Below are 54310 nucleotides of genomic sequence, written 5' to 3'. Positions count from 1 at the left end.
AATGCAAAGATTCTTCAAACGATTCGGGTTCGAAGTCGTCGAGCAAGATGAATTCGAAGAAGTCGTTATGCGGCTGCAGCTGCCCCCTCGCTCAAGCTGAAGGCGAAGGCGAAGGCGAAGGCGAAGGCGAAGGCGAAGGCGAAAAGACAATTAGTAGATTCCAGGAAGCAATTTTGAAGACCATAGCGCTGATCACTTTCGATAACTTCACCGATATCGACCTTTTTTTGATGTGGGACATTTTGGGCAGGAACACAGACGACTGGAATGTGCGAATCTTAGCCGCAAGCCCTAGAGTTCGGTCCTCCAATGGTCTGTTCATCACGGTTCACGGCCCCCTTTGCGAAGCAAATCGAGCGGACGTGGTATTGATTGCAAGCGGAAAGCAGGGCATTCCAGACGCCCTTAGCGACCCCAACTTCTTGCCTTCCCTTAAGCTGGATCCGTCCAAGCAGTACATCGGTTCAATCTGCGCAGGAGCTTTCGTTCTCGAGAGCCTTGGACTGCTGCCGACCCGACGTGCAACGACGCACCCAGACGCTCGCGGAAGCCTGGAAGCCTTGGGGGTCGAGCCGATTGACAGCCCCCTGGTTTGCCATGGACGGGTTGCTACGGCCGGAGGCTGCCTCGCAGCCCTGTATCTGATTGGCTGGGCAGTCGAATCTCTGTTCAACGCCGACAAGCGCCGCGCCACGCTGCAGACTGTACTTCCGACCGGTCAACAGGAGGTGTTCCAAGGCCTAATCGATGCAACCGTGCAAGAAGGCATGCGAGGCAGTCTAAGCTGAAAAAGCAAGAACTGGCCAGCGGGTCAAAGCGGCAACCGGCCGACATCTCACTTACACGATTTGCATATGAAGTTGAAGCAAGAAATGGAATCTGGCGAACATACAAACGCCTTTCTTTCCAAAGGTGATATCAGAACCACTCTAGCGGGCACGCTTAGCGGCGTGACGTTCTCTGTGAAGGACAACATCGACGTAGCCGGCCTGGTTTCCTCATACGGCTCACCAGATTGGCCAAGTGAACACCCCGCTGCGTTGCACAACGCAGTCTGTGTGGACCTAGCTCTCGCCGCCGGCGCTCGATATGTGGGCAAAGTTGTCGCAGATGAGTTCACCTACAGCCTGGAGGGGCAGAACCAGTTCTTTGGAACCCCGCTAAACCCTAAAGCTCCGGACCGAATTCCGGGCGGCTCTTCAAGCGGATCAGCCGCGTCCGTTGCGACTGGCTCCTGCGATTTCTCGCTAGGCACCGATTCAGGCGGCTCGATACGGGTTCCTGCAAGCTTCTGTGGTGTATGGGAATACGGCCATCCCTTCACCGAGTGTCCGAAGCAGGAGTTCTCCCCTTCATGCCGAGCGTCAGTACAGTCGGGGTCATCGCCAGCGGGCTTGATGTGCTGATCAAGGCAATGCAGGCGGTATCCCCTGCCCACGTTGAACCCCAACAAGCAGTTCAACGACTTGTCGTGCTTGAAGACGCAATGGACATTGCTGACGAAGATGTGCGAGCTACTGGATATGCCACACTGGAGACACTGTCTCGCGCGTCTGGCGTCAGCCTTGAGGTTCTTCGCTTCAGTGACATCACCAATGAAGACCTTCCACTCGAAGCATGCCACCTTCGCGCGCTACGTAATATCCAAACAGCCGAAGTTCAAAGCACGCTCGGCACTTGGATTCACCACCACAAGCCTCAGATGGGATACGGCTTTTCACAGGCCTATGCGAATGTAGTGAGCTTTGATCGGACGTCTCTTGCCCAAAGCTGGGAGCTCAGGGAGTTACTGCACCGCAAGATAAACACCTTCTTCAGGCCGGGTACGCTCATCTGCTTCCCGACAACACCCTTTGCCGCACCACTGAAGAACAGCCTGACAACTCTGGACTCAGTACTGGATTTTTACGATAGAACCATGGCTATTACAGCATTCTCGGGTGTCGCCAGGCTACCTGAGGTCTCAGCGCCTCTTCTGTCAGTAGATCATCTTCCGGTGGGACTCTCGTTCGCTGCAGGAAACGGACAAGACGCATTCCTACTCAGCGCATTGAATCAGCTGACAGCCTCCTAGGACAGCGGGCCACCGACTGCAGGCCTACCGGGTCAGCCGCGCGGTGAACACGCCGCGGAACAACGGCGACTGCTGCAGCAGGTCGCATAGGCGCGCTTCAACCGAACCCCAGCGGCATCTCGGTACGTTGCAACCGGTCAGTAGTTCTTCACATGCACGGCCATCACGATCCCGACCACGGCCTGATTTGGCGAGCCGCCTGTTCCGATCTTCGGAATGGTGATGGCGTTACCGAACAGGCCGTGTTTCCCACTGACACCCTGCCCGTTCCCGATTCCCATCACGGTGAAACTGTTCTGGAAAGTGCTGGTGGCAGGGGCGCAGATCACCCCGGCGACCGTCTTGCCGGTGAAGTCAGGGAACCTGTCCTCTCCCATACCACCATTGGCATTGGGAAAGACGCCGCCCACACCGATGATCCGCATGGGCTTTGCGCCCAGCGCATAAGTCAGACGGCCGTTCGCATCCCACAATGCCAGATACTGCGCATCCTCGTTGGCGGGACGATCGAACACGTAGGCCCAGCCCTGCAGACGCGCGGGCGTGTTCGTCCACAGCGTCAGCCTGAACTGGTTTGCGCCGATCTCCTGAAGCTGCGGGAAGAATGGGTAAAGGTCGCCGATGAATGCAACCATCGGAGCCTCGGCATTGATCACCATCTCCGCATACTTCCAGTTGCCTCCATCATCGACCTTGCCGGCACCATTGACGCCGCGCAAGCGGCCTACCTCCTGCAAAAGCTCCAGGACCACATGGAGGAGTGCACCAAGCCATGACCCAGGAACATATCAGCCATCCGGAAGGGTTGCCGAACTGCGCCGCCGGCCACCGCGCGCGCCACATCCGCGACAAGCGCTGCGCCTCCGCCGGCGGTGGCCACCTAGTCGAGTGCGCCTGCAGGTCGACCAGCAAGCATGCCGACCCAGACAAGCCCATCGCCGCACGGCGCCGGCCCAACCGTCCCGAGCGCAGCGCGCGCCCAGCTGCGGTCATGGCCGGAGTGCCATTGCGACGGGTGCAGATTCTGGCCGGGCACGCTGATTACGCCACGACCGAGAAGTTCTACGCCCATCTGACGCCTGAGAGCGACGATGGCGCGGTGGCGAAGCTCAGGTACTGAGCAGGACCGCTGGGACCACTGGGACCAAATCCTGTGGATATGCGGGAAACAGTGGGAAATGCTCACCACTGAGTCTGCCTAAGTTATTGATTCTGGTGACCCCGGCCCGATTCGAACGGGCGACCTTCCCCTTAGGAGGGGGACGCTCTATCCAGCTGAGCTACGGGGCCATGCAGCCGGGAAGTTTACAGGCAACACACCCTACCCTCCAAGCATTCATGTTCCACACGGCGGCGCTGGCGCGTTGCACCATGGCCGGACAGGCCGCTCTGCTACCATCGGCGATTCAGTTCATCGCGCCCCCCACCTGCCCGCGATGGCACCAAACAACGTAACGAAACACAGGAGTCTGCATGTCTTCCGAGCTGCTCAAGCCCCTTGGCCTGGACGCGATCAACGCTGGCACGTACCTGGGCAACGGGGAGTGGTCGAGCGCGACCAGCGGTGAGCTGATCACCCCGGTCAACCCGACCACCGGCGAGCCGATCGCGCAGGTCCGCGCGACCACCGAGGCCGAGTACGAGACCGTCGTCGCCCGCGCCCAGGAAGCCTTCAAGGTCTGGCGCACCACGCCGGCCCCGCGCCGCGGTGAAGCCGTGCGCCTGTGCGGTGAAGCGCTGCGCAAGCACAAGGATGCGCTGGGCTCGCTGGTCGCCTTGGAAATGGGCAAGAGCAAGCCGGAAGGCGACGGCGAAGTGCAGGAGATGATCGACATCGCCGATTTCGCCGTGGGCCAGAGCCGCATGCTGTACGGCTACACCATGCATTCCGAGCGCCCCGGCCACCGCATGTACGAGCAGTACCACCCGCTGGGCCTGGTCGGCATCATCTCCGCCTTCAACTTCCCGGTCGCGGTGTGGAGCTGGAACTCGTTCCTGGCCGCCATCTGTGGCGATGTGTGCATCTGGAAGCCGTCCAACAAGACGCCGCTGACCGCCATCGCCTCGCTGAAGATCTGCAACGACGCCCTGCGCGAAGCCGGCTTCCCGGACATCTTCTTCCTGATCAACGATGCCGGCACCGCGCTGTCTGAAAAGATGGTCGATGACCGTCGCGTGCCGCTGATCAGCTTCACCGGCTCGACCCAGGTCGGCCGCACCGTCAACGAGAAGGTCGCGCGTCGCCTCGGCCGCTGCCTGCTGGAACTGGGTGGCAACAACGCCATCATCCTGGACGAAACCGCCGACCTGAAGCTGGCCGTGCCGGGCATCGTGTTCGGCGCTGTCGGCACCGCCGGCCAGCGCTGCACCACCACCCGCCGCCTGATCGTGCACCGCTCGATCTACGCCGACGTGCTGGCCACCCTGGTCAAGGCCTACAAGCAGGTCGAAGGCAAGATCGGCGACCCGACCGATGCGGCCAACCTGATGGGCCCACTGAACAGCGACGGCGCCGTGCAGCAGTTCCTCGATGCCATCGCCCAGGCCAAGGCGGCCGGCGGCACCATCGAAACCGGCGGCACCCGCATCGACCGCGCCGGCAACTTCGTGCTGCCGGCGATTGTCTCCGGCCTGAAGAACAGCGATGCCGTGGTCCAGCACGAGACCTTCGCGCCGATCCTGTACGTGATGCCGTACGACACCCTCGATGAAGCCATCGACATGCAGAATGGCGTGCCGCAGGGCCTGTCGTCCTCGATCTTCACCCAGAACCTGAAGACTGCCGAGAAGTTCCTGTCGGCGGCCGGCAGCGACTGCGGCATCGCCAACATCAACATCGGCACGTCCGGTGCGGAGATCGGCGGCGCCTTCGGTGGCGAGAAGGACACCGGCGGTGGCCGCGAGTCCGGTTCGGATGCGTGGAAGGTCTACATGCGCCGCCAGACCAACACCATCAACTATTCGGACTCGCTGCCGCTGGCCCAGGGCATCAAGTTCGATCTGTGATGGCAGACGTTTCTGCCATGGCTGCGGGTCAGAGCCCCTCCGGGGATCTGACCCCTGCCCAGGGCCGGATCCCCAATGGGGCTCCGACCCTCGACTTCACCGGTCGCCGCGTGCTGATCGCCGGCGGCAGCAAGGGCATCGGTCGTGAAATGGCGTTGGCATTTGCCGGCGCCGGTGCGCAGGTCTCGGTCTGCGCACGTGGCCAGGCCGGCCTGGATGCCCTGCGTGCCGATGCGCAGGCACAGGGCACCCCACTGCATACCGTCTCCGCCGATCTGGCCGACGCCGGCCAGATCCAGGCCTGGCTGCAGGCCGCTGCCGATGCACTCGGCGGCATCGATGTACTGATCAACAACGCTACCGGCTACGGCATGGCCGACGACGAGGATGGCTGGGCCGCCAGCCTGCAGATCGACCTGATGGCGGCGGTACGGGCCTCGCGCCTGGCACTGCCGTGGCTGCGCGCATCCAGCGATGCCTGCATCCTCAACCTGTCCTCGATTGCCGCACAGCAGCCACGCCCCGGTGGCGCGCCCTACGCCGCCGCAAAGGCCGCGCTGTCGCACTACACCACGTCGCAGGCATTGGCGCTGGCCAAGGACCGGATCCGGGTCAACGCCATCGCCCCCGGTTCGATTGAATTCGATGACGGCCTGTGGGATCGCCGTCGCACCGAAGATCCGGCGCTGTACCACGGCACCCTGGCGAAGATCCCGTTCGGCCGCTTCGGCCATCCGCGCGAAATTGCCGACGCCGCCCTGTTCCTGTGCTCGCCGCTGGCGCGCTGGGTCACCGGCAGCGTGCTCAACGTGGATGGCGGCCAGGTGTTGATGGGCTGATACCGGCACTCCGGTAGCTGCCAACCTTGGTTGGCATGCCTTTCGTCGACCAAGGTCGACGCCTACCAGGGCTGGCACCTCGTTTGTCCACCAGGGTCCACGCCTGCCATCGCATCCGCCGGGCATGGGATTGCCCGGGCAGAGGCACTATCATGTGCACACTGCCAAGGAGGACCCCGATGAGCGTGGCACCCCGACAGACAAGCGCCCTGGCCGTGGTCAGCCTGGTCATGGGCATCGCCAGCTGGACCGTCCTGCCCTTCGTGGCCAGCATCGTGGCCATCATCACCGGCCACATGGCCCGCGCCGAGATCCGCCGCCGCCCGCACGAACTGGAAGGTGATGGCCTGGCCGTTACCGGCCTGGTGCTGGGCTGGGTGATGGTCGGCGCGGTACTTGCCGCCATCCTGGTCTTCATCCTGTTCTTCGGTGGCCTGGCGTGGCTGGCCGCGGTGTCGAACTGACGCCATGACCACCTCCGACAGCACTGAACGCTTCAGCAGCCGCGTCGCCGACTACGTCCGCTACCGGCCCGATTACCCGCCCGCGCTGCTGGAATGGCTGCACGGCCCGATGGATGTCAGTCACCAGGCCCGTGTCGCCGACATCGGTGCTGGCACCGGCATTTCCAGCCGTCAGTTTCTGGCCAGCGGTCATCCGCTGGTGGCGGTCGAGCCGAACGCCGCCATGCGCGCCGCCGCCGAAGAGTGGCTGGCACCGCAGTATGCGGGCTTTTCCGCCGTCGATGGCCGCGCCGAGGCCACCGGCCTGGACGATGCCAGCATCGATCTGGTCAGCGTCGCGCAGGCGTTCCACTGGTTCGACACCGTGGCAGTGCGCGCCGAGTGGCAGCGCATCCTCTGCCCCGGTGGCCTGGCACTGATCTACTGGAATTCGCGCCTGCTCGATGCCAGTCCATTCCTGATCGGCTATGAACAGCTGCTGCTGGACTACGGCACCGATTACACCGCGGTGGCCGAGCGCTACCAGGACGATGCCACCATGCAGGCCTGGTTCGGCCGCGGCCTGCGCGGCATGGTGGAGTTGCCGAACGTACAGCATCTGGACTTCGACGCCCTGCGCGGGCGCCTGCTGTCCTCCTCCTACGCACCCCAATCCGGTCATCCTCGCCACGCGCCGATGATCGACGCTCTGCAGGACCTGTTCGCCGCCCACGCGGTCGACGGCCAGGTCGCTTTTGAATATCGAACCCGAGCCTTCCTCGGCACGCTGGACTGAACCGACGCATGTATTCGCTTGCCCGCCCCTTCCTGTTCTCGCTCGACGCCGAGCGCGCCCACGGCCTCGGCCTGTCCGCACTGGACCTGGCCTACCGCACCGGCACCACGCCGCTGCTGGCCGCACGCATCGCGCCGATGCCCAGCACGGTGTTCGGGCTGACCTTCCCCAATCCGGTCGGCCTGGCCGCCGGCCTGGACAAGAATGGCGAGCACATCGATGCGCTGTTCGCGCTCGGCTTCGGCTTCGTCGAGATCGGCACCATCACCCCGCGCCCGCAGGCCGGCAACCCGCAGCCGCGCCTGTTCCGCCTGCCGGAACACAACGCGATCATCAACCGCATGGGCTTCAACAATGCGGGCGTGGACGCGCTGGTGCGCAATGTCGAGCGCGCGCGCAACCGCCGCGGCCTGCTCGGCATCAACATCGGCAAGAACAAGGACACCCCGAACGAACAGGCGGTGGACGATTACATCGCCTGCCTGGACAAGGTGTATCCGCTGGCGGACTACATCACCGTCAACATCTCCTCGCCCAACACCGCCGGCCTGCGTGAATTGCAGGAAGAGACCGCGCTGCGCCAGCTGGTCAGCCAGTTGCGTGACCGCCAGGAAGACCTCGCGGCGCGCCACGGCCGCCGCGTGCCGATGCTGGTCAAGGTGGCACCGGACCTGAGTGACCGCGACATCGATGCCGCCGCGCGCGTGCTGGGCGAACTGCAGGTGGACGGCGTGATCGCCACCAACACCACCATCGACCACAGCAAGGTGGCCGGCGATCCGCTGGCCAACGAGGCCGGCGGCCTGTCCGGTGCGCCGGTGCTGGAGCAGTCCACCCTGGTGCTGCGCCGTCTGCGCTCGCGCCTGCCCGAATCGGTACCGCTGGTGGGTGTCGGAGGCATCCTGTCCGGTGCCGATGCGGTGGCCAAGATGGCCGCGGGCGCGGCGCTGGTGCAGTGCTACAGCGGCCTGATCTTCCGTGGCCCGGCGCTGGTCTCTGAATGCGTGGAGGCGATCCGTCGCCGCCGCGAAGCGCCGAGCCGCGGCGCGGTGGCCCCACTGTGAGCGCGCCCATGGATACCGTCGACGGCAACGCCCCGCTGCGCTGGACGCTCACCCGCAATGCGCCACTGCAGGCGCTGAACACCTTCCACGTGCAGGCCAGCGCCGCGCAGCTGCTGGAACTGCACGATGCCGCACTGCTGCCGGAAGTGCTGGCATTGCCCGAAGTGGCCAGCGGTCCCCTGTTGGTACTGGGTGCCGGCAGCAACGTACTGATCGCCGAAGACCTGCCGGGCACCGTGCTGGTGTTCGGCAACCGTGACATCAGTTTCCTGGAACACCGCGCTGACCACGCAGTGATCCGCGCCGGGGCCGGCGTCCCCTGGCATGGCCTGGTGATGTGGTCGCTGCAGGAAGGCTTGTCCGGGCTGGAGAACCTGGCCCTGATTCCCGGCACCGCCGGTGCCGCGCCGATCCAGAACATCGGCGCCTACGGTGCGCAGGTCGGCGAGTTCATCCAGGCGGTCGAGGCCTGGGACTGCCAGGAACAAACCTGGGTACGGCTGGACAACGAGCAGTGTCGCTTCACCTACCGCGACAGCGTGTTCAAGCAGCAGATGGACCGCTACCTGATCACCGCCATCGAACTGAAGTTGCCGCTGCTGCACGACCTGCGCATGGACTATGCCGGCATCCGCGAGGAACTGCAGGCACAGGGCGTGGAGCTGCCGAGCGCAGTGGACGTGGCCAACGCGGTGATCGCGATCCGCCGCCGCAAGCTCCCCGACCCGGATGTGCTGGGCAACGCCGGCAGTTTCTTCAAGAACCCGGTGCTGCCGCTGGAACAGGTCGACGTCCTGCTGCAGCACTTCCCCGACCTGCCCGTGTTCCCGGCCGAGCAGGACGACAAGCGCAAGGTCTCGGCGGCATGGATGATCGAGTCCTGCGGCTGGAAGGGCTTCCGCGAAGGCGATGCCGGCGTGGCCCCCAGCCACGCGCTGGTACTGGTCAACCATGGCAATGCCAGCGGTGCTGAACTGCTGGCGCTGGCGCGACGCATCTCCGCTTCGGTGCTGGAGAAGTTCGGCGTGCCGATCGAACCGGAGCCCCGCCTGCTCGGCGCACAGTGGTGAACACCCCCGCCCTCTCCCCCAGCGCCACCCCGATGCGGGCGGCGCTGCTGATGCTCGGCAGCACGATGGCATTCGGCCTGATGGCCGTCGCCATCCGCTACGCCACCCGGTACGTACCAACCCAGGAAGTGGCGTTCTTTCGCAATGCCTTTGGCCTGCTCGCGTTGCTGCCGATGCTGCTGCGCCCCGGCCATGCACCACTGAAAACGCAGCAGCTGCCGCGTTACTTCGTGCGCAGTGCGATTGGCCTGGGTTCGATGCTGTGCGCGTTCTGGGCACTGGGCCATCTGCCACTGGCGCAGGCGGTTTCCCTCTCGTACTCCACGCCGTTGTTCGTCACCATCGCCGCCGTGCTGTGGCTGGGCGAGACCGTGCGTATACGCCGCTGGGCCGCGGTGGTGGTTGGATTCATCGGTGTGCTGGTGATCGTGCGCCCCGGTACCGCCGGCTTCACCGCCGGCAGCCTGGTAGCGGTGGCAGCCGCCGTGCTCAGCTCATTGGTGGCGATCCAGATCAAGCAGCTGACCCGTGTCGACAGCGCTGACACCGTGGTGCTCTACACCTACGTGTTCTGGGTGCCGCTGTCGCTGGTCCCGGCACTGTTCGTCTGGGTCTGGCCCTCCGGCATGGCGTGGCTGTGGCTGCTGGCCACCGGCGTGCTGGGCACCGTCGGCCAGCTGCTGTGGACGCGGGCGTTGCGCCTCGGTGAAGTCTCGGCGCTGACCCCGATCAGCTTCCTGCAGCTGCCGCTGGTAACGCTGCTCGGCTGGCTGCTGTTCAACGAAAGCGTGGATCGCTGGACGCTCATCGGTGCCGGCATCATCCTCGCCGCCAACGCCTACATCGCCCACCGCGAAGCGGTGTTGTCGCGCCGCGCCGCAAGCGCGGCGGCCTCGGCAGCAGCCAAGCCCGCCGAATGAAAACCATCTGCATGGACAAGCCATGGGGCCTGCACGGGCAAGCCACGGGTCGTGCATGGACAGGCCATGGGTAGAGTCGACTGTTAGTCGACTCCCGCGCGCAGCGCGGGCTTTGCCTGTTCCAATCGAAGCGCAGTCGACTAACAGTCGACTCTACCTAGGGCGATCCTGGCAACGACCTGGAACCTGATCCAGCGCGCGATATACCCGCTCCGCCGCATCGAACACATTGCCCGGTGCGAACTGCTCCCCCAGGTAGTGCAGCGACTGCCGGCGCAACTGCGGCGATCGGTCCTCTCCGTCACTGCCCAGCAGCACCTGCTGGAACTCGATCAGGTCCTGCAGAATGCGCCAGTGCCGGTACCAGGCGATCCAGCGCGGGTCACCGCGATCGCTGCCGTAGCCCTCCTCGAACCCCAGTGGATTCTCGCGACCCCAGCGCCCGCCAACAGCGGCACCGATGAACATCAGGTCACGCTCGCGCGGGGCCAGCGACAGACCATCCCAATCGATCAGGTGCAGGCCCCCGTCATTGCCCATCAGCAGGTTGCCGGCATGCAGATCGGTGTGGCACAGATGCAGGTCTACCGGCGCGTCCTGCAACGCCGCGAGCAGCTCCCGTGCCTGCGCATGCAGCGCCGCGATGCGCGCATGCTGCTGATCCCATACCGAAACGAATGCGCGACCCAGCCCGTCCTTCGCGGCCGCCAGGCCCTCGCCGGCCAACCATTGCCCGACGGTCTCCAGCGCCGCGGTTTCCAGCCGTACGATCGGCAGTGCCTGCTGCAGTTCCGCTGGCAACTGCGCGCCATGCAGGCGCCGCAGCACCTCCCCCAGCCGTTTCCACTGCGTGCGGCTCAACGCCGCCTCGAATCCGGACTGGCCTTCCACATACGGGAACAGGGTGAACTGCAATCCCCAGCGCTGCACAGACGCACCACCGGTCAACGCCGGCCACGGCGCGACGATCTCATCGATACCCAGCGTGCCGCGCATCCAATGCAGGCTGTCCCACACCGCTGGGGCGACCTGGTAGGTACGGCATTTCAACCACCACTGCCCGTGCCGCGCATCGACGCGATACACGCTGGCATTGGCGTCGGCGCCCACCGGGCGTGGCACCACGGCGGTGGGGGTGATGCCATAGGATTGTTGCAGGACTTCGCCGAGATGCTGCGCCGAAGCGAATGACATGGATGCAAGCGGAAAGTGTTACCTGCCACCACTATCGCAGATGCGTTCGCCGCGGCACAGACATGTCCGTCACAACATCGATTCAGCACGACCAGGGAACTAGCCTGCGATGCGCCGCATCACCGTCTCCAGCGGGCCGCGTGCGAACTGCCACGACCATAGCCAGGCCGCGCCCGTCGCCAGCATCAGGAACAGCAGCGCCCACAGCAGCACCGATGCGAGCGACGCGCTGCCATCGAGCAGGCCCAGGCTTTCCAGCGTGCCCATGCCCAGCAGGATGTGGCCCACATACAGGGTCAGGGTCATGCGTCCGGCCGCGGTGAACGGCTCCAACCAGTCACCCGGTCGCACACGCGCCAGCCACAGGCAGGCGGCGATGACACTGCAGGCCGCACCCGCACCCGTAAGCACATAAGCCGGTCCCGGCGGCATCGGCTGCGTTCCCAGCCACACCTGCCAGGGCGTTCCCTGCGCAAGCTGCTGCACGCCATGTCCAGCCCCGATCAGCAGCAGCCCCAGCACCAGCAATGCATGCTGTACCCGCGGCTGCGACAACTGAAGCCGTGCCAGCAGCATCCCCAGCAGGAAGAAGCACAGCCACGGCATCAACGGGTGGAAGCCATTGAACAGCAGGTTGCGGGCTGCGCCCGGCCATTGCCACAGGCCGGCATATTCCAGCGTCTGCCAGTTCCATCCCTGGCTGTAATCCCAATGCAGCAACGCCCAGAACGAACAGGCCGCCAGGCCCACGATGCTGGCCAGCAGCACGCGCGGCGAGGCACGCAGCCACACCACGGCCAGCGCGAAATACACCGCGTAGTAGTGCAGGATATCGGCCGGGAACAGGGTCAGGTTGAGCAGGCCCAGCACCATCAGGAACAGCGCGCGCCTCCAGGTCTGCACGCTGGCCGGCCACCACCCTTGCCGCTGCGTGGCCAACACCAGGCCCAAGCCAGCCAACGTAACGAACGTCGCCGAAGCCTTGCCCTCCAGAAAGTGGAAGAAGCCTGCCAACCATCCGGCGCCCTCTGCCGGCACGGCCATCGCCAGGCGGAAGTTGACCAGCACCATGCCGGCCAAGGCCAGGTAGCGCGCCAGATCAAGGCCGTGCAATCGCCGGTCAACGGCACTCATGCGCGCGCCCCGAGCAGCAGCGCGAGCAGGCCAAGATCCAGCGATGCCTCATCGCCGCCACCGGCTTCGCCCAGCCCCCGACGCAGTGCATCGCTTTCAATGGCATCCAGCAGCACCTGCGCCTGCAATGCCGGTGCCAACACGGGACGCCGGTGTTCGCGCTGTGCCACCTGCTGCAGCGCTTCGGCCAGGACCGCCTGCAACTGCCTGCGATTGGCCGCAAATGCCTCGGCTACGGCCGGATTGCGTGCGCTCTCGGCCAGCACTTCGACGGCGAGCGTCGCCCATTCCGGCTGCCGGCACAGTGCGTGGAAGTCCCGAAGGAAAGCCAGCACCTGTGCGCGCTCGCCTTCGGACGCGGCCAGTCGCTGCAGCAACGGTGCCAGCTCTTCGCTCTCAGCCACCGCCACGGCAAGGATGATCGCCTCCTTGCCCGGGAAGTGGTTGTAGAGATTGCCCAGGCTGACACCGGCCGCCTGCGCGATGTCACGCATGCTGGTCTGGTGGAATCCCTTCGCGAGGAAGCACTGCAGGGCGGCCTGCAGGATCTGCGCGATGCGTTGCTCGTTGCGGTCGGCTCGGCTCATGGCGCAAATAGTGAACGAACGTTCGTCCAATTAAAAGGCGACAACCCGACCACCATCGGGCTTCGTTCAGCCAGCCTTGACCTCAACCGCTGTTGAGGCCCGATGCTGCCCGGCCCGCCCAACGCTCAACCCGGAGTTCCTGCATGCCACGGATGATCGCCACCCTGCTCGACAGCCGCGTGCTGTGGTTCCTCGCCCGGCTGCTGCTGGCCGTGGTGTTCCTGTCCTCGGGCCTGGCCAAGCTGCTGGCGTGGGACAACAGCGTGGCCGAAATGCAGGCCGCCGGGCTGCAACCGCCTGTGCTGTTCAACCTCGCCAGCGCCGTGGTGCTGCTGGGCGGCGCACTGTGCCTGCTGCTTGATCGCCTGCTCTGGCTGGGCAGCGGCGCGCTGGCAGTGTTCATGCTGCTGACCATCGTCGTCGTGCATACCTTCTGGACCAAGCACGGCGCGGAACAGCAGCTGGCCCTGTTCTTCGCGCTGGAACATCTGAGCGTGGTGGGTGGCCTGATCTGCGCGGCCATCGCCAGCCAGGCGCGGGCTCAGAAGAATTCGTCAAGCAACCGGTAGAACGCCAGCCGTCGTTCGTCGGCAACCATGCCGTAGCGCTGGAACAACGGCGCCACCCAACGCGTGTCGCCGAAGTTGTGGACCAGGCTGCGCGCGGCCAGCGCCAGGTCCTGGTAGCGGTCGGCAACACCCAGTCGCCCACAGTCGATGAAACCGCTGAAACGCCCCTCGACCACCATCAGGTTCGGCAGGCAGGCATCGCCATGGCTGACCACCAGGTCTTCATGATCGGGCCGGGTGCTGCACAGTTCAGCGAAGACCTGCTGCGGACTCTGGCCCAAGCGTTCGTCATCGAAATCATCGGCATCCACCAAGCCCGCTTCGACGCGGGCCTGCGCGGCCTGCAGGCGCGAGGCCAGTCGCTGGTCGAACGGGCAGGCTGCCAGCGGCAACGCATGCAGCCCGCGCAGCGCGTCGGCCAGCATTTCCACCAGCTGCTGCGGCGCGAGTTCCGGCGACGAAGCCAGGTCGCGGCCGGGCAGCGCGCTCATCAGCAACCAGCGCCGGCCCGCTTCTTCGGCGGTGGCAATTACCGTTGGTACCGGTTGTCCCTGTTCCTGCAGCCAGCGCAGGCGCGCGATCTCATCACCGAGCTCACTGAAGGCGTCGATCACTTCCGACTTCACGAAGGCATCGGCCTGCCCCGGCCGTTGCACACGGGCTACATCCGCGCGCGACACGCCGATCGACTGCCGCTCGATGCGCGCATCGGCCAACGTTTCCTGCCATGCCCACGGTAGCGGCATGCCATCAGCGAAGGGATCAGGTGCTTCCATGCCGGGGTGTTCCTGTTGCCGGTGACCCCACCGATTTTCGCTCACCCTGCACGAACCGCGGCCAACAGCAGCGCGGAAAGGTACATGCCCACGCCGAACACGCTGTGCGCCACCAGGCTGCGCAGGCGTGCCTTGCCCGGCGCCGGGGTCTTCGAAGCGGCAATGCCGGCACCCATGCCCGGCTGAAGGATGAAGAACGGCGCGGCAACACTGAGAATGCCGAAGGCCAGCGCCGGCCACAGGGTGGGTGCCTGCCCCCAATCGCTCCCGACCACGACCAGCAACAACGTGGCGAACACCACACCGATCACGTAATGCGCGGTCCACCCCAGCGCGCGCTCGCCACCGACCGCTGCCGCGCGGCCGATGCCATCGTGGCGGAAGCGCCCGCGTGGCAGGTGCCCCAGCCAACGCCCGACCATCGCAAAATCCAACGAGGGAATGCCGAACAGCCGCCGCTGCACCACCGCCCACAGGTCCATTACTGCGGTCGCTCCCACGCCGACTACCACCGCATCCATCACGAATGTCGCCTGGCCAAGCATATCGCACACCTTCAATTATTTGCTTGAATGATAGAGCGATGCTAGCGTGCCCCGCATGAACGCTGCAACAGAGCCACCACCCTCACCGCTTGAGGCCTTGGCCGAGATCGCCCGCACGCTCGGCCATGCCCATCGCCTGGCCCTGCTGGAGCACATCGCCCAAGGCGAGCGCGCCGTGGAACGCCTGGCTGAACTGACCGGCCTGTCGGTGGCCAATACCTCCCAGCACCTGCAGCAGCTGCGCCGTGCCGGCCTGGTACAGACCCGCCGTGACGGCAAGCGCATCCTCTACCGCAGCGGTGATGGCCCGCTGGGCAACCTGCTGGCCGCACTGCGCGACTATGCCGACCACCAGCGCAGCGAAATGCACGGCGTGATCCACGACAGCCTGCAGCGCCGCGATGCGCTGGAAGGACTGACCGTGGAGCAGCTGCTGGAACAACGCAGCAGCGTGGTGCTGCTGGATGTGCGGCCGCGCGAGGAATTCGATCTGGGCCACCTGCCCGGCGCGCTGAACATTCCCGTTACGGAACTGCGTGCACGGATGGACGAACTGCCGCGTGCCGTCCACATTGTCGCGTACTGCCGCGGTCCCTACTGCGTGCTGTCCAACGATGCGGTGGCGATGCTGCGCGAGGCCGGACTGACCGCGCAGCGGCTCGCCGCCGGTTACCCCGAATGGAAGGCCGCCGGCCTGCAGGTGGACCTGCCCCGGCACTGAGCGAGACACCGGTCATGGATGATGTGTTTGCCCCGTTGATCGATGCGACCTGGCGCGGCGTGTTCTCCGGGCAGCGCACGCTGCGGGACGATCCACAGCTGCAGTTGGCGTGCAGCGATGATTTCGATGAGGGCGAGGACGGCATGCTGCTGCAGCCGGTCGTGGGCCCCGCTCGCGCACTGTTGCGCCCTGCCCTGGCGGCTCGCCTGCACGTGCACGCGCAACCGCACTGGACGCTGGCACAGCTGCAACAGCGCCTGCAGCAGCTCGGCCAGCGCACGCATGGTGCGGATCGTGTCTTCTACTTCCCTGCCGCAGAACTTGCGGCCCTGGCCGCGCGCCCTGCACCACTACATATCCGCCGTCTCGACCCGGCCGACGCAGCCGCGTTCGAGGTGTTCCAGGCCAACGCCAGCGAAGAGGATCTCGATGCCGCCTGGGTCGAGCTGGACCACTGGCAGGTGTTCGGCGCCTTCGATGGCGAGCGGCTGGTTGCCGCGGGAAGCATGTACCCGTGGAGCCTGGATCCAGCCCTGGCCGACATGGGCGTGCTGACCCTGCCCGAGGCCCGCGGTCGCGGGCACGCGCGCCAGCTGGTACACGCCATGGCCGTGTCCGCGCAGGCTGCCGGGCTGCAGCCTCAGTACCGTTGCCAGCTCGACAACACCGCCTCGATCATTACCGCCGAGCGCAGCGGCCTGCGCGCGTTCGCCGACTGGGACACCATTCTGGCTGCCGACTGAGGCCGCCGCAGTACAACAAGGAAGCAACATGAAATTGATGGTCATCGGCGCCAGCAGGGGCCTGGGTCGGGCGTTCGTGGAAGGCCTGTGCAGTGCGGGCGACACCGTCATCGGCGTTTCGCGCAGCCGTCCGCGCGACCTTGAATGCCCCGAGGGTGTCACCCTGCAGTGGATCGAGGCCGATCTCTCCCAACCCACCCTGGCTGCCAATCACATCGCAGCGCAGGCACCGGCCGATCTGGATGTGCTGATCCACAACCTGGGCATCTGGGAAGAGACCGCCTTCAGCGACGAGTACGCCTTCCTCGACGAGAGCGATGCCGCGCTCACCCAGCTGGTCGACGTCAACATCACCGCGACCCTGGTGCTGCTGCAGCGCCTGCTGCCGCGGGTGCTGGGCGCGCCACGCCCGCAGCTGGTGCTGACCGGGTCGACCTCGGCACTGCCGCGCAGCGGCCGCCCGGAAGTGGCGTTCGGTGCATCCAAGTTCGCACTCAACGGCATCGCCGATGCACTGCGCGAGGGTTTCCGCGATCGCCGCCTGGCGGTGACCAGCCTGCAGCTGGGCTACCTCAACACCGACGATGCGCTGTCGGTTCCGGTTTCAGAGGCCGCAGCGCGCGGCGACGGTGAACTGGTGCCGGTGCACGACGTCGTTGCGATGGTGCGCGCGCTGCTGCAGTTGTCACCGTCCGGCTTCGTGCGCGAACTGGTGCTGCCGGCCATCGCCGACCCGCGCTACTGACTGCCCCTGCTCAGGCCAGGCTCGACCTCTTCGCGCAACAGGTACCCAAGCACGATGGCGGTCAGCACGGTCGCCATCGCCAGGACAAACAGCTGGCCACGGACGGCCTCCACGTATGCCTGGGCAAGCGCCGTTCTCGAAACGCCGGGCAATGCCTCCACCGCTCCGCCAAGGTCGCCCATGGACAGCCTGCGCACGGCGGCACGGGCCACGACGCCGGCCTCCAGCATCATGTTCCCGCCAATCCGGGCCGAGAGCATGATGCCGACAAGCGCGAGGGCAATGGAATCGCCTGCCAGTCGCATCGCATTGAAGATGCCAGCGGCCATGCCGGCCTGTTCCTTGCCGACCACGCTGACCGCCAGGCCATCCATGATCCCCCAGGGAAGGCCGATGCCGATTCCGATGACCAGCATCGGCATCCAGCGCACCGACGGGAACTGGAACACCTGCGCCAGCCATGCCAGCCCAAGAGCACCGATCAGCAGGCCCGCACAGCACAGCGTCCGCGCCGGAATCCAGCGCAGCAGGTAGCCGGCAACCAGGGGAACAACCAGCAAGGGTGCAGACAGCGCTGCCATCGCCAGTCCAGCCTCGGTGGGTCGCAGTCCTTCAACACCGATGAAGCCCGCCGGCAGCACGACCAGAAGGACGACGTAGGAGAACGCGGGTGCAGCGGCGAGAATCTGCACGCCAACAAAGCGCCGGTTGCGGAACAGGCCGAGATCCAGCAGCGGTGTTCGATGGGAGCGCTCCACGGCAATGAACAGGCCCAGCAACACCACCGGGAGCGCCAGCAGTACCAGCGTCTGCGGATGCAGCAAGCCACGTTCCGGCAACACGATCATGGCGTAGGTGAGTGAGCCCAGCGCCAGCATGAAGGTGATGGCCCCCAGCCAATCCAGGCGCGGCGAACCGGCGTTTCTCGATTCGGCGGATGACAGGGCGACCAGCGGTACGGTCAGGGCGGCCAGCAACGCAGGCAGGAAGAACACCCATTCCCAGCCCAGCGCATCGATCAACCCGCCCGCCAGCAGCGGACCGCCTGCGGCCCCTGCACCAAAGGTGGTGCCGATCAGGCTGAAAACCCTTGCCCGCGCCTGGCCGTCGAACACCTGCGCCAGCGACGCCATCGCGCCGGCAAACGCTGCCGACGCCGCCATCCCCTGGAGCAGTCTCAGGACATTGATCCACGCCACATCGGGCATCAAGGGAATCAGGCCGGTGACGAGCGCAAACAACGCGCCGCCCAGAATCCAGATCCGGCGCCTGCCATGCAGATCGGCCAGTCCACCGGCCACCAGCGTGGTGCAGCCGTAGGTCAACAGATAGGCGTTGATGATCCAGGACAACGCCGCAGGGGAACCGCCCAGCGCGTCCCGGATGGCAGGAATGCCCACGGCGGGGCTGGCAATGCTCAAGGGAATGGTGAGCGCCGTCAGACACCCTGCCAGCACCACGCCAAAGCGTGATGATCCGGCCGTCTCAGCAGAGGCAACAGACATGTCGATGAAACTCGAGCGTGGCCAAGCGCCACCGCATTGATGCTATCGACGACGCTATTGCGTAAGAATCCGTCATTCGCTCCATACTTTAATGACACAAACGTCATCAATGGCCACGTCATGGACAGCTTTGCCGGTCTCAGCCTCTTCGTTCTGGTCGCCGAAGCACGCAGCTTCGCGGCCGCAGCACGACAGCGTGGCATCACCCCTTCGGCCGCAAGCAAGACCATCGCCCGGCTGGAAGAGCGCCTGGGCGCCCGCCTGCTGAATCGCAATACCCGCAGCGTCAGCCTGACTGCCGAAGGCGAGCAGTTCCTTGAACGCTGCCGCCGCATCATGATCGAGGTCGCTGCGGCAGAACGCGAACTGACCGATGCCCACGCCGCGCCCAGCGGTCGCCTGAAGGTCAGTCTTCCACTCGCCAGCGGTCTGATGCTGCCGGTGCTTTCGGCGTTTGCGCAGCGCTTCCCCGCCATCGAACTCGACCTGCACTTCAGCGACCGCCTGGTCGATGTCATCGAGGAAGGCTTCGATGCCGTCGTCCGCACAGGCAGCCCCGCCGACTCCCGGCTGCACGGCCGCAACCTCGGCAGTACCCGCCTGCTGTGCGTGGGCGCCCCTGCGTACTTCGCCCAGCGTGGCACGCCGCAGCACCCGGAAGAGCTGAGCGGCCACGCATGCCTTCTCCATCGCTTTCCCGGCACCGGCCTGATCGAACGCTGGCCACTGCCCGCACGTGAGGGAGGCGCTGAAACCCGGCTGACTGCCGCAATGACCGCCAATCATCTTGAGACGATCCTGCACATGGCCATCGATGGCCATGGCATTGCGTGCCTGCCCGACTTCGCCACGCGTGATGCGCTGGACCGCGGTTCGCTCGTCAGCGTTCTGGACCCATGGAGCACTGAGCGAAGCACCTTCTGGGCCCTCTGGCCAAGCCATCGCCATCAGCAGCCGCGTGTACGCGCGTTCGTGGATTTCATGGCCGAACACCTCCTGCCCGAACGCAGCCAGCGCAATTGAACCTGCGCGCTGCTGCGACTACGCTGCTCGTCACCGGCCGTCGGTCACAGGCGGGAACCTGCTATGGATGCGCTTTCACGGGTCTCGGCCCAGGTCCTGGACAGCGCCCTGCCCAGCCTGCCGCTGTACCTGCTGCAGGCCACGGCGGTGATCGGCATGATCGGCGTGCTGCTGATCGCCACCCGCCGCGCCGGCCACGCCATTGAAGGCCGCCGCCTGTACGTGGGCGTGGCGCTGGGCCTGATCTACCTGTTCAATTCCTGGTTCGTGGCCCGCTACAGCCAGGGCGTGGTCAAGCTCCACCTGGGTTTCGACATCCTGCTGGTCAGCGGCCTGCTCGGCGGCTGGCGCGGTGGCCTGGCCTGCCTGGGCGCCAGCCTGCTGGCCCGCTACCAGTTCGCCGGCACCCAGTATTTCCTGCCTGCCGGCCTCGAGGCCACGCTGCAGATGCTGGCCGGCGTCTGGCTGCGCAGGCGCCTGCACCCACGCATGCTCAATGAACTCTCGCTGCGCCTGATCCTGCAGGCCTGGGGCGTTCGTATCGTCGTCACTGCGTTGGGCCTGGCACTGGGGGTAGCAATCATCGGCGCCCATCAGCTGCCCGTGGAGGAGTTGGCAATCCAGCGCCTGCTGGCACTGCCACTCTCACTGCTGATGCTCGGCGCGGTGTTCGCACTGGTCTACAACGATGCGCAGATCGATGCACAACGCCAGCGCGAACAGGCCTGGCTGCGCATCGATCCGATCAGTGGCCTGCCCAACATGCGTGCGCTCGGCGAACGCCTGCAGCATTACTGGCGCGACAACGACGGCATCGGCAAGGCCTGCCTGATCGTGGCCGAGATGGGCAACCTGCGCGATCTGCGCCTGCGCTATGGTCCGCTGCAGGACAACGGTATCTGGCAGCGCGACAGCACCGAAGAAGTACATCGGCTGCTGCCCTCGCTGCCGGCCACGCAACTGGAGATCTACCAGTTCGGCGATGCCGCGCTGGCGATCCTGGTGCGCGACCTGGCCTTGTCCGAACTGCGCACGCAACCGCAGATCACCGAGCTGGCCAGCAACCTGGCCGAGCAGGTCGGCCGCGATTGGCCCGGTTTCCGGCCGCTGTTCCGCTGTGCAGTAGTCGAATTGAAGCCCCCCGTAGATGCCGACGAAGGACATCTTCCGTTCCGTGCGATCACCGTTGCACTGAGTGCGATCGAATCCGGCGTCGTGTTCTTCGACGACCCGATCCAGCGCGACAGCGAGATCGACGCCCTGATCGAAGTCGCTCTCGAACGTTGGCTGCAGCAGGGCGACGCACCGCTGTGCTACCAGCCCAAGCATCGCCTGCAGGATCGCAAACTGGTCGGCGCCGAAGCACTGCTGCGCATGCGCGACGGCGAGGGCCGGCTGATCGCGCCGATGCGGGTGATCTCCCTGCTGCGCCGGCAGGGGCGATTGGCTGAACTGGAATGGGCCACGCTGCAGTCGGCCATCCACTTCCTGCAGCAGTGCCGACGCGATGGCACGCAACTGAAGATCGCAGTGAACGTTTCGGCCGAGTCACTGCGCCTGCCCGACTTCGGCCTGCGCCTGCAGGAACTGCTGCAGCTGCACGATGTGCCTGGCGTGATGTTGCGCCTGGAGATCGTCGAATGGACCGAGATCGTCGAGCGCGACGTGGTAGATGCCAACATCGCACAGCTGCTGGCGGCGGAGGTCACCCTGTCGCTGGATGATTTCGGCGCTGGCTATTCAACCCTGATCCTGCTCTCGCAGCTGGCCATCGCCGAGGTCAAGATCGAACAGGCGCTGATCGCCACACTGTCCGACGCCAAGTCGCAGTCGATCGTGCGCTTCATCGTCGAGGTTGCGCACCGCTGCGGCGCGATCGTGGTGGCCGAAGGTACCGAAACCCTGGCGCAGGAGCAGAAGCTGCGGGCCCTGGGCGTGGATGTCGGCCAAGGCTATCTGTACTCGGCGGCGCTGCCGGCCGACGAGTTCCGCCGCTTCGCCGCCAGCTAGACCGCGTAGAAACCCAGGAACATCGCCACCGCCGATTCGGCCACGCGTGCACGCTCCTCTGCGTTCAACGGCGCCTGCCCCATCGTAACTTGGGGCCAGAACGCAAAGCTCTTCACCAGCCCGTGCAGCTGGTGGCCGGCGAACTCCGGATCAACCTCACGCAACCGGCCATCAGCGATGGCCGCGCGGATCCACGCACTCTCGCCGCTTTCCTTTTCACCCATGCGGCAGACGATGGCCTGCGCACGCTCCGGTGAGTGGATGATCTCGGCCATCGCCACCCGCGCCAGGTCGATGAAGTTGGCATCGCTGAGCAGTTCCAGCTTCTGGCCCAGCAACTGCAGCAGCTGCGTCTGCAGCGGCTGGTCGGCGCGGTACGGCAATGCGTCGCTGGCCACGCTGCGCTCCCACAGCTCCTCCAGGATCATCGAGAACAGCGCTTCCTTGCTCGGGAAGTGGTTGTAGACGGTGCGCTTGGAGACCCCGGCCGCCTCGGCAATGCGGTCCATGCTGGTCGCCTCGTAGCCCGCGGCACGGAACTCCTCCACCGCCGCGCGCACGATGGCTTCGCGTTTGCGGTCGGTCAGGCGTTGCGGGGCACGGGGCATGGCGGGAACCGGATAACTGAACGGATGCTTCCATTTTACACTCGGCAGTGTACTTTTGGAAAACCCGAAACTACACTGTGCAGTGTACTCAGCGGACGTCACCCATGAAGCGCCTGCTCCTTGTCCTCCTGCTTGGAATCCTCGCCGTGACCGCCTACACCTTCTGCAAGTCCTGGTCCCTCCCCGACTTCCCCGAGTCGCCGCAGTACCGTGATGGCAAGTTCCGCAATGCCCTGCCCCGTCCAGCGATGGGCCTGCGCGACGGCCTGGAGATCTGGTGGACGTTCCTCTTCAACAAACCCAAGGGCACCGTGCCCGCGCACCCGATTCCAGTGCAGCCGCTGGACCGCGCCACACTGGACGCCGCGCCGGACCGCAGCCTGTTCCGGCTGGGGCACTCTACGATCCTGCTGAAGCTGCGCGGCCAGTACTGGCTGACCGACCCGGTGTTCTCCGAGCGCGCCTCGCCGGTGCAGTGGATGGGCCCGGCCCGCTTCCATGCGCCGCCGATCAGCATCGACGATCTGCCGCCGATCGCCGGCGTGATCCTCTCGCACAACCACTACGACCACCTCGACCACGCAGCGGTGATGCAGCTGGCCGGCAAGACCGCGCGCTTCATTGCACCGCTCGGCGTCGGCGACCAGCTGATCGCCTGGGGCGTGGACGCCAGCAAGGTCGAACAGCTGGACTGGTGGCAATCGACCGAGGCCAATGGCCTGCGCCTGACCGCCACCCCCGGCCAGCATTTCTCCGGCCGCGGACTGGGCGACAGTGATCGTAGCCTGTGGGCGTCATGGGTGATCCAGGACGGCGACTTCCGCATCTTCTTCAGCGGCGACACCGGCTACTTCGACGGCTTCAAGGCCATCGGCGAAAAGTACGGCCCGTTCGACCTGACCATGATCGAGACCGGTGCCTACGATCCGCGCTGGGCGTTCGTGCACATGCAGCCGGAACAGACGCTGCAGGCGCACCTGGACCTGCGCGGCAAGTGGCTGCTGCCGATCCACAACGGCACCTTCGACCTGGCCCTGCACGAGTGGCAGCAGCCGTTCGAACGGATCACCGCGCTGGCCGCAGCGAAGAATGTTCCGGTGGCCACGCCGATGATGGGCGAAGCGCTGGACATGCAGGCGCCGCAGGCGGGTACGCGATGGTGGGAGACGGTGGAGCTGTAATGCGATGGGCTCCGATTCTGGCCGCTGCTACGTCTTCGGGTGAAGCCTGCGCCCTTCCCGGGCCAGATTGATCTGCAGCGCAGCGGCGGCGAGCTCGGTCATTTCCGTCGTGACTTTCCCGCTGCCGCGCGCTCGCAGCCAACCGAGAATGTCGACCAGATGCCAGATCGAGGTCGAGCCGTCATGCACGGGGGACGGAAACGACTGCGGGTTGGCCAGCATGAGCTTCCGCATGTTCTGGCGCGACATTCCGAGCAGGTCTGCGACGTCAGTGAGCCCCACCAGATCGGGGCTCACTTCAACCAGTTCGGCACCGGGCACGGCCCGCTGCACATCGTCCAGCGCCGAACGCAGGGCAGCCCCTGCGCTGTCTGCTTCGCGGCAGAACGCCAGGGCCAGCCGTCCCGGCAGCCCAAGGCCCACAAGCGCGTCGTCACAGCCGCCTTCGGCCAGGCGCTGCTCGAGGACGCCGATTTCATTGCCTGTGTCCGGCAAGCGGTACTTCAGGGTGAAGTTGAATTCCATGATTGACCCCTTCGCTTCTGACGAAGCCTGATCTCATTGCTCACGACTGCAGTTCTCGACCACACGCCGCAAGGCCCTTGCATGATGGCTGCCGCTTCGCGGCATGCTCCAGACGCTCACGATGCAGAACTCCCCGCATCGGCAATCGGTGTCGTTGTAAGGGCAATACATCCGGCCCCACGCATGGCCGCCCGCCATACGGAGCCTCCACCCGCGGTCCTCCGCGAACTGCAACGCCGCTTCGATGTCCTTGTCTGGATGACGCGCTCGAGACATTCCTTGTTCTCCATAGTCTGCACACGGCTCACGTAAGTTGTCAAATGACAACCAAACTAAAAGACTTGCGATGTGACCCTAGCCAATCCGCGCTACACGTCCAGAGCCACATCCGTCAGCCCTCCCGTGATGGCGGGGCCAGCGTCCAGCGGCGCTGCAGTGCGTCATGTAACCGATTACATCCCTTGCTAGCGTAGCGCTCGCCCGATTCCGGTCGATCCTGCGAGGCTGCCAGTAATGACGTTGCGCGCCGAACGCTCCAAGGTCTCCACACCGCTTTTCCCGTTGCGCCCTGCCGCTGCCCTGCTGTTGGCCGCCCTGGCCTCCAGCGCACAGGCACTCCCCCCGCGCAGCCAATGGCAGGCCAGCAGCTCCTCGCAGCAGGTGCCGGCGATGGCGATCAGCCACCTGATCGACGGCGACCCGAAGACCGTCACCGGCGGTGCCTTCAGCCCCGGCCACTGGTTCCAGATCGACCTGGGCGCGCCCACCCTGCTGGCCGGCGCGCGCCTCACCTGGGATGTATCGAACCCGGAAGGCTATTCACTGCAGACGTCAATGGACGGCACGCAGTGGCAGACTGCGTACACGATGGCCGATTCGCTGGGCGACGTGGAAACGCTGTACTTCGCACCGCGGCAGGCGCGCTACCTGCGGCTGGCCAGCCCGCAGCGCACCTCCGACTGGGGCGTGTCGATCTTCGAGATGGAGCCGCTGGACAGCACGCTCAGCGCACGCATCAGCGGTATCGATGCAACGCAGGCAGCAGCGCTCTGGCAAGGCGGCGGCACCGTCCCGATTCCGGCCGGGACAAATGGATCCCATGCGTTAGAGATCACGCTGCCGCAGGCTCAATCGACGGCTGGTCTGGTGGTCGACTGGGCTGATGGCAGCCGCGGCCCTGCCCGATTGCAGGTTCAGGATGCACAGGGCCGGTGGCAGGACCTCGCGCACGATGCGCAGGCGGCCAGCCACCGCCAGAGCTGGCTGGCCGCCAATGCCGCACAGGCCGTGCGTGCATTCCGCCTGAGCGTGGATGGATCTGCACCAAAGGTGGCACGCCTGCGCCTGCTCGGCCCAAAAGCCGTGATGACACCGATGAAGCAGTATCAGATCGCCGCCAGCGGCGCGGAGCGCCCGTTGTTCCCAGCCTCACTGCAGATGCAGCAGACCTATTGGACGGCCGTCGGCGTGCACGCAGGACGACAGAAATCGATCTTCGACGAGTACGGAAACCTGGAAGCCTTCAAGGGCGCGCCGTTGGTGCAGCCGATCTGGCGCAGCGCCGATGGGAGCACTGCGGGTGCGGCCGGGCAGAACGTGCAGCATGCATTGCAGGACGGCTGGAAGCCGATGCCCTCCGCTACCTGGTCACCGCAACCTGGCCTGGAGCTGCGCAGTGAAGCGTTCGCCATCGAGCGCAATGGCCAGCCGGTGACCTTCCTGCGTCATCGCCTGCACAACACCGGCGGCACCAGGATCGACGGCACGCTCAGCCTGGTCGTGCGCCCGATGCAGATGAATCCACCGTGGCAGAACGGCGGGCTGTCACCCATCCGCGATGTGGCGATCGATGGACAGGCCGTGCGCATCAATGGACGCACGCTGCTGCAGTCGCTCACGCCGGTGGCTGCGTCCGGCGCGGCGCCGTTTGGCAGGGAAGGCGCAACGGAAATCACCGCGACCCTGGCTGCCGGCCAGCTGCCCTCCACGCAACAGGCGCGTGATGACCAGGGTCTTGCCGCCGCCGCGCTCAACTACCGTGTATCACTGGCACCGGGCGCCAGCGATGCCATCGTGGTCGCGTTCCCGCTGGGTACTGCCGCCGCCGATAGCAAGGGCGCACTGCCCGAGGCGCCTGCGCTTGATCTGGCCACGCTGCCCCGCGATGCCAATACGGCGTTCGATTCCCTGGCCACGCAGGCCTCTGCGGACTGGCAGGCACGGCTGGGCCAGGTCGGGCTGCGCCTGCCCGATCCCTCACTGGTCGACATGCTGCGCGCGCAGGCCGCCTACATGCTGATCAACCAGACCGGCCCGGCCATGCAGCCCGGGCCCCGCAACTACAACCGCTCCTTCATCCGCGACGGCATGGCCACCTCGGCGGTGCTGCTGCGCATGGGCGAAGCACGCGTCGCGCGCGACTACCTGGCCTGGTACAGCGAACACGGCGTGCATGCCAACGGCCTGGTCTCGCCGATCCTCAACGACGATGGCAGTGTCAACACCGGCTTTGGTTCGGACATCGAGTACGACAGCCAGGGCCAGTACGTGACGCTGGTGGCCGATGTCGCGCGCCTCGATGGCGGGCCAGAAACAGTGCGCGCCTATCTGCCGAAAGTGAAAGCGGCGCTGCGCTTTCTGCAGGAACTGCGCGAGCGCACGCTGGTGCCCGGCTACAAGGCCGACCAGCCGGCACCGGAACGCTTCGCGGGCATCATTGCGCCGTCGATCAGCCACGAGGGCTACCCCTCGCCCACCCACAGCTACTGGGATGACTACTGGGGACTGAAGGGCTGGCACGACGGCGCGTGGCTGGCCGAGGCACTGGGCGACCACGAGACTGCTGTCTGGGCGCGCGAGCAATACAAGCTGCTCTACGGCGCGCTGCACGCCTCTATCCAGGCGACGATGGCGTGGAAGGGCATCGACTTCATCCCCTCCTCGGCCGACCTGGGCGATGGCGATCCAACCGGCGTATCGATCGCACTGGACCCCACCGGTGCGCAGAGCGTGCTGCCCGCCGAGGCACTGCGGACCACCTTCGCGCGTTATCTGGAGGATGTGCGCAAGCGCAGCCAGCCCGAAGCGCTGTACGCCTATACGCCGTATGAGATCCGCAACGTGCTGAGCTATGTGCACCTGGGCCAACCGCAGGTTGCCGATGAGCTGCTGCAGGGACTGCTGCATGATCGGCGCCCGCTTGAGTGGCAGGTACTGGCCGAGGTCGTGCACTCGCGGCTGCGTTTCCCCCGCTACCTGGGCGACATGCCGCATACCTGGATTGGTGCCGAGTATGGCCGCACGCTGTTCGGCATGCTGATGCGCGAAGACGATGATGCATTGTCATTGCTGCCGGGCACGCCGCTGTCGTGGGTGGCGGGCGATGGGTTGGCGGTGGAGCGGCTGCCGACCGCGTATGGCACGTTGCAGATGCAGGCGCGGCAGCGCGACGGCACGCTGACGGTCACGCTGGGCAAGGGGTTGCGCAGCGGGACGGCAGTGAAAGTCTGGTGGCCGGCGCGCACCATGCCGAAGACGGTGCGTGTGGATGGGCATAGCGTTTCCGACTTCGATGCCGAGGGTGTGCGGCTGGCGAAACCGTTCAAAACGCTGGAGGCGCGCTGGTAAAGCAGCCGAGCAAGGCTTGGCTCTACAAAGCGGGGGGTCACCCGGGCCACGCCCGGTGTCATTGCAGCGTCGGCAATCCCGGCGGGTTGGTCTGCGACTGCGGCACAGCTTCCTCGGCCACGTTCCATCGCTTCAGCGCCTGCGCATATGTACCACTGGCAATCTGCGTGTTCAGCGCCTGCGTCACCGCATCGGCCAGGCCGCTGCCCTTGCGGGTGGTCACCGAGATCGCCGCAGCGTTCGGCCAGCCGCCGGGGAACAGGCCCACGCGCCGCACCTTGCCGTCGCGTGCCGAGTACGCGCCGGTGGCATTGGGCTCGAACGAGACATCGGCCCGCCCGGTGATCACCGCCAACCGGCCGACCACCGCGTCATCGAAGTACTGGTACTCCACCGGCTTCAAGCCGGCAGCGATGTTCTGCTGGTCCCACTGCCGCAGGATCTGGTCCTGGTTGGTGCTGGCACCGACCACCACCTTCAGCCCGGCAACGTCGGCCGGCTTTTCGATCTTCTGGATCGGCCCATCAGTGCGCGTGTAGATGCCCAGCAGGTCGTAACGGTAGCTGGAGAAATCGAACTTCTTCTTTCGCTCCTCGGTGACCGTCACGTTCGACAGCACCGCATCGTACTTGCCCGATTCCAGCCCCAGCGGCCAGTCGGCCCACGCCACCGGCACGATCACCAGCTTCAGGCCCAGCGCATCGGCGATCAGGCGCGCGATGTCCGGCTCGATGCCGACCACGCCCTTGCTGTCGGCGCCGTAGTCGGCCAGCGGCAGCTGCCCCGGATGAGTCGCCACGGTGAACGCCCCCGGCGTGACGAAGCGGTAGCCAGCCGGAATCAGGGCCTGCGCCTTCGGGTCGAGCGTGCCCTTCAGGATGGCGGTGTTCGCGCGGGCCAGGCTGGTCGCGGCCACGGCGCCGGCATCCGGGGCCTGGCGCACGCGCGAGTAGACGATGCCGGCGATGCCGATGACCAGCACGCCTGCGATCAACAAGGTGCTGCGTGAGGGGCGACGGGGTGCTGCAGGGCTCATGGCATTCCTTGAGGGTTACAGGGTCTTGGCCAGGAAATCGGCGGTGCGTTGCTGGCGCGGGCGCTCGAACAGGGCCTCGGGCGTGCCCTGCTCGATCACCCGGCCCTGGTCCATCATCACCACGTGGTCGGCCACGCGGCGGGCGAAGCTCAGCTCATGGGTGACGATCACCAGCGTGGTACCCGAACGGGCCAGTTCTTCGATCACGCTCAGCACCTCGGCCACAAGTTCCGGATCCAGCGCCGACGTGGGTTCGTCGAACAGCAGCACCTTCGGCTGCAGCGCCAGCGCGCGGGCGATCGCGATGCGCTGCTGCTGGCCACCGGACAGCTGGCGCGGGAACGCATCGGCCTTGTCGGCCAGGCCGACCCGCTCCAGCAGCGTGCGCGCCTGCTGCTCGGCCTGCGCGCGCGGCACACCGCGTACTGCGATCGGCGCTTCGATGATGTTCTCCAGCGCGGTCAGGTGCGGGAACAGGTTGAAGCCCTGGAACACCATGCCCACTTCCGCACGACGGCGGCGGATCTCACGCTCGGGCAGTTCGTACAAGGTGTCACCCTCGCGGCGGTAGCCGATCAGCTGGCCGCCCACGGTCACATAGCCGCTGTCGGCACGCTCCAAGTGGTTGATCAGCCGCAGCAGCGTGGATTTGCCGGCGCCGGACGGGCCGATCAGAACCGTCACGCTTCCAGCGCGCAGGTCCAGGTTCACGTCTTCCAGCACCGGCTGCTCGCCGAACACCTTGCCCACACCATGCAGCGACACCGCAGCGCCCTCGCCCGCTTCAACCTGGGTGGCGATGCGCGGGCGGTTGGCCACGCGCGGCGCGGCATCGCTCTGCACACGCGGGGGCGATGACACTCGCGACACCGAACGCTCGCGCTGCAGTTGGCCGCGCGCGAAGCGCTGTTCCACGCGCCGCTGCAGCAGCGACAACACGGTCAGGATCACCAGGTACCAGACCGTGGCCACCATCAGCAGCGGCACCACTTCCAGGTTGCGGCGGTAGATCACCTGCACGGTGTAGAACAGCTCAGGCAGCGCCAGCACGTAGACCACCGAGGTGCTCTTGGCCAGGCCAATCACATCGTTGAACGCGGCCGGCAGGATCGAACGCATCGCCTGCGGCAGGATGATGCGGCGCACCTGGCGACCGCGCGGCAGGCCGAGTGCGGCCGCGGCCTCGTACTGGCCGTGGTCGACCGAGAGGATGCCACCGCGGATCACCTCGGCCGAGAACGCGGCCTGGTTCAGGGTCAGGCCCAGTACCGCGGCGGTGAACACACCGATCAGCTGCGTGGTCGGGTACGAGAACAGGCTGATGCCGGTGAACGGCACGCCCAGCTCGATGGTGCTGTACAGGTAGCCCAGGTTGTTCAGCAGCAGCAACAGCACCAGCAGCGGGATCGAGCGGAACAACCACACGTAGCCCCACGACACCGCCGACAGCAGCGGCGAACCAGAGACGCGGGCCAGCGCAAGCAAGGTGCCCAGCGCGAAACCGAGACCGGTACCGAGTGCGGTCAGCAGCAGCGTGCGGCCCAGGCCCTCGAGCACCGGGCGTGCGAAGAACCACTCAGCGAAGGTGCCCCAGCCCCAGCGCGGATTACCCAGTACGGACTGCAACCCGATCAGGATCAGCGCCAGTGCCAATACTGTGCCGAACACCTGCAGCGGATGCCGGGCCGGCACGATCTTCAGCGCCGGTGCGGGCGCCGGCCGGGTTGCAATGCCATCCAGCGCGGTCGAAGGCGTGCTCACGCGTGGGCTCCTTGCAGCTGGGTCTGCGCAGGCACGATGACGGGCGCCGGTGCCCGCAGGTGCTTTTCGAACGGCAGGTGCGCAATGGTTTCGGGATCCGCATCCAGATCGAACAGCGCGGTGTAACCATGGCTGAGGTACAGGCCAACCGCTTCAGGCTGGCGGAAGCCGGTGGTCAGGAACACCCGCCGGTATCCTTGCCGCGCCGCCTGGTCTTCCAGCTCCTGCAGCACGCGCCGCGCGATGCCCTGGCGACGCAGCCCGGGCAACGTCCAGATCCGCTTGAACTCGGCGGTATCCGGATCGCGGTGCGGCATGAACGCGCCGCCGGAGATCGCCACCCCGTCGCGCAGCAGCAGCACGAAGGCACCGACCGGGGCCGCAAAGGCCTGCGCCGGGTAGCGCTGCAGCTCCTCGCGGGCGCTGCCGCCGATGCGTCGGCGCACGTCGGCGTAGCGGCTGTCGTACTCCTGTTCCAGGCCATCGAACAGAGGCCGTGCCAGCGGATCATCCACCGAGGTGTAGAAGAAGCGTTCGTTGCTGCTCATGCCACGTCCTTCACCAGATAGTCTTCGGCCAGCCGTGCCCACAGGCTGGCGGCGGGTGCGATTGCGGCGTCGTTGAACACGTAGCGCGGGCTGTGCAGCGGCGCGCTGTCGCCGTTGCCGACGAACACGAAACTGCCCGGCCGCGCCTGCAGCAGGAAGGCGAAATCCTCGCTGGCGGTGCGTGGCGCGAATTCGGGCACCACGTGTTCTGCACCGAATCCCCGCACAGCGACCTCGCGGATGTAGGCAGTCTGCTGCGGGTGGTTGATCACGCTGGGGAAACCGCGCGGGAACTCGATCTCGGCGCGCGCACCGAACGCGGCAGCGGTCTGCTCGGCAATCCCGGTGACCCGGCGCCGCAGGGTGTCGCGTACCTCCGGCAGGTAGGCGCGCACGGTCAGTTTCAGCTCGACCACGTCCGGAATCACATTGGCGGCCTGGCCGCCGTGGATCGAGCCGACGGTGACCACGCCCATCTGCCGCGGATCGACATTGCGCGACACCACGCTCTGCAGCGCAGTGATGATGTGCGCGGCGACCAGGATCGGATCCACGCTGCCCTGCGGCTCGGCACCGTGGCCACCCTTTCCGATCACCTTCAGCCGTGCCCAGTCCACCGACGCCATCGCCGGGCCATCGACAAAGCCGAAGTGGCCCACCGGCACGCCCGGCCAGTTGTGCAGGCCATAGATCGCGTCCACCGGGAAGCGCTCGAACAGGCCGTCGGCAATCATCTTCGATGCGCCCGAACCGGTCTCCTCGGCCGGCTGGAACACCAGCTGCAGGGTGCCGTCGATATTGCCGTGATGGGCCAGGTAATGCGCGGCGGACAGCAGGATGGCGGTGTGCCCATCGTGGCCACAGGCATGCATCAGCCCTTCGTTCTGGCTGGCGTAGGCCAGCCCCGAGTCCTCGTGGATCGGCAGTGCATCGATGTCGGCGCGCAGGCCGAGGCGACGGCTGCCCTGCCCGCGCTGCAGCGTACCGACCACGCCGGTGCCACCGAGGCCGGTGGTCACCTCATAGCCCCACTGCTGCAGCAACTCGGCCACACGGGCGCTGGTGCGGTGCTCATCGAAGGCCAGCTCCGGATGCCGGTGCAGGTCATGGCGGATCGCGATGGCCGCCTCGGCGCGTGCCGCGATTTCGGGCAGCACGCCGATGGACGCGGGGTCTCGCCGGGCATGGCCGGGCGCTACCGAATTCTCTCCGCTCATCGCCCTACCCCGCCTTCCGCGCCGGTTCGGCATCGGTCGAATGGCGGCTGGCCTTGTACGGCAGGCCCAGATGCTCACGCAGCGTCTGCCCCTGCAGTTCACGCTGGTGGTAGCCACGGGCCTGCAGGATCGGCAGCACCTGGGTCACGAAATCGTCCAGGCCTTCGCGCTGTGCGGCGAATCCAAGGATGAAGCCGTCGCTGGCACCGGCGTCGAACCAACGGATCAGCTCATCGGCCACGTGCTCCGGCGTGCCGATGAAGTTTGGTCGCGGGCTCACCGCTTCAAGCGCCACCTGGCGCAGGCTCAGGCCTTTCTCACGCGCGTCCTGCTTGATGCGGTCGGTGGTGGAACGGAATGAGTTGCTGCCGATGTCACCCAGCTCCGGGAAAGGTGCATCCGGATCGTACTGGCTGAAATCGTGGTGATCGAAGAAGCGCCCCAGGTACGCCAGTGCATCCTCCAGCGTAGCCAGTGCGGCGATCGCCTGATACTTGGCTTCGGCCTCCTCGGCCGTGCGGCCGACGATGGGACCGATACCCGGGAAGATCTTCACGTCATTGCCGCTGCGGCCGTGCGCAATCGCCGAGTTCTTCACCTTCTGGGTGAACGCGCGGGTTTCTTCCAGCGATGGCGAATGGGTGAACACCGCATCGGCGTACTTGCCGGCCAACGCGATGCCATCATCGGAAGAACCCGCCTGGAAAATCACCGGCTGTCCCTGCGGCGAGCGCTGGATGTTGAGTGGGCCTTCCACCTGGAAGAAGCGGCCCTTGTGGTCGAGCCGGCGGAACTTTTCCGGCGCGAAGAACGCGCCGCTGTCACGCTCGCGCACGAAGGCATCGTCATCCCAGGAATCCCACAGCCCCTGCACCACCTCCAGATACTCGTCGGCGATCTGGTAGCGCAGCGCATGCTCCGGGTGCGGCCGGCCATAGTTGCGACCCGAACCTTCCAACGGTGAGGTCACCACGTTCCAGCCAGCACGGCCGCCGCTGAGCAGATCCAGCGAGGCGAACTGGCGGGCGACAGTGAACGGGTCGCTGTACGAGGTGGACAGCGTACCGGCCAGGCCGATCTTCTTCGTTGCCGTGGCCAGCGCCGACAGCAGCGAGATCGGCTCGAAGCGGTTGAGGAAGTGCGGAATCGACTTCTCGTTGATGTACAGGCCGTCGGCAACGAAACCGAAGGCGATGCCGTTGTCCTCGGCGGTGCGCGCAATGTCGATGTAGAACTGCAGGTTGACGCTGGCATCGGCCGGGTTGGACGGATGCTTCCAGGCATGCATATGGCTGCCGGGGCCCTGCAGCATGATGCCGAACGGAATGTGGCGCGGAGTGGTGCTCATGGAATCGCTCCTGCAGGTCAGGCCACCGCCGCGCGCGGCGCGGGCGACAGCAGTTCAAGGGATGTCAGGCGTGCGTCGAGGTCGGCCACCGGCGCATCGAGGATGAATTCACCCACGCCGAAGCGCCGGTGCAGCGCGTCCAGTTCGCCGCGCACGTGCTGCGCATCGCCGGACAACACGCTCGGACGTGTTTCCTCGATGCGGAAGTCGGCCACGCCCACCTGGCGTGCGTACTCGGCAGCCGCCTCTGGGCTGGGCAGGTTCACGGTCTGCCCGGGACCGAGGTGCAGCTTGTAGACGCGCAGCGCACCAATATGACGCGCAGCGGCTTCGGCAGTCGGCGCGGCGAAGGCCACCGTAGCCAGCAGCGGTGGCTGCGAGGAGACGCTGCGGTAGGCGTCGAACGCGGCCTCGATGTGCTTCGGGTCGCCGTCGAAGTGCGCGGCGTAGACGAAACGCCAGCCCAGCTCGGCCGCCTGCCGTGCACTCTGCGGGCTGGCACCGAGCAGGAAGCGCTCCGGCGCCTGCTGCGGAATCGGCCGCGCCAGCACATCGGCTTCGGCGCCGGACAGATAGCCCTCAAGATCGCGCAGTTGCTGGTCGAAGTCGGCAAACGCCGGCCGCCCCGCTGCCAATGCAGCGGTAGATGCCGGCAGGCCGCCGGGCGCCTTGCCCACGCCCAGATCCACGCGCCCTGGCGCCAACGCCGCCAGCAGGTTGAAGTTCTCCGCCACCTTGTACGGCGCGTAGTGACGCAGCATGACCCCACCACTGCCGATGCGGATGCGCCGGGTCTGCGCCAGCACCCAGGCCGCCAGCACTTCCGGTGCGGGGCTGGCCAACGTCGGCGCGGCGTGGTGCTCGGCAAACCAGTAGCGGTGATAGCCCAGCTGTTCGGCGCGCTGCGCCAGCTGCAGGCTGTTGCGCAGCGCCTGCTCCGGTGAGGCGCCTTCGGCCACCGGGCTCTTGTCCAACACGCTGATCTGATAGCTCATGGTCGCGTCCTCGCTCAGGGATGGGCCACGGGGATGCCGAGCAACCCGTTCAGCGCGGCCAGGATCGGCTCGGCACCGGAGATGTACTGGCGGTCCTGGTGCACGCCACTCGCGAGGTCACTGCGCACGCCCTGCGGCAGCACCAGCTTCGGCAGCGACTGGTCCTGCTCGCCGATCTCGGCGATCACCTCCCGGCGCGGCCGTGCGAAACCGATGCGGCGCACGTCCAGCTGCGCGTCCAGGCCGTCGATGCTCGACAGCGCACCTTCCAGCAACAGGCTGTGCCGGCAGAAGAAGCGCTGGCCGGGAATCTGTCCGTCCTCGAACTCACGGTCGAGCAGGAACAGGATGGGCTTGTCGGTTGCGTCCAGACTCACGGGGTCGTCCTCATCGGGGGGGCGGCAATGCGATGCCGCTTCGATATCGATGCTAGAGATGACGGCGGTCGGCACGGCGATGCCAGGCGACAATCGGCGGTCAGATCCGGCCATGCAGATGCGCCTTGGCCATAAGCAAAGCGCCGCCGGTTATGCCGTCAGGCGATCCTTCGCAGCGGCGCCGGTACCGCCAGCGCCTGCGAAGCCAGATGCCCTGCCGCGCGCTCGGCCGCCAGTGCGATGCGCGCCTGCAAGGCTGCACTGTGGATGTGCTCGCCATCGAAGTCGGCAGGCGTGGCATACACCCCGATCGGCAGCGTGTGCGCCTGCAGGAAACTGAACAACGGCCGCAACTGGTGGTCGATCACCAACGCATGGCGCTCGCTGCCACCGGTCGCCGCCAGCAGCACCGGCGTATCCACCAGCGCTTCCAGCCCGATGAAATCGACCAGGTGCTTGAACAGCCCGGGATAGGAACCGCGATACACCGGCGTCGCCACCACCAGCAGACCGGCCGCCTCGATTGCCTGCAGTGCCTGCTCTACGGCTGGCTCCGCTTCATCGCGCGACAGCGACTGCCCCAGCGAACGCGCAATCGGCGCCAGCTCCACCAGCTCCACGCTCGCATGCACCCGCTGCTGCAACGACGCCAACAAGTGCCGCACCAGCAGCAACGTGCGCGACGTTGCCGAGCTGGTCGGTGACCCCACCACTGCCACCACCTTCAATGCAGAAGACATGAAATGCTCCTCGATGATGCCGAACTACGTCCGGCCGCCTTTGGCGTGAACCTCAAAACCGGTAACTGACCCGCCCGTACCAGTACGCGCCGACGTTGCCCAGCACATCGCCGTTGTCCCAGGTCGTCTCGATGCTCGCCACATCGGTGGCACTGCGCGCGTACTCCGGCACCTTGCGCGTGCGCTTGTCGAACACGTTGTTGATGCCCAGCGCCGCACTCCAGCCTGCGCCCAGTTCCACGGCACCGGAGAGATTGGTCACCAGCACCGGCGGCTGCTTGTACTCCACGCCGTTGTTCAGGCGCTTGATCGGGCCGTAGTAGGTGAAGTCGACGTTCGAGCGCCAGCGCCCGTTCTGCCAGCCCAACCCCGCCACCTGCGTGTAGCTGGGCGTACGGAAGCGCAGCGCGTACTCGCTGCTCTTGGTCAACAGGTTGATGTTCGGCAGCCCCTGCAGCGCCGCCGGAATGTCGCTGATCTTCTGGATGGTGGTGCGCCCCACGTTGGCCGCGTAGCTCCAGCGCAGCTTGCCCCAGGCCGTTTCCTGGTTCGCTTCCACGGTCAGCTCGACGCCGCGCGTACGGGTATTGCCCACGTTGGTGAAGTAGCTGGCGTAGAACGCATCACCCGGCAGGATGCTGATGCCGGCCGACCCGAGCAGCGCATCGATGGTGTTCTTCTGCGCCGCGCTCAGCACCGTGCCGCTGTTGTCGGTGACGCGTGCAGGATCCTGCGCGTTGTAGCCGATCTGGCTGGACTGGCCGAGCTGGCCGCGGATGTCGATCTGGTAGGCATCCACGGCCAAGTGGAACGCCGGGCTCGGGTCCCAGGTCACGCCCAGGCTGTAGTTGGTGGCCTTCTCGGGCTTCAGCGGCGTAGCACCCAGCGCAACCGCTGCCGGCGAAGACACCTGCGCCACCAGCGTGGTGCCGCACGGGCAGCTGCCAGTGGCCTGGTAGAACTGCGCACCCAGGCTGGGGGCGTGGAAGCCGTTGCTGACCGTGGCGCGCACGCCCAGCGCATCGGTGAAGTCGAAGCGCGTGGTCAGGCGGCCGGTGGAGACACTGCCGAAGTCGGAATGGTCTTCCCAGCGCGCGGCCGCATCCAGATACCAGCGCGAGGTGATGTTGGTGGCTGCACCCACGTACACCGCCTTGCTGTTGCGGGTAGCCTTCACCGCATCGGCAGTCGAATAGCCGACGAAGGCCGCAGCACCAAAGCCGGTGTACGACTCCCACTGCCCCGCCCCACGCTCGTACTGTTCGTGCTGGTACTCGGCGCCCGCGCTCACTTCCAGCGGCGAAGCAAAGGCCGCCACCTCGAAGCCACGGCGCAGGTCGAGGTTGGCGATGCCCTGCTGGTAATCCAGCTTGCCGTCATAGAAATCGGTGGGTGAACCGGGGTACGGCAGCGAGTAGTTCACCGAGTTGCGGGTATAGGTGCGTACCGTGCTGCGGTTGCCGGTCAGGCTGGCGTCGTAGTCCCAGCCCGCGATCTGGCCTTTCACAGCGGCAGTGCCGGTGTACTGCTTCTCCTTGGTTTCCAGCACTGGCAGGAAGCCATCGGGAAACACGCTCAGCACGCCGGGTGCCTTGTAGGTGGTGAAGATGGTCGCCGGCAGGCGGAAGTTCTGGATCGCCTGCGCGGTACGGTCACTGGCCGTGGCATTGGCATAGAACTGCGCGCTGTCGCCCAGGCCATGGCCCACGTTCACCGCAAACGCCTTCAGCGCATACGACGGGGAGCTGAGAATCGTGTTGGCCTCGGCATTGCGGCTGGCTTCTGCCGGGTTGGGCGAGGCGCCGGCCGGCAGCCGGTTGTTTGGCCGCAACGCCACCCGATTGCCGTTGGCATCCACCGCCGGATAGCTCAGATAGCCATCGATATAGCGGCGGGTACGGATCGCGTGGTGCTGCCGCGTGCTCTCGCCGGACAGGTTGACGAAGCCATCCTGGCCCCACGGCAGGCCCACGTTGGCGCGCACGCTGGTGCGCGAGCCATCGCCGTCGGTGCTCTGCCCGCTTTCCACCGACACATCGCCACCGTGTGCCTGGGATTTCAGGATCACGTTGACCACGCCGGTGATCGCATCCGAGCCATAGATGGCCGAGGCGCCATCGCGCAGCACTTCAACATGGTCGATGGCCGAGACAGGAATCAACGCCAGGTCGGCCCAGGCATGGCCGGGAAAGCCGCCACCGTTGGCTCCGCTCACGTAGGCACTGGCATTGCGGCGCTTGCCGTTCACCAGCACCAGCGTGTAGCCCGGCGACAGGTTGCGCAGCTGGTAGCCGCGGATCAGGCTTTCCTGGTCGCTCTGGTAGCCGCCAATCTGGCTCAGCGACGGCAGGCTGCGCTGCAGCGCTTCCAGCAGGTTGCCCTGGCCGGTCGCAGCAAGATCCTCTGCGGAGATCACGTCGATCGGCGTGGAACTGTTCTTCACCGTACGCGTACTGGTGCGCGAGCCGGTCACCACCACGGCATCCAGTGTGGACGCGGCCACGTTGGCCGTCGCAGCGGCGGCAGCAGGATCCGCATCGGCTTCAGCCGCATGGCTGGGCGAAGCGGCGAGGATGGCTGTGATCAGAACAGCGAGAGTGCTCAGGACAGGGGCGTGGGCGGCAGGCATGGGGGCTCGTGGGGGTGGGCCGGAAACACGCTTCCATTCAAGGGCCTGTCCGCCCACCGCGACAGGCGCGATCGCGTCACCCAGCCGTAACATCCGGCCACCCACATGACTGCTGGTAATGACGTTAGGCAGCCCTGCGCACCACGCCCATGGGACGGCGAGCGGCGGGTGGCAGGTGGTGGGTGATGGGTGATGGGTGATGGGTGGCGGGCGGCGGGCGGCGGGCGGCAACCTACGGGGGTAGAGTCGACTGTCAGTCGACTATCGCGCGCAGCGCGGGCTTCCAGGCGGTATCGCCAACAGCAGTCGACTAACAGTCGACTCTACCCCGTCGGGTGCCCAAGCCAGACGAATGCCCCCCCCGTACACATGCTCCACAGGCATCACCTCATGCCCGCGCAGCATTCTGCGGCGCACATCACCACCCGTAGCATCAAGCCATGCCCAGCCCACCCGCCGATCCCAGCGCACCGCTCGTCGCCATCGTTGCCTGCCACGGCCAAGGGCTGTTCGAGTTCGGCTGTGCGGTTGGCCTGTTCGCGCCGGTGCGGCCGGAACTCGGCGTGGCCTGGTATCGCACCCAGCTGTGCGCGGGTGAACCTGGTGCGCTGCGCATGCTTGGCGGAACGCAGGTGCAGCTTCCCTACGACCTCAGCACAGTTGATGACGCCGACATCATCGTCATTCCCGGTTGGCGCGAGCCCAGCGAGCGCCCGCCACAGGCGCTGCTTGATGCACTCATCCGTGCCCACGGCCGTGGCGCGCGCATCGCTTCGATCTGCTCCGGTGCCTTCGTGCTGGCGTGGGCCGGGCTGCTCGATGGCCGCCAGGCCACCACCCACTGGCGCCTCACCGAAGCGCTGGCGCGCGAGTTCCCGCGCATCGATGTGCGCGAAGATGCACTGTATGTAGACACCGGCAGCATCATCACCTCGGCCGGCTCGGCGACCGGCATGGACATGATGTTGCACATGGTGCGCAAGGATTACGGTGCGCGCGTGGCCAACCTGGTGGCCGAACGGCTGGTACTGGCGCCGTGGCGTGATGCCGAACGCAGCCAGCGTGTCAGCCGCGCCATTCCCCATGGCGAGCCCACGCGCCTGGCAAGGCTGATGGAATGGATGCGCCGCAACCTGCGCGAGCCGCACTCGCTGGGCAGCCTCGCCGAGCAGGCCGCACTCAGCCAACGCACCCTGCAGCGGCAGTTCCTGGAGGCCACCGGCCTGTCGCCCATCGACTGGCTGATCCGCGAGCGCGTCGCCTACGCCCGCGAGCTGCTGGAAACCACCGATCGGCCGCTGCAGTGGATTGCCGAGCAGGCTGGATTCGGTTCGCAGGAATCGTTCCGTCGGCACTTCCGGGGCCAGGTCGATGCGAGCCCTACCGAGTACCGCAGCCAGCATCGCGGCGGTGTTGGCGCGGATCGGTTGGTGGGCTGCTGATCCAGCTCAGCGCTCTCCAGCGCCACGTGAGAAAAGGCTCACGGCGGACGGTGGAGACCCACGTATAGTGACGTGCGTCACACGAAGCCCCTTCCATGCTCCACGCATTTGCTTACTCCAGCCACATGTCGGCTGGGCTTTCCGATGAAACCCTCCGCCAGATCGTCTCGGGCTCTGCCGCGTTCAATCGCCGGGTGGACGTTACCGGAGCGCTGCTCGTCGACGGGCAGCGGTTTTTCCAGTACATCGAAGGCCCGCCCGACGGCCTGGAGGCGGTCAGGCGCCGCATCCAGGACAGTCGTTCGCACGCCGCCGTCACCCCGGTACTGGACATGGCAATCGGCGCACGCGCCGTACCCTACTGGGCGATGACCCGCATCGAGACCGGGCAGATCGTCGTGTCCGGGCTGGTCAATGCGCGATGGGACGAATTTGGCCATTCCGTTCCAGGCATGGATCAGCTCGTTGGCCTGCTGCGTCCGCATTTCCCACGCATCGGCACCGTCGAGCCGCCACGCGCCCCCGCCTGATACAGACTGAACCGACGCCTTGCGTGCGCCTGCCGACGCGGCCGTGCGCTACGTTCGGGCGTCATCATCAGGATCCTCCTTCCCGCTGTCTTCGCCACGCCCATCGCATGCCAGTACCCGCCCCACCTGCAATGGAAAAACGCGCATCGCCCGCCGACCTGTTCGAGATCGTGATCGTGCGTGCAGGCACCGCCCTGTTCGCGATTGACATCCAGGCTGCCGTCGAAATTCGCGGCCTGGAGGCATTCGGCCCTGCAGACCGCAACGGCAGGCCGACCCTGGAAGTCCGTGGGCAGCCATTACCCGTGGTCGACCTGCGCCGCATGAGCGGCCAAGCGGCATTCGACGGTGGCAGCCCGGCCATGCTGTTGATCAATGCCGGTACCGCAACGCTGGCGCTGGCCGTGGATGAGGTGCTGGAGATCGAGACACCGGACGCGAGCGCACGCGTCCCCGAGCGTGCCGCAGGCCGATCGTTCGGCTTCTGCAGCCGGCACATTCAACTTGACCCGGCGCGCTCGGCTGCACTGATCGAACCGGTGGCACTGCTGGGCGCACTTGCCGCGCCGGAGTGACCGGCGGCGTCTCAGGATCGTCCTGCCAAGGCACGGTTTCGCAGCCTCCAGCACTGCGCGGCCACGCCGATCACGAACACCACCAGGCAGACCAGCAGCGTGTGCAGCACCACCGGGGCCATCGGCGCGGCAGCAATCGGATGCGCTGCCGGCACGCGGGTCAGCGTTTCGTTGACGCCGGGCACCAACGACAGCAGGAAGCTGAAAGACAGCGCAAACGTCGATGCATAAGGTGCTGCGCGCCCCAGCCAGCGCAGCCGCGCGGCCAGCACGCCGCCGAATGCCACCAGCAGCACGATCACCCCGAATGCGTGGCCGGGGTTGATCCCGCCCGTGCTGGACACGGTGAACGAGGTGGCCACCGACAGCACCAGCCCCACCAGGTACAGCTTGCCCGCGCGCGTGGCGGGATCGATTGCGCGATGGCGAATGAAGGCATACAGGCCACTCAACACCGGGATCAGGCTGACAGCGGTATGGATCACGCCAAGCGTGGACAGAGGGTGGGACATGGGACATCTCCAGGGATAGAATGAACCTACTAGTAGGTAGGCATTGGACTCAAAAAGAAGGCCCGCGTCGCCGCAGGCCCACCACACATCTCTCAGAGCGCCGCACTCACCCGCGCGATCGCCAACTGTGCCAGTGCCGCGAAGGTCGCCGCGTCACCAAAACCGCGCGCGGCCAGCATCGCGCCGTGCACCGAGGACATGAACGCCCTGGCCTCGTCCGCAGGGGAACCCTGCAGGCGCAACTGGCCCAGCGCCGCGCCCTTCTCCAGCGTCACCGTCAGCCACCCGCTCAGATCCTCGAAATGCCCGCGCACTTCATCGGCAATCTCCGCAGGGATCATCGGCGCCTCCGCTGCCAGCATCGCGCAGATGCAGAACGACGACGTCCCCCCTGCAATGCAGCTGGACCAGTACTCCACATAGGCGTTGAGCTCCTGCAGCGGGTCGTCCAGCTGCCGGTCCAGCAGCGCCAGGCCTTCGCGCGCCTCGGCCCGGTACAGTTCAACCACCGTGCGCACCAGGTCCGCCTTGCTGGGGAAGTGGTGATGGATGCTGGCCTTGCTGATGTTCACCCGCGCGGACACGTCGGCGTAGCTGAAGCCGTTGTAGCCACCGGCCTCCAGCAGCGAACGGGCATGGGCCAGGATCTCCTGGGCCTTGGGCGAGAGCGACTCTTTCATGCCGCCAACCTACTAGTAGGTTGAAGCTGTGTCAATAACCCGCTGCTGGACCCGCCGGGCGTGGCCCGGCGCTACCGAGATCCCAATCAGTCCTCCTGCACCAGCTTGAACTCGCGCAGCAGCCCGCCGATCTGGGTCTTGTCCAGCTTGTTCATCAGCAGGTTGCGCAGGAACACCGGCCCGGGAATGTCCAGTTCCTTGCCGTCACGCAAACGCCCGGTCGCGGCCAGCAGCGAGCGCACGTCGTAGGTGGAATTGAACACCTCGGGTACGCCGCGTTCGATATCCAGCAGCGTGTACACCGCTTCCATCGGCGTGCGCACCGAGTACTCTGTAGTGAAGATGCAATCGCGCTGCTTCGATTCGGCGAACTGGCCGATGAAAGCGAAGTTCACCGCACCGTCCGGCACCACGTCCGGGCGATCACCGGCCTGGCGCGGCATGAAGAACGCCGTGATGTACGGCATCATCACCGGCACTGTCTTCGCGCCGGTCGCGGCCAGCTCATCGATCTCTTCCACCGGCACGCCCAGGTGATACAGCCATTCGCGCGTGATCTCCTCGCCGGTGCAGTCCTGCATCGGCTTCTTCACGTAGTCGCCGGGCGTATCCACGAACAACGAATACACCCACACCACGATCTGGTCCTTGGGCTGGTTCTTGAAATGTGGCTGGCGATTCACCGTCCAGCTCATCAGCCAGCGCGAGTCGCGCACGCTGACGATGCCGCCGGTTACCACTTTGCCGCTGAAGGGATCGCGCTTGGCGATCTTCTGGATGTAGGCCGGAATGCGCGCATCCAGCGTGGTCACCGTTGCCGATTCCCACTTGGTTTCTGGAATGTGTGCGCCGAACACATCCGGACGCCCGAACGCGTCATCCTTCGCGGCAATGCGGCGCCACAGGTCCCAGGCAGGCGCCGTGCCTTCGTTCAGGCGTGCCGCAGTGTGGTGGTCGCCATTATCCGAGTTCTCGGTCAGCGAACCGATGGTCATGAACAGCAGATCATCCGCGCCGAGATCCACGCCACCGGCTACACCGTCATGCATCCAATGGATGCGCGTGGCCTGCTTGCGGTCCGGCTGCAGATCAAAGTCGACGTCGGTCACCTCGGTACCGTACTGGAACACCACGCCCTGGTCCTGCAACCACTTCACCAGCGGCAGCACCAGCGATTCGTACTGGTTGTACTTCGTGAACTTCAGCGCCGAGAAATCCGGCAGGCCGCCGATATGGTGGATGAAGCGATGCAGGTACAGCTTCATCTCCAGCGCCGAATGCCACTCTTCGAACGCGAACATGGTTCGCCAGTACAGCCAGAAGTTGCTGTCCAGGAAATCACGGCCCAGTACTTCGTTGATGCGCTTGTTCTCCATCTCCTGACGGGTGGCCAGGAACAGCGCGATGATGTCCCTCTGTGCCTGCTCGGTCAGCGTGAACAGGCCATCGGTGTGTGCATCCTCGCCGCGATTGATGGTGGCGCGCTGCAGCGAATAGTTCGGGTCGTCCTTGTTCAACCAGTAGAACTCGTCCAGCACGCTGGCATCTTCGATCTCCAGCGACGGTATCGAGCGGAACAGGTCCCACAGGCACTCGAAATGATCTTCCATCTCGCGGCCACCACGGATCACGAAACCCTTTTCCGGCACCTTCAGGCCATCCAGCGCACCGCCAGGAATCTGCTGCTGTTCAAGAATGGTGATGCGTTCACCGGCCATGCGCCCGTCACGTATCAGGAACGCAGCGCCGGCCAGTGAGGCCAGGCCTGAACCGACGAACCATGCGCGCTTGCCATCGACACCGGCGGGCTTGCGCGGGCGCGCAAAGGCTTCGTAGTTGCCACTGCTGTAGTACATGCGCTGCTCCTTCCTGGAGGGGGTGACCCCACTCTAGCGCCGAACCGATGTACCGAATCCTGCATGCATGCTGCGACCGAATGACGCAGCGGCGTCAGAGCTGGCGGCCCAGCAGCATGCCTGGCCAGCCGTCCACGTTGAACGGCGCAATTCGCGTGTAGCCGCAGGACTCGTAGAAGCGCACCAGATCACCGCTGCCTCCGCCATAGCAGTCCACGCGCAGATGGTCGAGGCCGGCAGCGCGCGCCTGCTCATCGGCAAACGCCATCAGGCGACGGCCAATGCCGCGCACGCGCGCATCACGCGAGGCCACCAATACCCGCACGTACAGCTCCGGCCCATCGGGCGCCTGCACATAGGGCATCGACTCGCCCAGCGCCAGGAACGCACGCACCTCACCCTGCTCGTTCTGGGCCACCCATGCGCCAGGCAGCGCGCACGCATCGGTCACCTGGGTGATCCGGCGTGGCACCGTGGACCATGGCTCGCTGCCCCATTGCTGCAGATTGCCGATCGACACGAACCATTCGATCACCTCGTCGAACAGCGCCAGCACCGCAGGGGCATCTGCCGCACTGGCGCGGCGGATGGTCAAGGTGTCCTTTCCTGTTTCAGTCATGCACGTATTCCTGTCAACGCGTCAATCAGCTGTCACGAGGATGCCGGCCAGCGGCCAGCACTACCAGGGTCGGAAGTCCCTGGGCCGGATTTGACATGCAGGCATTTACCTGCATATAGTTCATCCCAAGGGCGGCGCCTGCCGGCCCATCGCGAGGAACCTGCAATGGTGGATATCGCACACAGGGTCGGCATCAAGGCCCCCGCAAGCCAGGTGTACCAAGCCCTGGCCACCCCCGAAGGCGTCGCCGTCTGGTGGGCAGAAGACGCCCACGGCGACCGCAACGTCGGCGGCACGGTCAAGGTCCGTTTCACCAATAACGGCCAGGAAATCGGTGCCATGGAAATGCAGCTGGAACAGCTCATTCCCGGCGAGCTGGTGCTCTGGAAGTTCCTGGCCGGCCCTGCCGAATGGATCGGCACGCATGCGCGTTTCGCGCTGAAACAGGAAGGCGACTACTGCATCGTCCTGTTCACCCATGAAGGCTGGAAAGAGCGCGTCGAGTTCACCTCCCACTGCAGCACCAAGTGGGCGGTGTTCCTGATGAGCCTGAAGGCACTGCTGGAGACCGGCAAGGGCCAGCCCAACCCACACGACGTCAGGATCGACAACTGGAATTGAAGACATCCCCATGGCGCTAGACAACGTGCGCGACGCAGACAAGGTATTCAAGGCGCTGGCCGATCCCACGCGCCGCACGCTGCTGGATCTGCTCTGCGAAGACAACGGCCAGACCCTGAGCCAGCTGTGCGAAAACCTGGACATAGCCCGGCAATCGGTCACCCAGCACCTGGGTCTTCTGGAAGACGCCAACCTGATCAGCACTGTGCGCCGTGGCCGCGAGAAGCTGCACTTCATCAACCCGGTACCGCTGCATGAAGTCTACGAGCGCTGGGTACGCAAGTTCGAGCAGCAGCGCCTGAGCCTGCTGCATGACCTGAAACGCGAACTGGAAGGAGAATGACGATGTCTGCAGAGTCAACCCGCTTCATCCACGTGATCTACATCGCGTCCACGCCACAGAAGGTGTTCGAGGCCATCACCCGCCCCGAGATCGCCCGCCGCTACTGGGGCCACGAGAACGTCTCGGACTGGAAGCCCGGCTCGCGCTGGCAGCACGTGCGTGCCAACGAAACGCGCTCGGTCGAGCTGGTCGGTGAAGTGGTGGAAAGCACCCCGCCCTCGCGCCTGGTCATCACCTGGGCCGCCGCCTCGCAGGCCGACAACCCGGATGCTTACAGCCGCGTCACCTTCGACATCGTGCCCTATCAGGACATGGTGCGGCTGACGGTTACCCATGAGGAGCTGGAACCGGGCAGCGGCATGGATACCGGCATCCGCCAGGGCTGGCCGATCGTGCTGTCGAGCCTGAAGTCGCTGCTGGAAACCGGCAAGGGATTGGACGTATTTGCGAAGCCGAACTGAGTCGTGCCGCAATCGGCGGCGGAGCGCCATCCGCCGCTGGCGCTCCCCATCCGGTCAATCGCTCAATCTGCGCGAACGTCCATAACTGCCATGCACATCCTGCTTGATCCAATCGGCCAGCAGGCGCAGGTAGCCGTCGGTGATCCGCGTCGACACCCGGTTGCCCTCGGCATCGGTGCGGAACTCGACCATGCCGTGGTCGGTATCCGGGAACAGGTAGGTGTCGATCGGTTGCCCCGACGCGCGCAGGCGCGACAGGATCGAACGCGTGGCGGCAATCGGCGCGGCGCGGTCCTGCTCGGCCAGCACCCACAGCAACGGCACCTTCAGGCGGCGCAGCGCGGCCTCGGCGTCGTAGTCCCAGATCAGCTCCAGGTTGTCGAATCGCGCGCGGCCGATCCGGCGCAGGTCGGCTTCACTCATGCGCAGCATGTCGCCGCTGTATTCGCCGCTGATGTTCTTTGCCCACGGTGCGGCACCGATCTGCGTACGCACCTTCGCCAGCGCCTCGAACCCTTCATTGAAATGCGTGCGCATCAACTGCGCGGTCGCGTCTGAAAGCTGGCCAACCTGCGCCAACGCCGCCGCATCCAGCTGCATGCGCCGTGCCTCGTCGAACAACTGCTCGCGGTCCTCCTCGATGGGCGACACCACCAGCCCGAAACCGATCGCCACGAAATCGGCCTGCGAGCGCGTTGCCGCCAGCGGCGCGATCCACCCACCCTGGCTGCCACCGAAGTAGCCGGCGCGGCCGAATCGGCCCCTCGCCAGTTCACGCGCCTTGGCAAGCGCCGCCGCTGCATCGTCAGCCAGCAGCTCGAAGTTCTGGGTGTACTCGCCTTCCGAATCGCCGGTGCCACGCTTCTGGTAGGCGAACACCGAAATGCCCTGGGCCACCAGCATGCGCTGGTAGATCGCCGCCACCGCCATCGTGCGTTCCGAGCCGTGCACCAACACCACCAGCGGCTGCGTCGGGTCGGCCGGCCCTGCCGGCTCGATCAACTGCCCGGCCAGCTTGGTTCCCGCGCTGATGAACGTTGCATCGGTATCGCGGGTCGGCAGTCGCTGCCAGCGCTGCGTGGCTCCCGCAGGCGTCCTGAAGCTGACCACATCATCGCTGCAGCTCACCGGCGCGTTGGCATCACCGGTGGCGCCACGTCGCCCGTCCAGCATCAGATAGCGCTGCCCCGTGGCCGGTGCCGCAGCGGGTGCGCCGAGCACCACGATGTTGCCCTGCCCGTCACCGTAGGCACTGGCCGTGCATAGCTCGGCGGCCGCGGCCGGCAGGCCAGAACACACCAGCACCGCCATCAACAACGAACGTCCTTTCCACCCTGCCATGCCCTTTCCCGGTATCGTGAACCCGCCTCGTGCGGGCGCCCGGCGCAGCCTAGCGCGTTCGTTCGCCAGATTCATGCTGCATCTGCTTACTGTTGGCCTCTCCCATGGCCATACTGGGCGGACGATACGAACTTCAGAGCGCACGATGCACACACATGTAGAACAGATCGGCAGCACCCGCGTCCTGCGCAGCGCCGATACAGGCCCGCTACTGGATGGCAACGCCCTGCGCGACCTGGTCGGCGATGCCCTTGGGCACCAGGCCGAGTGGATCGCCGTGCCGGTGCAGCGCCTATCGGCAGACTTCTTCGAGCTGCGCTCCGGCATGGCCGGGCAATGGCTGCAGATGCTGGTGAACTACCGCCTGCACTTCGCCGTCCTGGGCGATGTCAGCGGCTACCGCGCACAGAGCGAATCGCTGGACGCGTGGATCACCGAGTGCAACCGTGGGCACAACGGCTGCTTCGTGGCCGACTGGGACGCCCTGCTGGCACGCCTGCCGGCCCCCGCCCGCACCGGCTGAACGCCGCCCCCACGCTCACTCTCGCCGAACCCGGTTCCGACTGCACTCCGACGCCGCCCAACACAGCATCACCGGCAGGCTCCCCGGTCGACGTTCGATGCGTGCTTCAGACACCGATTCCCTGCACAGCAAAGTGGCGGCGGTCACCCTCGGCTTCTGGGTGATGAAGATCGCCGCCACCACCCTCGGCGAGACCGCAGGCGACCTGCTGTCGATGACGCTCAACCTCGGCTACGTGGCCAGCTCGGCCATCCTGCTGGCGATCTTCGCCGGCCTGTTGGCCCTGCAACTGTCGGCACATCGCTTCCACCCGGTGCTGTTCTGGTCGGTGGTGCTGGCGACCAGCACCGCCGGCACCACCCTGTCGGACCTGATCGACCGCACCCTGGGGCTGGGCTACGCGACCGGCGCCAGCCTGCTGGCCGGCTGCCTGGCGCTGGTGCTGCTGGCCTGGCGCATGTCGGAAACGTCGATCTCGGTCAGCAACATCGCATCGCGCCGCGCCGAAGGCTTCTACTGGACCGCCGTGCTGTTCTCCAACACGCTCGGCACCGCGCTGGGTGATTTCCTCGCCGACGATTCCGGGCTGGGCTTCATCGGCGGCGCCCTGCTGATCGGCAGCCTCATCGCGCTCACCGCACTGGCCAGCCGCATCAAGGGCATCAACCGGGTCATCCTGTTCTGGATCGCCTTCGTACTCACCCGCCCGTTTGGCGCCACTTTCGGCGACCTGCTCACCAAGCCGCTGGAAAAGGGCGGCCTGGGCTTCGGCACGGTAGGCTCGTCGCTGGTGCTGTTCACCATTCTCGCCACGCTGGTGGCATTGCCCATGCTGCAGCGTAAAGCACAGCCAGCCAGCTAGCGCGCCGTCCAGCCCCCATCCACCGGCAGCGCCATGCCGGTAATCTGCGCCGCAGCGTCCGAGGCCAGGAACACCACCATTTCTCCCAGCTGCTCGGGCGTCACGAACTGCAACGACGGCTGCTTCTCAGCCAGCAGCGCACGCGCGGCGGTCTCCTGATCCGTGCCCTGGCGCTCGGCCAGCGCAGTGATCTGCTGCTCGACCAGCGCCGTCCGCACCCAGCCCGGGCAGATGGCATTGGCGGTAATGCCGCTGCCCGCATTCTCCAGCGCGGTCACCTTGGTAAACCCCACCACGCCGTGCTTGGCCGCCACATAGGCCGACTTGTTCACCGAGCCCACCAGGCCGTGCACGGATGCGATGTTGATGATGCGACCGGCGCCCTGCTGCTTCATATGGGGCAAGGCCGCCGCCGTGGCATGGAACACGGCCGAGAGATTCAACGCCAGGATCGCATCCCACTTCTCGACAGGAAACTCCTCGATCGAGGCGGTGTGCTGGATGCCTGCGTTATTTACGAGGATGTCGATGCGGCCCATCGTCGCGACGGCATGCTCAATCATCCCGCGCACTGCCTCGCCACGGGACAGGTTGGCAGCATCGTGCACCACCCGCACGCCGAACTCGGTTTCCAGCTTGGAACGGATGCGTTCGATCTCCGCCGCATCGCCGAAGCCATTCAGTACGATGTCGGCGCCTTGCCGGGCCAGCGCGGTGGCAATGCCAAGACCGATACCGCTGGTGGAGCCGGTGACTACTGCAACCTTTCCACTGAACATGGGCGAGCTTCCATCGGGCACAGGCGGCCAGTGTAGCGTCACCGGCTCGCCGCTTTAACTGACACCCTCAAGTCGGCCCACAGCTAGAAGCGGATGCCTGCCCGATCAACGGTCGCCAACGGGTTGGCCTTCCGCACCGCCTCAAGGAACAGCAGGAAATCCCGATTGAACAGCGTCAGGTTGTTGGTGAACGTCACGCACTTTCTGCCCGATGCTTTGCTGAAGCACACCTGCCAGACATAGCGCCCGTAGATCCTGTCAGACGTTCGTGTGACTGAGGTGATCTGCGAGAGCGGAACCGCCGTGGGCACCGGGCCCCGCCGCAGGTAAAAGGATTCTGTATCAAAGAAGTAGTGCTCGCGATCCTCTTTGCCATCCACCATCACCAAGGTCATGGACGTGCGGGAAATCCGGCGAGGGGCATGCAAACGCAACCCCGATTTCACAGACGAGCGAGCAGCTGCTGACATTCGCCGAAGGGTGAACCAGAGGATCACCAACGGAAGCGCCGCAACGACAATGAAGCCTGCAGTCTTCAAAACAGTTTCCAGCGTGCTTGGCACACAGATCTCCAGGATGAACTTTCAGGCGATGCCCAATCCACGCCATGCGTGGATGATTCTCCCCCAACGCCTTTTCACTTCCAATGATCCGGCCCCAGGAACGGCAGGCTCAGCACAAACACCGGCACCGCCACAGGGATCAACGCCGCGCCGAGCACCTTGCCCGCCGCCGAACCCACACCCGGCTTGTCCTCCCTCTCCGGCAGGATCCGCTGCGCCCGCGCATTGATCGGCTGTGCCAGCCTCCCCTTCTCCGTCAGCGCCGCAGTATCCGGCAACTTCACCCGCTCGCCGTCGCCCTCGAACAGCGCGCTGTAATAGCTGCCGCCCTTCCTTGAAAGATTGCAGGCGCGGTCAAACGCCATCGCGTAACGGGTCCGGTCCATCGGCAGGTAGTAGCGCGCACGCTCCTCCACGGCCTTGGCCTCACGCGGGGGGACCTCAATCCGCTCCAGCTTGTACTGCTGGGCCTGCTCCGCCGTTACCTGCTCCGGCCGCAGCAGCAGCGCATAGCTGCCGTGCACCTTGGCCTTGTTGGCCGGGTCGCGCCAGTCTTCATGGAAGTACATCTGCGCGCAGGCCACCGCCTCGCGCAGCGGGCTGTCCATCAGCGCCCGATATTCGCGGAACGGCGCGGCATTGAAGCGCATCGGCTCGTCATAGCGCGGCAACAGGTACAGCTGGCCGTCGTCGGCCACGAACGCACTGGTGATCTCGCGGCTGGAAGCGTGCTCTTCCGGGCCACTGGCACAGCCGGACAGCAGGCCAAGGCACAGGGCGGAGAAAATGAAGAAGGACGTTCGCATGTCGTGTTCGTGGGCTTCCCTGGGAAAACGGCCCCGCTCAATGAGCGAGGCCAGTTTGCCATGGTGCCACGCACCACATCACGCGCCAAACCGGCCCAACCGCAGCGTCACAGGATGGATCGGTAGGTCCCGCCCTCTACGCGCACTGCTGCACCATTGGAGGCCGCACCCAACGGGCTTGCCAGCAGCGCCACCATCGCCGCGATCTCGTCGGCCTCGATCATCCGCGCGATCAGCGAACTGGGCCGGTAGGTCTGGAAGAAGTGCGCTTCAATCTCTGCATCGGTCATGCCCGGTCGTGGCGCGGTCTGGCGCAGGTATTCCACAATGCCGTCCGAGCGTGTGGCCGATGGCAACACGCTGTTGACCGTCACCCCGGTGCCCCGGGTCAGCTCAGCCAGGCCACGCGACACCGCCAGCTGCGCCGACTTGCTCACCCCGTAATGCACCATGTCCGGCGGCGTGAACGCACCCACCTCGCTGGACATGAAGATCACCCTGCCCCAGTTGCGTTCCAGCATGCGCGGGAAATAGTGCCGCGACAGGCGCACGCCGGACAGTACGTTGACCTCCAGCATGCGCATCCAGTCATCGTCGCTGATGTCGGCAAAGGCCTTCGCTTCGTAGTAGCCCAGGTTATTGATCAGGATATCGGTATCGGGCTGTGCCGCGATCACGGCGGCCGCGCCCTCGGCGCTGGCCAGATCAGCCACCACCGTAGCCAGTTGCGCGCCCGGCGCCACAACGCTGATCTCGGCCATGGCTGCCTGCAGCTTTCCCGGGTCACGCCCGGTGAGGGTCACGCTTACGCCTTCGCGTGCCAACGTGCGCGCGATAGCCAGGCCGATACCGGCGGTCGCGCCGGTGACGAGTGCGGTCTTGCCCGCCAGTTGAAGATCCACGAGGTTAATCCTCTGAGTAGGAAGGGGCGCCCCGCGCGCCGAGCGCAGGACTCACCGAAAAAACAGATGTGCTGTCTGGCTTACTTCAAACGCTCCACCAACCGCTGCCCGACCTCCAGCGCCGACGCCGGGTTCTGCCCGGTAATCAGCTCGCGATCCACCACCACATGCCCGGTCCACGGCGTAGTGTTGCTGCTGAACGTCGCCCCCGCCTGCTGCAGCGCGGTCTGCGGGTAGAACTTCATCTCACCGCCGCCCAACAGCGGCTTGGCCTGCTCTTCTTCCTGGTTGCTGATCACCGTCATCTGGTAACCGCTGTAGATCCACTTCGGCGTGGCCGGCATCGCACCCGCCTCCAGCTTTGCTGCGAAACCCGCTGCATCCGGCAGCGTGGACAGCAGCGCGATCGGCCCATGGCAGACCAGCGCGGTGGTCTTGTTGCGCTGGTGGAAGTCGGCCAGCAGCCGGCCCAGCGCCGGGCTCTTCAGCAGGTCCTGCATCGGCGCGTGGCCACCGGGAATGTAGACCGCATCGAAATGCGCGTAGCCCTGCTGCTCGACGCGCGCCAGGCTGACCACCGGCGAGGCCGTCGGCGAGGTCAGCGCCAGTTTCTCCAGCAGGTCCTTGTGCAGCGTCAGCTGCGCGGCATCGTTGCCGAAGTACGCCGGCGTCACCGAGGACGCATCCACCGTTGGCGCCCGCCCGTGCGGCGTAGCGAAGGTCACCTCGTGGCCCGCGTCCAGCAGCAGCTTGACCGGCTGCATCAACTCGTTGAGATAGAAGCCGGTGGACAGCACCTTGCCGTCCTTCAGGTCCAGATGGTTTTCGTCGGACAGCACCACCAGCACGTTGGCGGCATGCGCGCCGGTGGCGGCCAGGGTGAGGGCCAGCGCTGCGGCCAGCCGGGTCATCAGGTTCATGGGGAACTCCTATCGGGGAATGGCGGCCACTTTATTCATCGCCCCAGCGGCGATAAATTGGTCCCATCGCAAAACATCTGTTCCCCGGAGAGCCAAATGAGCCGCAAGTTCGACTACCTGGGCGATGTGGAGGTGTTCCTGGCGGTGGTCGAGCATGGCTCGTTCACGGCCGGCGCGGTGGCGCTGTCCACCACGCCCTCGGTGCTGAGCCGCGCGGTCACCCGACTGGAAGCGCGGCTGGGCCGACAGCTACTGCAGCGGACCACCCGCCGCGTGGGCCTGACCGACGCCGGGCGGCTCTATCTGGAACAGGTCCGCACCGCCTTCGGGCTGCTGGACGACGCCGAGCGCGACGTACTGGCCCAGGACGGTGCGCTGGCCGGCCGCGTGCGCCTGAGCGTGCCCACCACCTATGGTCACTACCGGCTGCCGCCCGTGCTGGCGCGCTTTGCGCAGCAGTACCCGCAGGTGCAGGTGGAGCTGAACATCACCAACCGCAACGTGGACCTGGTGGCCGAAGGTTTCGACCTGGCCATCCGCCTGGGCCAGCTGCCGGACAGCGGGCTGGTGGCGCGAAAGCTGGAAGACGCCCCACTGCTGCTGGTGGCCGCGCCGGACTATCTGCAGCGCCGGGGTACGCCGCAGACGCTGGACGACCTGCACCAGCACCTGTGCCTGCCGTTCGTGATGCCGCGCACCGGGCGGTTGGCGCCGTGGATCTTCCGCGACGACGGGCGCGACGTGGACTGGTTGCCACGTTCGTCCATCGAGACCTCCGACGATGTGCTGGGCGTGGTGTCGCTGGCCGAACAGGGCATCGGCATCTGCCAGAGCTATGAATTCATCGTGCGCGAGCGATTGCGGCGCGGGCAGCTGGTGGAAGTGCTGCCGCAGCTGCGTGGGCGGTCGCGGCCGTTCTCGGTGATCTATGCGCCGCATCGACGGCAGTCGGCGGCGGCGCGGGCGATGATTGAGTTGCTGGTGGGGAATGCGGCTGAGGCTGACGTTGGTTGAAGCTGCGAGCTTGTTAACGGTGTCGGGTTTGAACCTATTTTCGGGGTGTGCGGCTGATCGCGCGCCGTTGCCACTCGGTGCGGATTAAGAACTGTTGCAAAGAAGGCTGTCGCGCTATTCGCTTGTACCATGGGCGATTGCGCCACTTTTATTCGCCATCAGCAGAGCAGCTGCGCGAATGCGTCTGCTGGCGTCGCGTGCTGCATGAATGGTGCGTGCAACAATAGTTCTTCGCTCTCGGATTCGGCGATTCCTTCGCGAATTTCTATTGGCATTCGAAGCGGCTGCGTAAACACCATGGCGCGCCACCGATACCGGGTGGCCGGGCGTGCAAACCCGAGACGCAGAGTGAATACGCTTGCCAGTCGGCACCGTCCTTGAGGCGGTGCCGACTGGCAATCCGTCGGCCTATATGGCGGACGGTGCGTGGGGGTCTTCGGGCCCGCCGGTCACTCCTCTGCGTCCCGGTTTGCAACCCGCACCGTCCGCCACCCCTTCGCGGTGGCGCTGTTAAGCACAGCCACGGAAGCCGACGCCATGAACGAATCCGACACCTTCTCCTCGTATACCGTTGTTGAGCCCATCAACGACGACACTCCCCTGCC

The 54310-nt window shown here is 65.8% G+C and carries 58 protein-coding genes and 1 tRNA gene (2 of these 59 only partly in view); 30 read left to right on the top strand and 29 right to left on the bottom strand.

Annotation, left to right across the window (positions count from 1 at the left end; all coding sequences use genetic code 11):
• The 4 genes from AC5P78_RS18190 to AC5P78_RS18175 form a co-directional block, all read left to right on the top strand.
• Positions 1-100, top strand: partial view of a GNAT family N-acetyltransferase gene (locus AC5P78_RS18190; protein ID WP_087803449.1) — the 3' end only. Its footprint begins 362 nt before the window's first position; only the last 100 of its 462 coding nucleotides appear in the window; its start codon lies off the left edge, out of view; the stop codon is at positions 98-100.
• Positions 48-788, top strand: a complete 741-nt coding sequence (locus tag AC5P78_RS18185; RefSeq protein WP_495217316.1) for a DJ-1/PfpI family protein — start codon at positions 48-50, stop codon at positions 786-788. Before AC5P78_RS18190 ends, AC5P78_RS18185 begins: the two co-directional genes overlap by 53 nt.
• 66 nt (positions 789-854) lie before the next feature.
• Complete coding sequence (locus AC5P78_RS18180) at positions 855-1406, top strand: amidase family protein (RefSeq protein WP_199164049.1); 552 nt, start codon at positions 855-857, stop codon at positions 1404-1406.
• Positions 1355-2074, top strand: a complete 720-nt coding sequence (locus AC5P78_RS18175) for an amidase family protein (RefSeq protein WP_414489471.1) — start codon at positions 1355-1357, stop codon at positions 2072-2074. Before AC5P78_RS18180 ends, AC5P78_RS18175 begins: the two co-directional genes overlap by 52 nt.
• Before the next feature lie 137 nt (positions 2075-2211).
• Here AC5P78_RS18175 and AC5P78_RS18170 read toward each other — a convergent pair whose 3' ends face one another.
• On the bottom strand, positions 2212-2793 hold the full coding sequence (locus AC5P78_RS18170; protein ID WP_241899260.1) for a hypothetical protein: 582 nt from the start codon (positions 2791-2793) through the stop codon (positions 2212-2214).
• A gap of 53 nt (positions 2794-2846) precedes the next feature.
• Between AC5P78_RS18170 and AC5P78_RS18165 the strand changes: the two genes are divergently transcribed.
• Positions 2847-3194, top strand: a complete 348-nt coding sequence (locus AC5P78_RS18165; protein WP_099561529.1) for a hypothetical protein — start codon at positions 2847-2849, stop codon at positions 3192-3194.
• A gap of 93 nt (positions 3195-3287) precedes the next feature.
• On the opposite strand, the gene AC5P78_RS18160 is transcribed toward AC5P78_RS18165, so the two are convergent.
• A tRNA-Arg gene (locus tag AC5P78_RS18160) sits at positions 3288-3364 on the bottom strand.
• Positions 3365-3547: 183 nt separating this feature from the next.
• Between AC5P78_RS18160 and amaB the strand changes: the two genes are divergently transcribed.
• From amaB to AC5P78_RS18125, 7 genes are all read left to right on the top strand, one after another.
• On the top strand, positions 3548-5080 hold the full coding sequence (gene amaB, locus AC5P78_RS18155; RefSeq protein WP_414498263.1) for an L-piperidine-6-carboxylate dehydrogenase: 1533 nt from the start codon (positions 3548-3550) through the stop codon (positions 5078-5080).
• Positions 5080-5919, top strand: coding sequence for an SDR family NAD(P)-dependent oxidoreductase (locus AC5P78_RS18150; protein ID WP_076738965.1), 840 nt, complete (start codon positions 5080-5082; stop codon positions 5917-5919). Before amaB ends, AC5P78_RS18150 begins: the two co-directional genes overlap by 1 nt.
• 179 nt (positions 5920-6098) lie before the next feature.
• Positions 6099-6383: a DUF4190 domain-containing protein gene (locus AC5P78_RS18145; protein WP_005413144.1), complete on the top strand. Its 285-nt coding sequence runs from the start codon at positions 6099-6101 to the stop codon at positions 6381-6383.
• A gap of 4 nt (positions 6384-6387) precedes the next feature.
• Positions 6388-7158, top strand: coding sequence for a class I SAM-dependent methyltransferase (locus AC5P78_RS18140; protein ID WP_414498262.1), 771 nt, complete (start codon positions 6388-6390; stop codon positions 7156-7158).
• Between the two features lie 8 nt (positions 7159-7166).
• Complete coding sequence (locus AC5P78_RS18135; RefSeq protein WP_005409365.1) at positions 7167-8222, top strand: quinone-dependent dihydroorotate dehydrogenase; 1056 nt, start codon at positions 7167-7169, stop codon at positions 8220-8222.
• 8 nt (positions 8223-8230) lie between these two features.
• On the top strand, positions 8231-9292 hold the full coding sequence (gene murB, locus AC5P78_RS18130; protein ID WP_005409364.1) for a UDP-N-acetylmuramate dehydrogenase: 1062 nt from the start codon (positions 8231-8233) through the stop codon (positions 9290-9292).
• A gap of 32 nt (positions 9293-9324) precedes the next feature.
• Positions 9325-10212: a DMT family transporter gene (locus tag AC5P78_RS18125; RefSeq protein ID WP_032966688.1), complete on the top strand. Its 888-nt coding sequence runs from the start codon at positions 9325-9327 to the stop codon at positions 10210-10212.
• Positions 10213-10365: 153 nt separating this feature from the next.
• On the opposite strand, the gene AC5P78_RS18120 is transcribed toward AC5P78_RS18125, so the two are convergent.
• The 3 genes from AC5P78_RS18120 to AC5P78_RS18110 all read right to left on the bottom strand — a co-directional run bounded on the left by AC5P78_RS18120 (position 10366) and on the right by AC5P78_RS18110 (position 13127).
• Complete coding sequence (locus AC5P78_RS18120; protein ID WP_012480001.1) at positions 10366-11406, bottom strand: aminoglycoside phosphotransferase family protein; 1041 nt, start codon at positions 11404-11406, stop codon at positions 10366-10368.
• A gap of 99 nt (positions 11407-11505) precedes the next feature.
• Positions 11506-12540 carry a DUF418 domain-containing protein gene (locus tag AC5P78_RS18115; RefSeq protein WP_076738962.1) on the bottom strand — a complete coding sequence of 345 codons (1035 nt, stop codon included), beginning with the start codon at positions 12538-12540 and terminating at the stop codon, positions 11506-11508.
• Positions 12537-13127 carry a TetR/AcrR family transcriptional regulator gene (locus AC5P78_RS18110; protein ID WP_235643708.1) on the bottom strand — a complete coding sequence of 197 codons (591 nt, stop codon included), beginning with the start codon at positions 13125-13127 and terminating at the stop codon, positions 12537-12539. The genes AC5P78_RS18115 and AC5P78_RS18110 overlap by 4 nt, the downstream gene beginning before the upstream one ends.
• 143 nt (positions 13128-13270) lie before the next feature.
• Here AC5P78_RS18110 and AC5P78_RS18105 point away from each other — a divergent pair, with 143 nt between their 5' ends.
• Entirely contained in the window at positions 13271-13696 is a 426-nt protein-coding gene (locus AC5P78_RS18105) for a DoxX family protein (RefSeq protein WP_060380028.1), read from the top strand.
• Here AC5P78_RS18105 and AC5P78_RS18100 read toward each other — a convergent pair.
• A complete protein-coding gene (locus AC5P78_RS18100; protein ID WP_005409358.1) occupies positions 13669-14472 on the bottom strand; it encodes an APH(3')-II family aminoglycoside O-phosphotransferase in 804 nt (267 codons plus the stop codon). The two genes, AC5P78_RS18105 and AC5P78_RS18100, sit on opposite strands and share 28 nt — an antisense overlap.
• Positions 14473-14513: 41 nt before the next feature.
• Positions 14514-15017 carry a DUF2938 domain-containing protein gene (locus tag AC5P78_RS18095; RefSeq protein WP_076738959.1) on the bottom strand — a complete coding sequence of 168 codons (504 nt, stop codon included), beginning with the start codon at positions 15015-15017 and terminating at the stop codon, positions 14514-14516.
• 55 nt (positions 15018-15072) lie between these two features.
• On the opposite strand from AC5P78_RS18095, the gene AC5P78_RS18090 reads away from it, so the two are divergent.
• The 3 genes from AC5P78_RS18090 to AC5P78_RS18080 are packed head-to-tail and all read left to right on the top strand — an operon-like array spanning position 15073 to position 17226.
• Positions 15073-15738: an ArsR/SmtB family transcription factor gene (locus AC5P78_RS18090; protein WP_005409356.1), complete on the top strand. Its 666-nt coding sequence runs from the start codon at positions 15073-15075 to the stop codon at positions 15736-15738.
• Between the two features lie 14 nt (positions 15739-15752).
• Positions 15753-16481 (top strand): GNAT family N-acetyltransferase, encoded by a 729-nt coding sequence (locus AC5P78_RS18085; protein ID WP_059034257.1) that lies wholly within the window; start codon positions 15753-15755, stop codon positions 16479-16481.
• A 28-nt stretch (positions 16482-16509) separates the two neighbouring features.
• Positions 16510-17226: an SDR family NAD(P)-dependent oxidoreductase gene (locus AC5P78_RS18080; RefSeq protein ID WP_227843786.1), complete on the top strand. Its 717-nt coding sequence runs from the start codon at positions 16510-16512 to the stop codon at positions 17224-17226.
• Here AC5P78_RS18080 and AC5P78_RS18075 read toward each other — a convergent pair.
• Positions 17220-18686 carry an MFS transporter gene (locus AC5P78_RS18075; RefSeq protein ID WP_235643706.1) on the bottom strand — a complete coding sequence of 489 codons (1467 nt, stop codon included), beginning with the start codon at positions 18684-18686 and terminating at the stop codon, positions 17220-17222. The genes AC5P78_RS18080 and AC5P78_RS18075 overlap by 7 nt on opposite strands.
• 165 nt (positions 18687-18851) lie before the next feature.
• On the opposite strand from AC5P78_RS18075, the gene AC5P78_RS18070 reads away from it, so the two are divergent.
• Both AC5P78_RS18070 and AC5P78_RS18065 read left to right on the top strand, forming a co-directional pair.
• Positions 18852-19754 carry a LysR substrate-binding domain-containing protein gene (locus AC5P78_RS18070; RefSeq protein WP_235643705.1) on the top strand — a complete coding sequence of 301 codons (903 nt, stop codon included), beginning with the start codon at positions 18852-18854 and terminating at the stop codon, positions 19752-19754.
• A gap of 63 nt (positions 19755-19817) precedes the next feature.
• Complete coding sequence (locus tag AC5P78_RS18065; protein ID WP_005409351.1) at positions 19818-21764, top strand: EAL domain-containing protein; 1947 nt, start codon at positions 19818-19820, stop codon at positions 21762-21764.
• On the opposite strand, the gene AC5P78_RS18060 is transcribed toward AC5P78_RS18065, so the two are convergent.
• Complete coding sequence (locus AC5P78_RS18060) at positions 21761-22372, bottom strand: TetR/AcrR family transcriptional regulator (protein ID WP_060380552.1); 612 nt, start codon at positions 22370-22372, stop codon at positions 21761-21763. The genes AC5P78_RS18065 and AC5P78_RS18060 overlap by 4 nt on opposite strands.
• A 104-nt stretch (positions 22373-22476) precedes the next feature.
• On the opposite strand from AC5P78_RS18060, the gene AC5P78_RS18055 reads away from it, so the two are divergent.
• On the top strand, positions 22477-23553 hold the full coding sequence (locus tag AC5P78_RS18055) for an MBL fold metallo-hydrolase (protein ID WP_087803440.1): 1077 nt from the start codon (positions 22477-22479) through the stop codon (positions 23551-23553).
• A gap of 27 nt (positions 23554-23580) precedes the next feature.
• Here the strand turns inward: AC5P78_RS18055 and AC5P78_RS18050 are convergent, their stop codons facing one another.
• Positions 23581-24078, bottom strand: coding sequence for a helix-turn-helix transcriptional regulator (locus AC5P78_RS18050; RefSeq protein WP_012479990.1), 498 nt, complete (start codon positions 24076-24078; stop codon positions 23581-23583).
• Positions 24079-24591: 513 nt separating this feature from the next.
• Here AC5P78_RS18050 and AC5P78_RS18045 point away from each other — a divergent pair.
• Positions 24592-27705, top strand: a complete 3114-nt coding sequence (locus tag AC5P78_RS18045) for a discoidin domain-containing protein (protein WP_235643704.1) — start codon at positions 24592-24594, stop codon at positions 27703-27705.
• A 58-nt stretch (positions 27706-27763) separates the two neighbouring features.
• Here the strand turns inward: AC5P78_RS18045 and AC5P78_RS18040 are convergent, their stop codons facing one another.
• The 9 genes from AC5P78_RS18040 to AC5P78_RS18000 all read right to left on the bottom strand — a co-directional run bounded on the left by AC5P78_RS18040 (position 27764) and on the right by AC5P78_RS18000 (position 38356).
• Positions 27764-28741 (bottom strand): ABC transporter substrate-binding protein, encoded by a 978-nt coding sequence (locus tag AC5P78_RS18040; protein WP_005413128.1) that lies wholly within the window; start codon positions 28739-28741, stop codon positions 27764-27766.
• Positions 28742-28756: 15 nt separating this feature from the next.
• Entirely contained in the window at positions 28757-30502 is a 1746-nt protein-coding gene (locus tag AC5P78_RS18035; protein WP_080334809.1) for an amino acid ABC transporter permease/ATP-binding protein, read from the bottom strand.
• On the bottom strand, positions 30499-31050 hold the full coding sequence (locus AC5P78_RS18030) for a GNAT family N-acetyltransferase (RefSeq protein WP_005409345.1): 552 nt from the start codon (positions 31048-31050) through the stop codon (positions 30499-30501). Before AC5P78_RS18030 ends, AC5P78_RS18035 begins: the two co-directional genes overlap by 4 nt.
• Positions 31047-32267, bottom strand: a complete 1221-nt coding sequence (locus AC5P78_RS18025) for a M20 aminoacylase family protein (RefSeq protein WP_099473017.1) — start codon at positions 32265-32267, stop codon at positions 31047-31049. The genes AC5P78_RS18030 and AC5P78_RS18025 overlap by 4 nt, the downstream gene beginning before the upstream one ends.
• 4 nt (positions 32268-32271) lie before the next feature.
• On the bottom strand, positions 32272-33615 hold the full coding sequence (locus AC5P78_RS18020) for an LLM class flavin-dependent oxidoreductase (RefSeq protein WP_005413124.1): 1344 nt from the start codon (positions 33613-33615) through the stop codon (positions 32272-32274).
• A 17-nt stretch (positions 33616-33632) separates the two neighbouring features.
• Complete coding sequence (locus AC5P78_RS18015) at positions 33633-34610, bottom strand: MsnO8 family LLM class oxidoreductase (protein ID WP_005409342.1); 978 nt, start codon at positions 34608-34610, stop codon at positions 33633-33635.
• Between the two features lie 14 nt (positions 34611-34624).
• Positions 34625-34987 carry a DUF3088 family protein gene (locus tag AC5P78_RS18010; protein WP_005409341.1) on the bottom strand — a complete coding sequence of 121 codons (363 nt, stop codon included), beginning with the start codon at positions 34985-34987 and terminating at the stop codon, positions 34625-34627.
• 158 nt (positions 34988-35145) lie between these two features.
• The gene (gene msuE / locus AC5P78_RS18005) at positions 35146-35727 is read right to left on the bottom strand and encodes an FMN reductase (protein ID WP_138969679.1); all 582 of its coding nucleotides are present in this window, start codon (positions 35725-35727) and stop codon (positions 35146-35148) included.
• A gap of 52 nt (positions 35728-35779) precedes the next feature.
• Complete coding sequence (locus AC5P78_RS18000; protein ID WP_414498261.1) at positions 35780-38356, bottom strand: TonB-dependent receptor plug domain-containing protein; 2577 nt, start codon at positions 38354-38356, stop codon at positions 35780-35782.
• Between the two features lie 440 nt (positions 38357-38796).
• On the opposite strand from AC5P78_RS18000, the gene ftrA reads away from it, so the two are divergent.
• The 3 genes from ftrA (at position 38797) to AC5P78_RS17985 (ending at position 40903) form a co-directional block, all read left to right on the top strand.
• Positions 38797-39798 carry a transcriptional regulator FtrA gene (gene ftrA / locus AC5P78_RS17995; protein WP_087803600.1) on the top strand — a complete coding sequence of 334 codons (1002 nt, stop codon included), beginning with the start codon at positions 38797-38799 and terminating at the stop codon, positions 39796-39798.
• Positions 39799-39893: 95 nt separating this feature from the next.
• Positions 39894-40328 carry a BLUF domain-containing protein gene (locus AC5P78_RS17990; RefSeq protein WP_012479978.1) on the top strand — a complete coding sequence of 145 codons (435 nt, stop codon included), beginning with the start codon at positions 39894-39896 and terminating at the stop codon, positions 40326-40328.
• A gap of 131 nt (positions 40329-40459) precedes the next feature.
• Positions 40460-40903 (top strand): chemotaxis protein CheW, encoded by a 444-nt coding sequence (locus AC5P78_RS17985; RefSeq protein ID WP_229302588.1) that lies wholly within the window; start codon positions 40460-40462, stop codon positions 40901-40903.
• 11 nt (positions 40904-40914) lie between these two features.
• Here the strand turns inward: AC5P78_RS17985 and AC5P78_RS17980 are convergent, their stop codons facing one another.
• The 4 genes from AC5P78_RS17980 to AC5P78_RS17965 form a co-directional block, all read right to left on the bottom strand.
• Positions 40915-41415: a hypothetical protein gene (locus tag AC5P78_RS17980; RefSeq protein ID WP_005413048.1), complete on the bottom strand. Its 501-nt coding sequence runs from the start codon at positions 41413-41415 to the stop codon at positions 40915-40917.
• A gap of 92 nt (positions 41416-41507) precedes the next feature.
• Positions 41508-42095, bottom strand: a complete 588-nt coding sequence (locus tag AC5P78_RS17975) for a TetR/AcrR family transcriptional regulator (protein ID WP_043035135.1) — start codon at positions 42093-42095, stop codon at positions 41508-41510.
• An 86-nt stretch (positions 42096-42181) separates the two neighbouring features.
• The gene (locus tag AC5P78_RS17970; protein WP_414498260.1) at positions 42182-43951 is read right to left on the bottom strand and encodes an oleate hydratase; all 1770 of its coding nucleotides are present in this window, start codon (positions 43949-43951) and stop codon (positions 42182-42184) included.
• Between the two features lie 94 nt (positions 43952-44045).
• Positions 44046-44570 (bottom strand): GNAT family N-acetyltransferase, encoded by a 525-nt coding sequence (locus AC5P78_RS17965; RefSeq protein WP_099527743.1) that lies wholly within the window; start codon positions 44568-44570, stop codon positions 44046-44048.
• Positions 44571-44735: 165 nt separating this feature from the next.
• Between AC5P78_RS17965 and AC5P78_RS17960 the strand changes: the two genes are divergently transcribed.
• From AC5P78_RS17960 to AC5P78_RS17950, 3 genes are read left to right on the top strand one after another with little or no spacing between them, the layout of a single operon-like run.
• Entirely contained in the window at positions 44736-45191 is a 456-nt protein-coding gene (locus tag AC5P78_RS17960; RefSeq protein WP_099527744.1) for an SRPBCC family protein, read from the top strand.
• A gap of 10 nt (positions 45192-45201) precedes the next feature.
• Positions 45202-45534: an ArsR/SmtB family transcription factor gene (locus AC5P78_RS17955; protein WP_099527745.1), complete on the top strand. Its 333-nt coding sequence runs from the start codon at positions 45202-45204 to the stop codon at positions 45532-45534.
• Between the two features lie 2 nt (positions 45535-45536).
• Positions 45537-45995: an SRPBCC family protein gene (locus AC5P78_RS17950; RefSeq protein ID WP_049452673.1), complete on the top strand. Its 459-nt coding sequence runs from the start codon at positions 45537-45539 to the stop codon at positions 45993-45995.
• 54 nt (positions 45996-46049) lie between these two features.
• On the opposite strand, the gene AC5P78_RS17945 is transcribed toward AC5P78_RS17950, so the two are convergent.
• On the bottom strand, positions 46050-47336 hold the full coding sequence (locus AC5P78_RS17945; protein WP_099527746.1) for an alpha/beta hydrolase family protein: 1287 nt from the start codon (positions 47334-47336) through the stop codon (positions 46050-46052).
• A gap of 145 nt (positions 47337-47481) precedes the next feature.
• On the opposite strand from AC5P78_RS17945, the gene AC5P78_RS17940 reads away from it, so the two are divergent.
• Both AC5P78_RS17940 and AC5P78_RS17935 read left to right on the top strand, forming a co-directional pair.
• A complete protein-coding gene (locus AC5P78_RS17940; protein WP_154267844.1) occupies positions 47482-47859 on the top strand; it encodes a DUF4180 domain-containing protein in 378 nt (125 codons plus the stop codon).
• A 97-nt stretch (positions 47860-47956) separates the two neighbouring features.
• On the top strand, positions 47957-48721 hold the full coding sequence (locus AC5P78_RS17935) for a COG4705 family protein (protein ID WP_154267843.1): 765 nt from the start codon (positions 47957-47959) through the stop codon (positions 48719-48721).
• Here AC5P78_RS17935 and AC5P78_RS17930 read toward each other — a convergent pair.
• The 5 genes from AC5P78_RS17930 to AC5P78_RS17910 form a co-directional block, all read right to left on the bottom strand.
• Positions 48718-49500, bottom strand: a complete 783-nt coding sequence (locus AC5P78_RS17930; RefSeq protein ID WP_154267842.1) for a 3-hydroxybutyrate dehydrogenase — start codon at positions 49498-49500, stop codon at positions 48718-48720. The two genes, AC5P78_RS17935 and AC5P78_RS17930, sit on opposite strands and share 4 nt — an antisense overlap.
• An 83-nt stretch (positions 49501-49583) precedes the next feature.
• Complete coding sequence (locus AC5P78_RS17925; protein WP_231336820.1) at positions 49584-50063, bottom strand: hypothetical protein; 480 nt, start codon at positions 50061-50063, stop codon at positions 49584-49586.
• Positions 50064-50137: 74 nt separating this feature from the next.
• The gene (locus tag AC5P78_RS17920) at positions 50138-50869 is read right to left on the bottom strand and encodes a hypothetical protein (protein ID WP_154329377.1); all 732 of its coding nucleotides are present in this window, start codon (positions 50867-50869) and stop codon (positions 50138-50140) included.
• A gap of 107 nt (positions 50870-50976) precedes the next feature.
• On the bottom strand, positions 50977-51771 hold the full coding sequence (locus AC5P78_RS17915) for an SDR family NAD(P)-dependent oxidoreductase (RefSeq protein ID WP_111174241.1): 795 nt from the start codon (positions 51769-51771) through the stop codon (positions 50977-50979).
• 80 nt (positions 51772-51851) lie between these two features.
• Positions 51852-52691 (bottom strand): type 1 glutamine amidotransferase domain-containing protein, encoded by an 840-nt coding sequence (locus tag AC5P78_RS17910; protein WP_111174242.1) that lies wholly within the window; start codon positions 52689-52691, stop codon positions 51852-51854.
• Positions 52692-52787: 96 nt separating this feature from the next.
• Between AC5P78_RS17910 and AC5P78_RS17905 the strand changes: the two genes are divergently transcribed.
• Together AC5P78_RS17905 and AC5P78_RS17900 are read left to right on the top strand one after the other, a co-directional pair.
• Positions 52788-53705 carry a LysR family transcriptional regulator gene (locus AC5P78_RS17905; RefSeq protein WP_111174243.1) on the top strand — a complete coding sequence of 306 codons (918 nt, stop codon included), beginning with the start codon at positions 52788-52790 and terminating at the stop codon, positions 53703-53705.
• Positions 53706-54242: 537 nt separating this feature from the next.
• Positions 54243-54310 carry the beginning of a hypothetical protein gene (locus AC5P78_RS17900; RefSeq protein WP_046430208.1) on the top strand. The gene runs 289 nt beyond the window's last position, so the window shows 68 of its 357 coding nt (coding positions 1-68); its start codon is at positions 54243-54245; its stop codon lies off the right edge, out of view.

The organism is Stenotrophomonas sp. YJH_SMC_133 (assembly GCF_059370655.1).
The sequence above is the reverse complement of the archived record's forward strand: the minus strand, read 5'-3'. Positions and strand labels throughout refer to the sequence as shown.

What these genes read in the sequence shown, in the direction of transcription:
- AC5P78_RS18185 (WP_495217316.1), top strand. Translation starts at nt 48, where the DNA reads ATGAATTCGAAGAAGTCGTTATGCGGCTGCAGCTGCCCCCTCGCTCAA.
- AC5P78_RS18180 (WP_199164049.1), top strand. Translation starts at nt 855, where the DNA reads ATGAAGTTGAAGCAAGAAATGGAATCTGGCGAACATACAAACGCCTTT.
- AC5P78_RS18175 (WP_414489471.1), top strand. Translation starts at nt 1,355, where the DNA reads ATGCCGAGCGTCAGTACAGTCGGGGTCATCGCCAGCGGGCTTGATGTG.
- AC5P78_RS18165 (WP_099561529.1), top strand. Translation starts at nt 2,847, where the DNA reads ATGACCCAGGAACATATCAGCCATCCGGAAGGGTTGCCGAACTGCGCC.
- amaB (WP_414498263.1), top strand. Translation starts at nt 3,548, where the DNA reads ATGTCTTCCGAGCTGCTCAAGCCCCTTGGCCTGGACGCGATCAACGCT.
- AC5P78_RS18150 (WP_076738965.1), top strand. Translation starts at nt 5,080, where the DNA reads ATGGCAGACGTTTCTGCCATGGCTGCGGGTCAGAGCCCCTCCGGGGAT.
- AC5P78_RS18145 (WP_005413144.1), top strand. Translation starts at nt 6,099, where the DNA reads ATGAGCGTGGCACCCCGACAGACAAGCGCCCTGGCCGTGGTCAGCCTG.
- AC5P78_RS18140 (WP_414498262.1), top strand. Translation starts at nt 6,388, where the DNA reads ATGACCACCTCCGACAGCACTGAACGCTTCAGCAGCCGCGTCGCCGAC.
- AC5P78_RS18135 (WP_005409365.1), top strand. Translation starts at nt 7,167, where the DNA reads ATGTATTCGCTTGCCCGCCCCTTCCTGTTCTCGCTCGACGCCGAGCGC.
- murB (WP_005409364.1), top strand. Translation starts at nt 8,231, where the DNA reads ATGGATACCGTCGACGGCAACGCCCCGCTGCGCTGGACGCTCACCCGC.
- AC5P78_RS18125 (WP_032966688.1), top strand. Translation starts at nt 9,325, where the DNA reads ATGCGGGCGGCGCTGCTGATGCTCGGCAGCACGATGGCATTCGGCCTG.
- AC5P78_RS18120 (WP_012480001.1), bottom strand. Translation starts at nt 11,406, where the DNA reads ATGTCATTCGCTTCGGCGCAGCATCTCGGCGAAGTCCTGCAACAATCC.
- AC5P78_RS18115 (WP_076738962.1), bottom strand. Translation starts at nt 12,540, where the DNA reads ATGAGTGCCGTTGACCGGCGATTGCACGGCCTTGATCTGGCGCGCTAC.
- AC5P78_RS18110 (WP_235643708.1), bottom strand. Translation starts at nt 13,127, where the DNA reads ATGAGCCGAGCCGACCGCAACGAGCAACGCATCGCGCAGATCCTGCAG.
- AC5P78_RS18105 (WP_060380028.1), top strand. Translation starts at nt 13,271, where the DNA reads ATGCCACGGATGATCGCCACCCTGCTCGACAGCCGCGTGCTGTGGTTC.
- AC5P78_RS18100 (WP_005409358.1), bottom strand. Translation starts at nt 14,472, where the DNA reads ATGGAAGCACCTGATCCCTTCGCTGATGGCATGCCGCTACCGTGGGCA.
- AC5P78_RS18095 (WP_076738959.1), bottom strand. Translation starts at nt 15,017, where the DNA reads ATGCTTGGCCAGGCGACATTCGTGATGGATGCGGTGGTAGTCGGCGTG.
- AC5P78_RS18090 (WP_005409356.1), top strand. Translation starts at nt 15,073, where the DNA reads ATGAACGCTGCAACAGAGCCACCACCCTCACCGCTTGAGGCCTTGGCC.
- AC5P78_RS18085 (WP_059034257.1), top strand. Translation starts at nt 15,753, where the DNA reads ATGGATGATGTGTTTGCCCCGTTGATCGATGCGACCTGGCGCGGCGTG.
- AC5P78_RS18080 (WP_227843786.1), top strand. Translation starts at nt 16,510, where the DNA reads ATGAAATTGATGGTCATCGGCGCCAGCAGGGGCCTGGGTCGGGCGTTC.
- AC5P78_RS18070 (WP_235643705.1), top strand. Translation starts at nt 18,852, where the DNA reads ATGGACAGCTTTGCCGGTCTCAGCCTCTTCGTTCTGGTCGCCGAAGCA.
- AC5P78_RS18065 (WP_005409351.1), top strand. Translation starts at nt 19,818, where the DNA reads ATGGATGCGCTTTCACGGGTCTCGGCCCAGGTCCTGGACAGCGCCCTG.
- AC5P78_RS18060 (WP_060380552.1), bottom strand. Translation starts at nt 22,372, where the DNA reads ATGCCCCGTGCCCCGCAACGCCTGACCGACCGCAAACGCGAAGCCATC.
- AC5P78_RS18055 (WP_087803440.1), top strand. Translation starts at nt 22,477, where the DNA reads ATGAAGCGCCTGCTCCTTGTCCTCCTGCTTGGAATCCTCGCCGTGACC.
- AC5P78_RS18050 (WP_012479990.1), bottom strand. Translation starts at nt 24,078, where the DNA reads ATGGAATTCAACTTCACCCTGAAGTACCGCTTGCCGGACACAGGCAAT.
- AC5P78_RS18045 (WP_235643704.1), top strand. Translation starts at nt 24,592, where the DNA reads ATGACGTTGCGCGCCGAACGCTCCAAGGTCTCCACACCGCTTTTCCCG.
- AC5P78_RS18040 (WP_005413128.1), bottom strand. Translation starts at nt 28,741, where the DNA reads ATGAGCCCTGCAGCACCCCGTCGCCCCTCACGCAGCACCTTGTTGATC.
- AC5P78_RS18030 (WP_005409345.1), bottom strand. Translation starts at nt 31,050, where the DNA reads ATGAGCAGCAACGAACGCTTCTTCTACACCTCGGTGGATGATCCGCTG.
- AC5P78_RS18025 (WP_099473017.1), bottom strand. Translation starts at nt 32,267, where the DNA reads ATGAGCGGAGAGAATTCGGTAGCGCCCGGCCATGCCCGGCGAGACCCC.
- AC5P78_RS18020 (WP_005413124.1), bottom strand. Translation starts at nt 33,615, where the DNA reads ATGAGCACCACTCCGCGCCACATTCCGTTCGGCATCATGCTGCAGGGC.
- AC5P78_RS18015 (WP_005409342.1), bottom strand. Translation starts at nt 34,610, where the DNA reads ATGAGCTATCAGATCAGCGTGTTGGACAAGAGCCCGGTGGCCGAAGGC.
- msuE (WP_138969679.1), bottom strand. Translation starts at nt 35,727, where the DNA reads ATGTCTTCTGCATTGAAGGTGGTGGCAGTGGTGGGGTCACCGACCAGC.
- AC5P78_RS18000 (WP_414498261.1), bottom strand. Translation starts at nt 38,356, where the DNA reads ATGCCTGCCGCCCACGCCCCTGTCCTGAGCACTCTCGCTGTTCTGATC.
- ftrA (WP_087803600.1), top strand. Translation starts at nt 38,797, where the DNA reads ATGCCCAGCCCACCCGCCGATCCCAGCGCACCGCTCGTCGCCATCGTT.
- AC5P78_RS17990 (WP_012479978.1), top strand. Translation starts at nt 39,894, where the DNA reads ATGCTCCACGCATTTGCTTACTCCAGCCACATGTCGGCTGGGCTTTCC.
- AC5P78_RS17985 (WP_229302588.1), top strand. Translation starts at nt 40,460, where the DNA reads ATGGAAAAACGCGCATCGCCCGCCGACCTGTTCGAGATCGTGATCGTG.
- AC5P78_RS17980 (WP_005413048.1), bottom strand. Translation starts at nt 41,415, where the DNA reads ATGTCCCACCCTCTGTCCACGCTTGGCGTGATCCATACCGCTGTCAGC.
- AC5P78_RS17975 (WP_043035135.1), bottom strand. Translation starts at nt 42,095, where the DNA reads ATGAAAGAGTCGCTCTCGCCCAAGGCCCAGGAGATCCTGGCCCATGCC.
- AC5P78_RS17970 (WP_414498260.1), bottom strand. Translation starts at nt 43,951, where the DNA reads ATGTACTACAGCAGTGGCAACTACGAAGCCTTTGCGCGCCCGCGCAAG.
- AC5P78_RS17965 (WP_099527743.1), bottom strand. Translation starts at nt 44,570, where the DNA reads ATGACTGAAACAGGAAAGGACACCTTGACCATCCGCCGCGCCAGTGCG.
- AC5P78_RS17960 (WP_099527744.1), top strand. Translation starts at nt 44,736, where the DNA reads ATGGTGGATATCGCACACAGGGTCGGCATCAAGGCCCCCGCAAGCCAG.
- AC5P78_RS17955 (WP_099527745.1), top strand. Translation starts at nt 45,202, where the DNA reads ATGGCGCTAGACAACGTGCGCGACGCAGACAAGGTATTCAAGGCGCTG.
- AC5P78_RS17950 (WP_049452673.1), top strand. Translation starts at nt 45,537, where the DNA reads ATGTCTGCAGAGTCAACCCGCTTCATCCACGTGATCTACATCGCGTCC.
- AC5P78_RS17945 (WP_099527746.1), bottom strand. Translation starts at nt 47,336, where the DNA reads ATGGCAGGGTGGAAAGGACGTTCGTTGTTGATGGCGGTGCTGGTGTGT.
- AC5P78_RS17940 (WP_154267844.1), top strand. Translation starts at nt 47,482, where the DNA reads ATGCACACACATGTAGAACAGATCGGCAGCACCCGCGTCCTGCGCAGC.
- AC5P78_RS17935 (WP_154267843.1), top strand. Translation starts at nt 47,957, where the DNA reads ATGCGTGCTTCAGACACCGATTCCCTGCACAGCAAAGTGGCGGCGGTC.
- AC5P78_RS17930 (WP_154267842.1), bottom strand. Translation starts at nt 49,500, where the DNA reads ATGTTCAGTGGAAAGGTTGCAGTAGTCACCGGCTCCACCAGCGGTATC.
- AC5P78_RS17920 (WP_154329377.1), bottom strand. Translation starts at nt 50,869, where the DNA reads ATGCGAACGTCCTTCTTCATTTTCTCCGCCCTGTGCCTTGGCCTGCTG.
- AC5P78_RS17910 (WP_111174242.1), bottom strand. Translation starts at nt 52,691, where the DNA reads ATGAACCTGATGACCCGGCTGGCCGCAGCGCTGGCCCTCACCCTGGCC.
- AC5P78_RS17905 (WP_111174243.1), top strand. Translation starts at nt 52,788, where the DNA reads ATGAGCCGCAAGTTCGACTACCTGGGCGATGTGGAGGTGTTCCTGGCG.